The 56510-nt window shown below is 70.7% G+C and carries 51 protein-coding genes, 1 other RNA gene and 1 pseudogene (2 of these 53 running past the window's edge); 30 read left to right on the top strand and 23 right to left on the bottom strand.

Annotation, left to right across the window (positions count from 1 at the left end; genetic code table 11):
- Positions 1-119: the end of a monocarboxylate uptake permease MctP gene (mctP, locus tag ABIA35_RS16465; RefSeq protein ID WP_370342395.1), read on the top strand. It extends 1606 nt beyond the left edge of the window; only the last 119 of its 1725 coding nucleotides appear in the window; its start codon lies off the left edge, out of view; it ends in the stop codon at positions 117-119.
- A 51-nt stretch (positions 120-170) separates the two neighbouring features.
- Here the strand turns inward: mctP and ABIA35_RS16460 are convergent, their stop codons facing one another.
- From ABIA35_RS16460 to ABIA35_RS16450, 3 genes are all read right to left on the bottom strand, one after another.
- Entirely contained in the window at positions 171-1280 is a 1110-nt protein-coding gene (locus ABIA35_RS16460) for an acyl-CoA dehydrogenase family protein (RefSeq protein WP_370358420.1), read from the bottom strand.
- A gap of 89 nt (positions 1281-1369) precedes the next feature.
- Positions 1370-1945, bottom strand: a complete 576-nt coding sequence (locus tag ABIA35_RS16455; protein ID WP_370358419.1) for a pyridoxamine 5'-phosphate oxidase family protein — start codon at positions 1943-1945, stop codon at positions 1370-1372.
- 59 nt (positions 1946-2004) lie between these two features.
- Entirely contained in the window at positions 2005-2646 is a 642-nt protein-coding gene (locus ABIA35_RS16450) for a PadR family transcriptional regulator (RefSeq protein ID WP_370342392.1), read from the bottom strand.
- A gap of 107 nt (positions 2647-2753) precedes the next feature.
- On the opposite strand from ABIA35_RS16450, the gene ABIA35_RS16445 reads away from it, so the two are divergent.
- Together ABIA35_RS16445 and ABIA35_RS16440 are read left to right on the top strand one after the other, a co-directional pair.
- The gene (locus ABIA35_RS16445; RefSeq protein ID WP_370358418.1) at positions 2754-3878 is read left to right on the top strand and encodes an LLM class flavin-dependent oxidoreductase; all 1125 of its coding nucleotides are present in this window, start codon (positions 2754-2756) and stop codon (positions 3876-3878) included.
- Positions 3875-4843: an alpha/beta hydrolase gene (locus ABIA35_RS16440; protein WP_370358417.1), complete on the top strand. Its 969-nt coding sequence runs from the start codon at positions 3875-3877 to the stop codon at positions 4841-4843. The genes ABIA35_RS16445 and ABIA35_RS16440 overlap by 4 nt, the downstream gene beginning before the upstream one ends.
- Positions 4844-5851: 1008 nt before the next feature.
- On the opposite strand, the gene ABIA35_RS16435 is transcribed toward ABIA35_RS16440, so the two are convergent.
- The 4 genes from ABIA35_RS16435 to ABIA35_RS16420 all read right to left on the bottom strand — a co-directional run bounded on the left by ABIA35_RS16435 (position 5852) and on the right by ABIA35_RS16420 (position 9452).
- A complete protein-coding gene (locus ABIA35_RS16435; RefSeq protein ID WP_370358416.1) occupies positions 5852-6604 on the bottom strand; it encodes a hypothetical protein in 753 nt (250 codons plus the stop codon).
- A 16-nt stretch (positions 6605-6620) separates the two neighbouring features.
- Positions 6621-7367 carry a DUF4097 family beta strand repeat-containing protein gene (locus ABIA35_RS16430; RefSeq protein WP_370358415.1) on the bottom strand — a complete coding sequence of 249 codons (747 nt, stop codon included), beginning with the start codon at positions 7365-7367 and terminating at the stop codon, positions 6621-6623.
- A 64-nt stretch (positions 7368-7431) separates the two neighbouring features.
- Positions 7432-8313: an acyl-CoA dehydrogenase family protein gene (locus tag ABIA35_RS16425; protein WP_370358414.1), complete on the bottom strand. Its 882-nt coding sequence runs from the start codon at positions 8311-8313 to the stop codon at positions 7432-7434.
- Positions 8310-9452, bottom strand: a complete 1143-nt coding sequence (locus tag ABIA35_RS16420; RefSeq protein WP_370358413.1) for an acyl-CoA dehydrogenase family protein — start codon at positions 9450-9452, stop codon at positions 8310-8312. Before ABIA35_RS16420 ends, ABIA35_RS16425 begins: the two co-directional genes overlap by 4 nt.
- A 42-nt stretch (positions 9453-9494) precedes the next feature.
- On the opposite strand from ABIA35_RS16420, the gene ABIA35_RS16415 reads away from it, so the two are divergent.
- The 6 genes from ABIA35_RS16415 (at position 9495) to ABIA35_RS16390 (ending at position 14287) form a co-directional block, all read left to right on the top strand.
- On the top strand, positions 9495-10727 hold the full coding sequence (locus tag ABIA35_RS16415; RefSeq protein WP_370358412.1) for an acyl-CoA dehydrogenase family protein: 1233 nt from the start codon (positions 9495-9497) through the stop codon (positions 10725-10727).
- 2 nt (positions 10728-10729) lie between these two features.
- Complete coding sequence (locus tag ABIA35_RS16410; RefSeq protein WP_370358467.1) at positions 10730-11542, top strand: SDR family oxidoreductase; 813 nt, start codon at positions 10730-10732, stop codon at positions 11540-11542.
- Positions 11535-12143, top strand: coding sequence for a TetR/AcrR family transcriptional regulator (locus ABIA35_RS16405; RefSeq protein ID WP_370339299.1), 609 nt, complete (start codon positions 11535-11537; stop codon positions 12141-12143). The genes ABIA35_RS16410 and ABIA35_RS16405 overlap by 8 nt, the downstream gene beginning before the upstream one ends.
- A 17-nt stretch (positions 12144-12160) precedes the next feature.
- Positions 12161-13312 carry an acetyl-CoA C-acetyltransferase gene (locus ABIA35_RS16400; protein WP_370339301.1) on the top strand — a complete coding sequence of 384 codons (1152 nt, stop codon included), beginning with the start codon at positions 12161-12163 and terminating at the stop codon, positions 13310-13312.
- A gap of 136 nt (positions 13313-13448) precedes the next feature.
- The gene (locus tag ABIA35_RS16395; protein WP_370339304.1) at positions 13449-13913 is read left to right on the top strand and encodes a hypothetical protein; all 465 of its coding nucleotides are present in this window, start codon (positions 13449-13451) and stop codon (positions 13911-13913) included.
- Between the two features lie 143 nt (positions 13914-14056).
- The gene (locus tag ABIA35_RS16390; RefSeq protein WP_370339307.1) at positions 14057-14287 is read left to right on the top strand and encodes a hypothetical protein; all 231 of its coding nucleotides are present in this window, start codon (positions 14057-14059) and stop codon (positions 14285-14287) included.
- A gap of 46 nt (positions 14288-14333) precedes the next feature.
- Here the strand turns inward: ABIA35_RS16390 and ABIA35_RS16385 are convergent.
- Positions 14334-14612, bottom strand: a pseudogene (locus ABIA35_RS16385) (cell division protein CrgA); the annotation flags it as partial.
- 107 nt (positions 14613-14719) lie between these two features.
- On the opposite strand from ABIA35_RS16385, the gene ABIA35_RS16380 reads away from it, so the two are divergent.
- Positions 14720-15910: an alkane 1-monooxygenase gene (locus ABIA35_RS16380; protein WP_370339310.1), complete on the top strand. Its 1191-nt coding sequence runs from the start codon at positions 14720-14722 to the stop codon at positions 15908-15910.
- Positions 15911-16050: 140 nt separating this feature from the next.
- Here the strand turns inward: ABIA35_RS16380 and ABIA35_RS16375 are convergent, their stop codons facing one another.
- The 6 genes from ABIA35_RS16375 to ABIA35_RS16350 are packed head-to-tail and all read right to left on the bottom strand — an operon-like array spanning position 16051 to position 21144.
- Positions 16051-17043 carry a helix-turn-helix transcriptional regulator gene (locus ABIA35_RS16375; protein ID WP_370339313.1) on the bottom strand — a complete coding sequence of 331 codons (993 nt, stop codon included), beginning with the start codon at positions 17041-17043 and terminating at the stop codon, positions 16051-16053.
- Positions 17044-17089: 46 nt separating this feature from the next.
- Positions 17090-17680, bottom strand: coding sequence for a GNAT family N-acetyltransferase (locus tag ABIA35_RS16370; protein WP_370339315.1), 591 nt, complete (start codon positions 17678-17680; stop codon positions 17090-17092).
- 10 nt (positions 17681-17690) lie between these two features.
- The gene (locus tag ABIA35_RS16365; protein WP_370358411.1) at positions 17691-18761 is read right to left on the bottom strand and encodes an NAD(P)H-dependent flavin oxidoreductase; all 1071 of its coding nucleotides are present in this window, start codon (positions 18759-18761) and stop codon (positions 17691-17693) included.
- Positions 18762-18767: 6 nt separating this feature from the next.
- The gene (locus ABIA35_RS16360; protein WP_370358410.1) at positions 18768-19568 is read right to left on the bottom strand and encodes a CoA-transferase subunit beta; all 801 of its coding nucleotides are present in this window, start codon (positions 19566-19568) and stop codon (positions 18768-18770) included.
- On the bottom strand, positions 19565-20359 hold the full coding sequence (locus tag ABIA35_RS16355; RefSeq protein WP_370358409.1) for a CoA transferase subunit A: 795 nt from the start codon (positions 20357-20359) through the stop codon (positions 19565-19567). The genes ABIA35_RS16360 and ABIA35_RS16355 overlap by 4 nt, the downstream gene beginning before the upstream one ends.
- Positions 20360-20361: 2 nt before the next feature.
- Positions 20362-21144, bottom strand: coding sequence for an enoyl-CoA hydratase family protein (locus ABIA35_RS16350; protein WP_370339323.1), 783 nt, complete (start codon positions 21142-21144; stop codon positions 20362-20364).
- A 158-nt stretch (positions 21145-21302) separates the two neighbouring features.
- Here ABIA35_RS16350 and ABIA35_RS16345 point away from each other — a divergent pair, with 158 nt between their 5' ends.
- The 3 genes from ABIA35_RS16345 to ABIA35_RS16335 all read left to right on the top strand — a co-directional run bounded on the left by ABIA35_RS16345 (position 21303) and on the right by ABIA35_RS16335 (position 24607).
- Positions 21303-22565, top strand: coding sequence for a hypothetical protein (locus tag ABIA35_RS16345; protein ID WP_370358408.1), 1263 nt, complete (start codon positions 21303-21305; stop codon positions 22563-22565).
- Between the two features lie 183 nt (positions 22566-22748).
- Entirely contained in the window at positions 22749-23753 is a 1005-nt protein-coding gene (locus ABIA35_RS16340) for an ATP-binding cassette domain-containing protein (RefSeq protein ID WP_370358407.1), read from the top strand.
- 47 nt (positions 23754-23800) lie between these two features.
- Positions 23801-24607, top strand: a complete 807-nt coding sequence (locus tag ABIA35_RS16335; RefSeq protein WP_370339330.1) for an ABC transporter permease — start codon at positions 23801-23803, stop codon at positions 24605-24607.
- Here ABIA35_RS16335 and ABIA35_RS16330 read toward each other — a convergent pair.
- The gene (locus ABIA35_RS16330; protein WP_370358406.1) at positions 24589-28029 is read right to left on the bottom strand and encodes a BTAD domain-containing putative transcriptional regulator; all 3441 of its coding nucleotides are present in this window, start codon (positions 28027-28029) and stop codon (positions 24589-24591) included. The genes ABIA35_RS16335 and ABIA35_RS16330 overlap by 19 nt on opposite strands.
- A 156-nt stretch (positions 28030-28185) precedes the next feature.
- Here ABIA35_RS16330 and ABIA35_RS16325 point away from each other — a divergent pair, with 156 nt between their 5' ends.
- The 5 genes from ABIA35_RS16325 to ABIA35_RS16305 all read left to right on the top strand — a co-directional run bounded on the left by ABIA35_RS16325 (position 28186) and on the right by ABIA35_RS16305 (position 32728).
- On the top strand, positions 28186-28956 hold the full coding sequence (locus tag ABIA35_RS16325; protein WP_370358405.1) for an SDR family oxidoreductase: 771 nt from the start codon (positions 28186-28188) through the stop codon (positions 28954-28956).
- A 56-nt stretch (positions 28957-29012) separates the two neighbouring features.
- Positions 29013-29918, top strand: a complete 906-nt coding sequence (locus tag ABIA35_RS16320) for an SDR family oxidoreductase (protein WP_370339336.1) — start codon at positions 29013-29015, stop codon at positions 29916-29918.
- A 65-nt stretch (positions 29919-29983) separates the two neighbouring features.
- A complete protein-coding gene (locus ABIA35_RS16315) occupies positions 29984-30688 on the top strand; it encodes a peptidylprolyl isomerase (RefSeq protein ID WP_370339338.1) in 705 nt (234 codons plus the stop codon).
- A gap of 109 nt (positions 30689-30797) precedes the next feature.
- Positions 30798-31358, top strand: coding sequence for a SigE family RNA polymerase sigma factor (locus tag ABIA35_RS16310; protein WP_370358404.1), 561 nt, complete (start codon positions 30798-30800; stop codon positions 31356-31358).
- Positions 31355-32728 (top strand): penicillin-binding transpeptidase domain-containing protein, encoded by a 1374-nt coding sequence (locus tag ABIA35_RS16305; protein WP_370358403.1) that lies wholly within the window; start codon positions 31355-31357, stop codon positions 32726-32728. Before ABIA35_RS16310 ends, ABIA35_RS16305 begins: the two co-directional genes overlap by 4 nt.
- A 67-nt stretch (positions 32729-32795) precedes the next feature.
- Here the strand turns inward: ABIA35_RS16305 and ABIA35_RS16300 are convergent, their stop codons facing one another.
- Together ABIA35_RS16300 and ABIA35_RS16295 are read right to left on the bottom strand one after the other, a co-directional pair.
- Positions 32796-34481: a DUF885 domain-containing protein gene (locus ABIA35_RS16300; protein WP_370339345.1), complete on the bottom strand. Its 1686-nt coding sequence runs from the start codon at positions 34479-34481 to the stop codon at positions 32796-32798.
- A 136-nt stretch (positions 34482-34617) separates the two neighbouring features.
- Positions 34618-35421 (bottom strand): maleylpyruvate isomerase family mycothiol-dependent enzyme, encoded by an 804-nt coding sequence (locus tag ABIA35_RS16295; protein WP_370339347.1) that lies wholly within the window; start codon positions 35419-35421, stop codon positions 34618-34620.
- 382 nt (positions 35422-35803) lie between these two features.
- On the opposite strand from ABIA35_RS16295, the gene ABIA35_RS16290 reads away from it, so the two are divergent.
- Positions 35804-36679 carry a hypothetical protein gene (locus tag ABIA35_RS16290; RefSeq protein ID WP_370339349.1) on the top strand — a complete coding sequence of 292 codons (876 nt, stop codon included), beginning with the start codon at positions 35804-35806 and terminating at the stop codon, positions 36677-36679.
- On the opposite strand, the gene ABIA35_RS16285 is transcribed toward ABIA35_RS16290, so the two are convergent.
- From ABIA35_RS16285 to hisN, 3 genes are all read right to left on the bottom strand, one after another.
- Entirely contained in the window at positions 36634-37455 is an 822-nt protein-coding gene (locus tag ABIA35_RS16285) for a DedA family protein (RefSeq protein WP_370358402.1), read from the bottom strand. The two genes, ABIA35_RS16290 and ABIA35_RS16285, sit on opposite strands and share 46 nt — an antisense overlap.
- 80 nt (positions 37456-37535) lie before the next feature.
- Positions 37536-37949, bottom strand: coding sequence for a cyclic nucleotide-binding/CBS domain-containing protein (locus ABIA35_RS16280; RefSeq protein WP_370339353.1), 414 nt, complete (start codon positions 37947-37949; stop codon positions 37536-37538).
- 132 nt (positions 37950-38081) lie between these two features.
- Complete coding sequence (gene hisN / locus ABIA35_RS16275; protein WP_370339355.1) at positions 38082-38885, bottom strand: histidinol-phosphatase; 804 nt, start codon at positions 38883-38885, stop codon at positions 38082-38084.
- Positions 38886-39206: 321 nt separating this feature from the next.
- Between hisN and ABIA35_RS16270 the strand changes: the two genes are divergently transcribed.
- From ABIA35_RS16270 to ABIA35_RS16260, 3 genes are read left to right on the top strand one after another with little or no spacing between them, the layout of a single operon-like run.
- Positions 39207-39536, top strand: a complete 330-nt coding sequence (locus ABIA35_RS16270) for a hypothetical protein (protein ID WP_370339357.1) — start codon at positions 39207-39209, stop codon at positions 39534-39536.
- A gap of 44 nt (positions 39537-39580) precedes the next feature.
- Positions 39581-40162, top strand: a complete 582-nt coding sequence (locus ABIA35_RS16265; RefSeq protein WP_370339358.1) for a TetR family transcriptional regulator — start codon at positions 39581-39583, stop codon at positions 40160-40162.
- A gap of 40 nt (positions 40163-40202) precedes the next feature.
- Positions 40203-41312, top strand: coding sequence for a ferritin-like domain-containing protein (locus ABIA35_RS16260; protein ID WP_370339360.1), 1110 nt, complete (start codon positions 40203-40205; stop codon positions 41310-41312).
- Positions 41313-41378: 66 nt separating this feature from the next.
- Here ABIA35_RS16260 and ABIA35_RS16255 read toward each other — a convergent pair whose 3' ends face one another.
- The 3 genes from ABIA35_RS16255 to ABIA35_RS16245 all read right to left on the bottom strand — a co-directional run bounded on the left by ABIA35_RS16255 (position 41379) and on the right by ABIA35_RS16245 (position 46081).
- Positions 41379-41834, bottom strand: a complete 456-nt coding sequence (locus ABIA35_RS16255) for a DUF2231 domain-containing protein (RefSeq protein WP_370339362.1) — start codon at positions 41832-41834, stop codon at positions 41379-41381.
- A gap of 90 nt (positions 41835-41924) precedes the next feature.
- A complete protein-coding gene (locus tag ABIA35_RS16250; RefSeq protein ID WP_370339847.1) occupies positions 41925-43298 on the bottom strand; it encodes a DUF4241 domain-containing protein in 1374 nt (457 codons plus the stop codon).
- 80 nt (positions 43299-43378) lie between these two features.
- Positions 43379-46081, bottom strand: a complete 2703-nt coding sequence (locus tag ABIA35_RS16245; RefSeq protein ID WP_370358401.1) for an FHA domain-containing protein — start codon at positions 46079-46081, stop codon at positions 43379-43381.
- Positions 46082-46343: 262 nt separating this feature from the next.
- On the opposite strand from ABIA35_RS16245, the gene ABIA35_RS16240 reads away from it, so the two are divergent.
- From ABIA35_RS16240 to ABIA35_RS16205, 8 genes are all read left to right on the top strand, one after another.
- Positions 46344-48266 carry a protein kinase gene (locus ABIA35_RS16240; protein WP_370339365.1) on the top strand — a complete coding sequence of 641 codons (1923 nt, stop codon included), beginning with the start codon at positions 46344-46346 and terminating at the stop codon, positions 48264-48266.
- A gap of 128 nt (positions 48267-48394) precedes the next feature.
- The gene (locus ABIA35_RS16235; protein WP_370358400.1) at positions 48395-50548 is read left to right on the top strand and encodes a protein kinase; all 2154 of its coding nucleotides are present in this window, start codon (positions 48395-48397) and stop codon (positions 50546-50548) included.
- Positions 50549-50557: 9 nt separating this feature from the next.
- Entirely contained in the window at positions 50558-51664 is a 1107-nt protein-coding gene (prfB, locus tag ABIA35_RS16230; protein WP_370339369.1) for a peptide chain release factor 2, read from the top strand.
- A gap of 459 nt (positions 51665-52123) precedes the next feature.
- Entirely contained in the window at positions 52124-52813 is a 690-nt protein-coding gene (gene ftsE / locus ABIA35_RS16225; protein WP_370339371.1) for a cell division ATP-binding protein FtsE, read from the top strand.
- A 72-nt stretch (positions 52814-52885) separates the two neighbouring features.
- A complete protein-coding gene (gene ftsX / locus ABIA35_RS16220) occupies positions 52886-53818 on the top strand; it encodes a permease-like cell division protein FtsX (protein ID WP_370339373.1) in 933 nt (310 codons plus the stop codon).
- A 27-nt stretch (positions 53819-53845) separates the two neighbouring features.
- Positions 53846-54331, top strand: coding sequence for an SsrA-binding protein SmpB (gene smpB, locus ABIA35_RS16215; protein ID WP_370339375.1), 486 nt, complete (start codon positions 53846-53848; stop codon positions 54329-54331).
- A 199-nt stretch (positions 54332-54530) separates the two neighbouring features.
- Positions 54531-54915: a transfer-messenger RNA gene (ssrA, locus tag ABIA35_RS16210) on the top strand.
- Positions 54916-55811: 896 nt separating this feature from the next.
- Positions 55812-56510 carry the 5' portion of a cell wall-binding repeat-containing protein gene (locus tag ABIA35_RS16205; RefSeq protein WP_370358399.1) on the top strand. It continues 2031 nt past the right edge of the window, so 699 of the gene's 2730 nt are visible here — the first part of the coding sequence; the start codon lies at positions 55812-55814; its stop codon lies off the right edge, out of view.

Below are 56510 nucleotides of genomic sequence, written 5' to 3'. Positions count from 1 at the left end.
TCGCCGACGGCGTCGACGAGACGCAGAGCGCCGACTACACCGCCGACGAGGGCGACGCGGACCTGCCGGACCTGATCGAGGCCGAGCCGGCACTCGCGGAGCTGCAGCAATCCGCTTAGCACCGGATACTCCGATCCCCGGGCCTTCGGGCGGCCCGGGGATTCTCGTTTTCAGGCGGCTATCCCCACGGCCCGTGCGTAACGACTTCGGTGCCAGGCAGGACTGCCGAAGAGCTGCGAGGTGACGTGCGCGCGCTTGAAGTAGAGATGGATCGGATGCTCCCACGTGATGCCGATGCCGCCGTGGAGCTGGATCGCCTCGCCGGCGATGGTCGAGAACGCCTCGGAGCAGTAGGCCTTGGCCCGCGAGGCGGCGACAGTGAGTTCGTGTCCTGACGCGGCGGCGAAAGCAGCGGCATAGGAGGCGGAACGTGCGGACTCCAGCAGGGCGAACATGTCGGCGAGACGGTGCTTCACCGCTTGGAACGAGCCGATCGGCCGTCCGAACTGCACGCGCTGCTTGGCATAGGCGAGCGTCAGATCGAAGGCACGCTGCGCCGCGCCGACCTGCTCGGCCGAGAGCGCGACGCAGGCGAGGTCGAGGATCCGGTCCCATGGAGCCTGGGTACTGAGCAGTGTCGCGGGGGAGTGCTCGAACTCGACGCGTGCCTGCGGGCGCCCCGGATCAACGGTCTCGACCACATCGACCGCCGCATCGGCGGCCGCGACGACGAACAAGCCGGTCGCGGCCGGCTGTCGGCCGGCCTCGCCATGGCCGGGTACCCGTGCCCGAACCACGAACAGGTCCGAATCCCCGGCATCCAGCACATGTTCTCCCGCTCCGGTCAGCCGCCAACCGCCGCCGCTGCCCGGAGTCCCGGCTGAGATCTCGGCCGATGCCGCGACCGTGGTCTCGCCCGGAGTCCCGACCGCGCCGCCCCACACGACCGTCGCGCGCGTCTGACCGCAGGCGATCCCCGGCAGCAGCTCCGCCTTGGCCGCGAGTTCCACGTCCGGCGCCGCCGAGTCCCCGGCCAGGATCGCCTGCGCGGCCAGCGTGGTGCTCAAGAACCCGGGCGCCGCCAGGGCCGCCCCGAGCTCCTCGAGCACCACGTGCGTCTCCAGCACCGAGAAGCCGGCGCCGCCGTACTCCTCGGGGACCGCGAGGCCGAGCGCTCCGACCTGCTCGGCGAGCAACCGCCACACGTCGCCGCCGGCGGCCCGCTCCAGCAGCGTCCGCACCGTCCGCCGGAGTTCTTCCTGTTCGGGGTCGAAGCGCATGCCGCGGACCGTAGCCCGCTTCGTGCCAACCCGCCAGAGCGGCCTGACCATAGCCGTTCGGCCGGCGAGGTCTACCTCGCCAGAGCCGCCTACTGCGAAGCGCGCAGCGTCTCCACCGGCACCGCCGGCAGCCCGTCGATGCTCGTCGCGTTCTTGCGCGCCACGTAGTCGACGTGGAACCCCTCGTCGCGCCGCCCGAAGTACTCGGCGAGCAGCCGCCGCTCGCCCTGGTACTCCATGAACGGCACCGCGTAGCCGCACGAGTCGCTGACCCGCTTGGCCCGGACCAGGACGATGGCCCGCGCGCCGGGGTCGGACGCGGCCGGGAACAGCCCGACGTACTCCGCCCAGCGCGGGTCGTCGCGCCACAGCACCTCGCCGGTGCCGTGCACGCGCACGATGTTCGGCGGCCCCTCGAACGCCGCCCACATGACCGTGATGCGGCCGTTCTCCCGCAGGTGCGCCAGGCTCTCCGCGCCGCTGCCGGTGAGGTCCAGGTACGCCAGCCGGTCCGGGCCGAGGACCGCCAGCGAGCCGCGGGTGCCCTTCGGCGAGAGGTTGACGTGGCCGTCGGCGGCCAGCGGCGCGGTCGCCACGAAGAACAGCGGCTGTGCCTCGATGAACTTGCGGAGCTTGTCGTCGATCACCTCGTGCACGTTGACCATGCTCCGAGTGTCCACCCGTGCCCGCATACTGAGCAACGATGTCTCAGATCATGGACAGATCACGGACGCTGTTCGGTTCTCACCGGTTTCGTGGCACGCCCGGAGGCCTCCAGTTCGTCGAGGTCGCGCAGCATCTGCTCGGCCAGATCCCGCTCCGCCGCGTGATACCGCTGGGCCCACTTCAACGCGATCTCGGGATACGCCCACGCCGTCTCGTCGTGCGCGGCTTCGACGTCCACCGCGGCCTCGGCCCGCCGCCGCTCGGAGTTGTCGCGGTGCTCCGCCACGATCTCGCGCAGCCGCTCGGGCTCCGTCAGATGCCCCAGCCAGACTCGGAGAAGCACCCCGTGCTTCAGCACCGGCACTTCGACCGGCGCGGTCTGGGCCCAGGTCTGTACTGCCTCGCGCCCGGAGTCCGTGATCGAGTACACGCGCTTGCCGCGCACCTCGTCCTGCATCACGGTCCGCGACGTCACATACCCGTGCTTCTCCAACCGCTTGAGCTCGCTGTAGATCTGGCTGAACGACGGCGACCAGTAGAAGAGCCGCAGCGAGGAGTCGGCCCACTTCTTGATGTCGTAGCCGGACAGCTCCTGCTCGAACGACAGCATGCCGAGCACCGCCCAGCTGGTCGCCGGCAGCCGGGGATCGGCGGTGTCGGTCCCGGTCTCCACCGGTTCGTCCTGTGATTGAGGGGCCACGACGGCAACAGTAGCCGTTCCCGACCGCCCTTGACTCCTCGCGCGCGCCGGGCTTCCATGCGATACGCAGCATGTTTCTAATAGGAATAAGGACACTGGGAGGCGCTGTGCGGTTCTCCGTGATCTTCGAGGCCCAGCTCGCCGACCCCACCCCCGAGCGCGAACGCGTCACCCTGGCCGACTGCGTCGAACAGGCCGTGGCCGCCGAGGCCGCAGGCTTCGACCGGGTCTGGGCCGTCGAGCACCACTCCCTGCTGCGCTACGCCCACATGTCAGCACCCGATGTCTTCCTGGCCCACGTCGCGGCCAAGACCAGCCGCATCCGCCTCGGCCACGGCGTCGTCTGCCTCCCCTTCGGCTACGGCCATCCGATCCGCGTGGCCGAGCGCGCCGCGATGCTCGACGTGCTCTCCGGCGGCCGGCTGGACCTCGGCGCGGGCCGGGGCGCGACCCGGCAGGAGATGGCGATGTGCGGCGTGGACCCCGACTCGACCTCCACACAGGTCGAGGAAGCCTTGCGGATCATAGGGAACTGCTGGACCACCGAGCAGTTCCAGTGGCACGGACTGCTCGACATCGGCCCGGGTCAGGTGCTGCCCCGGCCGGTCCAGACGCCGCATCCGCCGCTGTTCATGGCGTGCTCGAAGGCTGCGACCCTGAGCACCGCGGCCGACTACGGCATCGGCGCGCTCGTCCTGGGCTTCGCCGGCGCACAGGAGATCGCCGCGATGCGGAAGGTCTACGACGCGGCGATCGCCGAGCGCACCGGCGAGAGGTTCGTCTCGGCGGTCCGCAACGACCACTTCGCCGCGCTGTGCCCGACGATCGTGGCCGACGACGGCGATCTGGCCTTCCGGATCGGCGCGCGGGGCCAGCGGTTCTTCGCCGAGTCGATCCTGCACTGGTACGGCGGCGGCCCCGAACCGTCGGAGGACACCGAGGACGACGACAACGCGGCCGTACTCCGCTCGGAGAAGGAAGCCGCCGTCGCCAAGCTGCACGAGGCGAACATCCCGGTCCGCCCGAGCTCCACCGGCACCTACAACGTGGACCACGCCTACGGCACGGCGGCGCGGGCCGTCGAATACGTGGAGCACCTGGCGGACATCGGCGTCGACGAGGTGATCTGCCTGATCCAGATGGGTACCGTCCCGCATGGCGCCGCGATGGAGACCATCCGCCAGTGGGGCGCCCACGTGATCCCCCGCTTCCGGAAGGACGAGAGCCGATGACGCTCGATCCGTATGCCCGTGCCATCGTGGACGCGCTCACCATGGTCTTCCCGGACCTCGGCGGCAGCGTCACGGACCCGGTCGAGGCGCGCGAGATCCTCGCTCTGGCCCCGGATCTGCCGGTCGTGGTGGAACTGCCGTCGGTCGTGGACAGGGCCATCCCCGGTCCCGAGGGCGCGCCGGAGATCCCCGTCCGGATATATCGGCCGGTCGCGGATCAGGACATTGTGACGCCGGTCGTCGTGTTCTTCCACGGCGGCGGCTTCACCATCTGCAACGTCGCTCTGTACGACAACTTCTGCCGCGAACTCGCCCAGACCGCCGGCGCGACGGTGGTCTCGGTGGAGTACCGGCTCGCGCCGGAGACGCCGTACCCCGGCGGGCTTCAAGACGCCTACGCGGCCACCACGTGGGTCTCGGCGCACGCCGCGGAGCTCGGTGTGGACCCCGCACGCCTGGCCGTCGCCGGGGACAGCGCCGGCGGCAACTTCGCGGCGGTGGTGTCGCTGATGGCCCGGGACCGCGCGGCCCAGGGACATCCGAGCCCTGCGATCGCCTACCAGCTGCTCGTCTATCCCTCGGTCGACCTCGCCGAGGACGGCTATCCCTCGCGGGAGGAGAACGGCATCGGTTTCTTCCTCACCACGCAGCACATGACGTGGTTCCACGAGCAGTACGTGCGGGGCGCCGACGTCTCCGATCCGCACATGTCGCCGATCAACGCGCCGGACCACAGCGGCCTGCCGCGTGCGTGCGTCGTCACCGCGGAGCACGACCCCCTGCGGGACGAGGGCGACGCCTACGCCGCCAAGCTCGCCGCGGCCGGCGTCACCGTGGACCACATCCAGGTCGAGGGCATGTTCCACGGCTTCCTGAACATGCCGCACCCGACCGCCGAGCAGACCCGCGCCACGGTGTTCGCCGCGGTGCGGGCCGGACTCGGGCGGGATTTAGGGCGCTCCTGACCTAGTGTGGGTGAGTTCTTCGTGTGGGTGTGGCTGGGGTGGGTGGCTTGCAGGCGTTTCTTGACGGCTTCGCGCATGGTTGGCGGGATCCGCTGGCGGCGCGGTTCGAGGGTGGAGCTGGTTTCGCGGGGCGGCGGTGGTGTGGGCAGGTGGGCGAGCCTAAAGCCACAGTCAAGAGCAAAAGCGACAGTCAAGGTCAAAAGCGCCTCCGGCGGCGCCTGCGCGGCGAGCGGCCTCGCTCCGGGGAGTGGGGGCCGCGTAGTCGGGCGGCGGTTGTTGCTTGTGGTCGCCTCTGTCCCGGATTCCCCGTCGCTTCGTTGCCTTACGGAAGCAGACCGGTCCGGTGGTATCAAGTCGGATCGCAGAGCTGTTGGTCCAGTATCAGCGACTTGACACCACCGGCCCGGCCTGCTTGGCTTCGCCCGCCGAAGCAACGGGGAATCCGGGACAAACCCACCTGTGGGAAGAGTTCCCGCACCTTGTGCACACACCGCCTCGCCGCCGCTGTGCCTCACCGAGTGGACCGAGTCCACACCACAGGCCGGGGTTGTCCCGGATTCCCCGTCGCTTCGGCGGTGCTTGCACAACCATCCCGGACTGGGCGGTGTCAAGCCGCTGATACAAGACCACAGCAGCGTGTGATCCGGCTTGACACCGCCCAGGCCGGGATGGTTCCCTCCGGGCGACGAAGCGGCGGGGAATCCGGGACAGAGGCGACCACAAGCAACGACCGGCAGCCAGCAGCGCGGCCCCCACTCCCCGGAGCGAGGCCGCTCGCCGCGCAGGCGCCGCCGGAGGCGCTCTTCAGCTCTTGCCCTTGACCTTGCCTGTCGCAGTTGCCCTTGCCTGTCGCAGTAGAGCCGACCACCTACCCACACCACCGCCGCCCCGCGAAACCAGCACCACCCCCAACTCGCGCCACCAACGGATCCCGCCAACCCTGCGCGAAGCCGTCAAGAAACGCCTGTGCCTGTCAGCCCACGAACAATCCGCGCACCCTCTTAAGCGCTACTTGACGGTGATGGGCGCGTTGCTGGTCTGCGCGTCGATCTCGTTGTCCGAGCGGCGGTCCTGGTTCGAGTTGTCAGGGTGGGTGTCGGCGTTCGAGGTCTGGAGCTTGTCGTAGTACGTCGTGCGGCCGTCGGTGGTGATGGAGATCGGCGCATTGCTCGTGTGCGCGAAGATGTTCTTCGGCCCGCCGGCGAACGTGGCGCTGATCGGGGCGTTGGAGGTCTCCATCCACGCGTCCCCGGCGCCGAGCTGCTTCGCCGTGATGGAGGCGTTCGCGTCGTGCAGTTCCACACCGCCGGAGACGTTGCTGACGGAGACGCCGGCGTTGCTCGTGGTCACCAGGACCGACACGGTCGGCGGCACCTGGATGTCGATGTCCGCGTGGCAGTCGGTGCGGGCGCAGTCCTTGGTCAGCGTCAGCACGCCGTCCGCGTACTGCTGGACGACCTTGGCGTTGGTGGCGCTGCTGCCGAAGGCGTGCCAGTTCACAGTGGCGTGGCCGGTCACGCCGAACAGCGCCGCGTTGCCGGTGATCCGGACGGAGCTGTCCTGGTCGACGATCACGACCCTGGTGACGCGGTCGGCCTGGCTGAGATCCTGCTGCTTCTGCTGGCTGTCGAGGCTGCCGGACAGGACGACCGAGGCGGCCGCGGCGGGCACCGCGACGGCGGCGACGACGCCGATCAGCGCGACCGTGCTGACTCGCAGGGCCGCGATCGGGCGGCGGGACGGAGTGGGTTCAGAGCTCATGTCGGGGCCTCTGCATCTAACTGACGGTCACGTCGCCGTTGGTGGTGGTCACGTCGATCTCGCCGGCTGCGTCACGGTCCTGCACGTTCGTCAGGTACCGGTTGCCGTTGGTGGTTCGCACTGAGTCGTAGTACTTGGTCCGGCCGTCGGTGGCGACCGTCACGGCGGCGTTGCTGGTGACCGCGGTGATCCGGGCCGGCGCGCCGGTGAAGGAGGCGTCGATGCTGCCGTCCGACGTGTGGAAGGAGGCGTCGCCGGATCCGAGGCCGACGGCGTCGATGCCGCCGTTGGACGTCCTCAGGTCCACCGCGCCGGTGACGCCGGAGACGCTGATCCCGCCGTCGGAGGTGGCGGCCTGGACGGCGATGTCCCGCGGCACCAACAGCGTGATGTCGACCGGCCCGCATCCGCCGCCGGAGCAGTCCTTGGCCAGGGTCAGGACCCCGTCCGCGACGCTCTGCCGCAGCTCGGCCCGCTTGCCGTTCTTGCCCTTCCACTGCACCACGGCCTGCCCGCTCACCCCGCCGGCCGTGTCGGTCGCGGAGATGTGCACGTCGCTCTCCGAATCGGCGATCACGACCCGGGTGATCGGGCCCGCCGCGCTGATCCCGACCAGCTGCTGCTGGTCGATCACCTGCGAGGACATCGCGAACGCCGCGGTGGCGGCCGGAACGCCCACCGCCACGATCACGCCGGCCATGGCGATGGTGCTGATCCGCAGGGCGCCGATCGGGGCGCGGGGCGGGGTGGCGTCGAAGGTCATGAGTAGATGGTGGCTCGGCGACGGGGGTCGGGACGATGGGGGTAGCCCCACTCTTGCCTGGACCTCACCCTACCCGTGGGGATCTTGCTATGTGGTGGAGCAGCCGCTCACGGTGGAAGGAAGGGCTTCCCCAGGCGGAGTGGAGTGCCCTGATCTTCTTGAAGAAGACGGACAGGTCGTACTCGTCGGTGTAGCCGATGGCGCCGTGGAGCTGGAGCGCGGCACGGGCCGCGCGGTAGGCGGCGTCGCTCGCGGCGGCCTTCGCCGCGGAGATGTCGCCCGAGTCGGAGTTCAGGGCGGCGGCGAAGAGGAGGGGACGCGCGAACTCCAGGCCGGTGTGCGCGTCGGCGAGGCGGTGCTTGACCGCCTGGTATTCGCCGATGACGCGGCCGTACTGCACGCGCTGTTTGGCGTAGGCGACGGTCATGTCGAGCGCGGCCCGGCCGAGGCCGAGCAGCTGCGCGGCCGTGAGCAGCGCGGCGGTGTCGAGCAGGAGCTCGTTCGGCGACGCGCCCTCGACGGCGAACAGCGACCGGGTCGGATCCAGCGAGGCGGCCGGCCCCGCGACGGTCACCGACAGGCAAAGACTCGCGACGTCGGCGTTCGGCGCCCAGGGCGCGACCGGCGGCATGGCGGCGGTGGCGATCGCGCCGGCGGCGATGCGCTCGCGCCAGTCGGGCCGTACCGTCGCCACCGCCAGGGATTCCGGATACGGCCCGGGCGCCGCGTGGTAGCCGACCCGTTCCATCGCCGCGCACAGTTCCACCGGGTACTCGCCCGCCAGCGAGTGCATCCCGATCCCGGCCAGGCCGCGCCAGATCTCCAGTCCCGGCTTGGTGTCGCCGGCGGCCCAGGCGCGGGCCGCGGCGATGCCGTCCGCGTCGCGCAACAAAGAGTCGACAGCATCGCGGAAGTCGCGCTGCTCCCCGGTCAGAGCGAATCTCACCGCGCCCCCCTCGGCAGGCCGAGCACCCGCTCGGCGACCACATTGCGCTGCACTTCGTTGGTTCCCGCGTAGATCGGCCCGGCGAGGGCGAACAGGTAGCCGTCCATCCAGGCCGAGTCCAGGCGCTCGGCGTGCGGGCCGAGCAGGTCCAGCGCCGTCTCGTGCATCGCCAGGTCGAGCTCCGACCAGAACAGCTTGTTCACGCTCGTCTCCGCGCCGAGCGTTCCGCCGTCCGCGATCCGCGCAGCGGTCTCGAACGTCGCCAGCCGGTACGCGCGCGCCCCGATCCAGGCCTCGGCGACCCGGTCCCGGAACTCGGCCGGTCTGCCGGCCTGCTTCCACAACGCGATCAGCCGTTCGGCCGTGGCCAGGTACCGTCCCGGCGAGCGCAGGTACAGGCCGCGCTCCTTGCCGGCCGTGGCCATCGTGACCTTCCAGCCGTCGCCGGCCGCGCCGAGCACGTCTGTGTCCGGGACGTACACGTCGTCGAAGAAGAGCTCTGCGAAGCCGGGTTCGCCGTCGAACTGCGGGATCGGGCGCACCGTGATCCCCGGCGCGGTCAAGGGGAACAGGAAGTACGTCAGCCCCCGATGACGCTCGGCGGCCGCGTCGCTGCGGAACAGGCCGAAGCCCCAGTCCGCGAACGTCGCCCGGGAGGACCACGTCTTCTGCCCCGACAGCAGCCACCCGTCGTCCGACGGCGCCCGCACCGCTGTCGAGCGCAGCGCCGCGAGGTCCGATCCGGCCTCCGGCTCGGACCACACCTGCGCCCAGATCTGCTCGCCGGAGGCCATCGCGGGCAGGAACCGCTCTTTCTGCGCCTCGGTCCCATGGTCCAGCAACGAGGGCGCCAGCAGGTTGATGCCGTTCTGCGACACCCGGCCCGGGCTGCCCGCGGCCCAGTACTCCTCTTCGAAGATCAGCCACTCGGTGATCGAGGCGCCGCGGCCGCCGTACTCGGTCGGCCACGACACCACCGAATACCGCTCCTGGAACAGGTCCAGCTCCCAGCGGCGATGCGCCTCGAAGCCCTCGGCGGTGTCCATCGACGGCAGCGGCTCGGGCGGCACATGGGCGGCCAGCCAGGAGCGCACCTCCGCCCGGAACGCGTCCTCGGCCGCGCTGAAGCTCAGGTCCACGCGGCCTACCGTACCAAGCAAACGATTGGTAGGGTAGAGTCCGTGGAGCTCACCGACACCGCCGAGGACGAGGCGTTCCGTGCGGAGATTTTCCGGACCGAGCTCCGGGCCTGGCTCCACGAGCACCTCACCGGCGAGTTCGCCGCGGCCCGAGGTCTTGGCGGCCCGGGACGCGAGCACGAGGCCTTCGACGTCCGCCTCGCCTGGGACCGCCATCTCGCCGCGCACGGCTGGACCTGCCTGGACTGGCCGAAGGAGTACGGCGGCCGGGAGATCGGCGTCACGCAGCAGGTCATCTTCCACGAAGAGTACGCGCGCGCCGACGCGCCGATCCGCGTCAGCCACATCGGCGAACAGCTGCTGGGACCCACGCTCATCGCCTTCGGCACCGAAGAACAGAAGCAGCGCTTCCTGCCGGGCATCCGCGACGTGACAGAGCTCTGGTGCCAGGGGTACTCCGAACCCGATGCCGGCTCGGACCTCGCCAACGTCAAGACCACCGCCGTGCTCTCGGAGGACGGCAGCGAGTGGATCCTCAACGGCCAGAAGGTGTGGACCTCGCTGGCGCACCTGGCCGACTGGTGCTTCGTCGTGGCGCGCACCGACGCCGCCGCGGCCAAACATCGAGGCCTGTCATACCTGCTGGTGCCGATGCGGCAGCCCGGCGTCGAGGTCCGCCCGATCCTGCAGCTCACCAGGACCTCGGAGTTCAACGAGGTCTACTTCACCGACGCGCGCACCCCGGCGGGCAATGTCGTCGGCGCGGTGAACGACGGCTGGCGGGTCGCGATGGCCACCCTCGGTTTCGAGCGCGGCGTCTCCACGCTCGGTCAGCAGATCGGCTTCCGACGCGAGCTCGACGGCGTCATCGCGCTCGCCAAGCGGACCGGGGCGGCCCAGGACCCGCTGATCCAGGACCGGCTCGTCCGCGCCGCGATCGGTCTGGACGTGCTGCGGCTCAATGCCCTGCGATCGATGACCGGCCTGACCGGCCCGACCGCCCCGACCGACAACGCCGGGGCCCGGGGCACACCCGGCCCCGAGGCCTCGATCGCCAAGCTGGCCTGGGCCCGCTGGCACCGCGACCTCGGCGAGCTGGCGATGGACGTGCTCGGCCCGGCCGGCACCGTCACCGGGCCGGCTTACGACCTCGACGAGTGGCAGCGGCTGTGGCTGTTCAGCCGCGCCGACACCATCTACGGCGGATCCGACGAGATCCAGCGGAACGTCATCGCCGAGCGCGTCCTCGGCCTGCCGAAGGAGCCGCGAGCGTGAGTGTGCCGACCGGGCCCGCTGGGTCTTTCGCGCCGACCGTGCCGTCATACGTTCCCGGCCACAATCTGCTCGCCGGCAAGAACGTCGCGATCACCGCCGCCGCCGGGACCGGCATCGGCGCCGCCGCCGCGCGCCGCTGCCTGGAGGAGGGTGCCCGCGTCGTGGTCAGCGACCACCACGAGCGCCGGCTGGAGGAGACCCGGGCCGTGCTCGCCAAGGACTTCGGCGCGGAGAACGTCCACGCGCTCGTCTGCGACGTCACCCGTGAGGAGCATGTCCAAGCCCTGATGGACGGCACCGCCGAGCGGTTCGGCAGCCTCGACGTCCTCATCAACAACGCCGGCCTCGGGGGCACTGCGTCCGTGCTGGAGATGACCGACGAGCAGTGGCTGCGCGTCCTGGACGTCACCCTGAACGGCACCTTCCGCTGCACCCGCGCGGCCCTGCGGCGCATGCGCGACCAGGGGACGGGAGGGGCCGTGGTGAACAACGCCTCGGTCATCGGCTGGCGGGCCCAGGAGGGCCAGGCGCACTACGCCGCCGCGAAAGCCGGGGTGATGGCGCTGACCCGGTGCTCGGCCCTGGACGCCGCCGTTTACGGTGTCCGGGTGAACGCCGTCGCGCCCTCGCTGGCCATGCACCCGTTCCTCGCCAAGGTCACGACCGACGAACTGCTCGCCGAGCTGACCGCCCGCGAGGCGTTCGGGCGCGCCGCCGAGCCCTGGGAGGTCGCGAATGTCATGGTGTTCCTGGCAAGCGACTATGCCTCCTACCTGACCGGTGAAGTCCTCTCCGTTTCGAGCCAACATGCCTAAGACACCGCCTGCACTCCCCCCTCATCGGGACCGCCGCACCGAGCTGCTGACCCTGGCCGCCGGCCTGTTCGCCGAGCGCGGCTACAAGAACACGACGGTGCGCGACATCGCCGACGCCGCGGGGATCCTGTCCGGGAGCCTGTACCACCACTTCGACTCGAAAGAGACGATGGCGGACGAGATCCTGCGGACGTTCCTGGACGAGCTGTTCCGCGACTACCGCGCGATCGTCGAGCGCGAGAGCGATCCGCGCCGCGCCTTCGAGCAACTCGTAGACGCCTCGTTCCAGGCCATCGACCGCAGCCACGCGGCGATCGCGCTGTACCAGAACGAGGCCAAGCAACTGCGCCAGTCGCCGCGCTTCGCCTACCTGGACGACACCGACCGCGAGTTCCGCGAGATCTGGCTGGGCACGCTGGAGAAGGGCATCGCCTCGGGGGCGTTCCGCGCCGATCTGGACGCCACGATGGCCTACCGCTTCGTGCGCGACACGGTGTGGGTCGCGGTGCGGTGGTACGTGCCCGGCGGCAAGCTCACGGCCGAGGCCGTCTCGGCCCAGTACCTCTCCATGATCCTCGAAGGATTCCAGAGCCGGGACTAGCAGGGAGTGATGCGCCAATGGGTGAGGCCTACATAGTCGGTGCCCTGCGAACAGCGGTCGGGCGCAAGAAGGGCGCGCTGTCCCCGGCGCATCCCGCCGACATGGGCGCGCACGTCATCAAGGCGGTCGTGGACGCCGCCGGGGTCGACCCGGCGGCCGTGGACGACGTCGTGTTCGGCTGCGTCGACACCATCGGGCACCAGGCCGGCGACATCGCGCGCACCGCGTGGCTGGCCGCCGGGCTGCCCGAGGAGGTGCCGGGGGTGACGGTGGACCGGCAGTGCGGGTCCTCGCAGCAGGCCGTGCACTTCGCGGCGCAGGCGGTGATGAGCGGGACGGCGGACCTCGTGGTGGCCGGCGGCGTGCAGAACATGTCGCAGATCCCGATCGCGGCGGCCATGACGGTCGCGGGGCAGTTCGGGATCACGGACCCGTTCTCCGGCTCGAAGGGGTGGCGGGCGCGGTACGGCGACCAGCCGGTGTCGCAGTTCCACGCGGCCGAGCTGATCGCGGGCAAGTGGGACGTCTCCCGGGACGCGATGGAGGACTTCGCGCTGGAATCGCATCGCCGGGCGCTGCGAGCGATCGACGAGGGACGGTTCGAGCGCGAGATCGTGCCGTACGAGGGGTTCGCGGTGGACGAGGGGCCGCGGCGCGACACGTCCAAGGAGGCGATGGCCGGGCTGCGGACGCTGGTCGAGGGTGGCCGGCTGACCGCGGCCGTATCGTCGCAGATCTCTGATGCCTCGGCCGCTCTGCTCATCGCCTCCGAGGACGCGGTGCGCACGCACGGCCTCACCCCGCGCGCCCGGATCCACCACATGTCGGTACGGGGCGCCGATCCCATCTTCATGCTCACCGCGCCGATCCCCGCCACCGAGCACGCATTGCGCAAGAGCGGGATGAGCCTGGACGACATCGACCTGGTCGAGATCAACGAGGCCTTCGCGCCGGTGGTGCTGGCGTGGGCCAAGGAGACCGGCGCGGACCCGGCGCGGGTCAACGTCAACGGAGGCGCCATCGCGCTCGGCCACCCGCTCGGCGCGACCGGCGCGCGGCTGATGACCACGCTCCTGCACGAGTTGGAGCGCACCGGCGCCCGCTACGGTCTGCAGACGATGTGCGAGGGCGGCGGGCAGGCGAACGTGACCATCATCGAAAGGCTCTGATCTGCGGCTATTCGCGACGGTGGGCGGGCGCCCGCCCGGAGGCGGGGATTGTTCGCCGAAACGTGTGCGATCTGTGATGCTAATCAGTTCCTGAAGCCCGTGACCGCGCTGATCCTCGGCAGTACTCTGAATGACGATGAGCACGAATACGAAAGCCGGTGCCGCCGTCGCCGCCGTGGTGCTGCTGCTGTTCCTCATCGTGCGGCCGACCAGCTCGGGGCATCACTTCAAGGTGACCGCCACCGAGTACGACTGCAACGTCAAAATCGCCGACGACCCCAGGCCCCTGAACAAGGAGATCCTGTCGACGGTCGCCATCAAGTGCGCCACCCCGCCGAAGCAGACCTCGCTGGTCCTGCAGCTGCAGTACCACGCCAGCGGCTCCAGCGTGTGGACGAACAGCGGCGACGCCCGCGCCTTCAACGGCGTCCCCGGGCCGGACTACACGGACATCAACATCACGCTGCCGTGCAAGGCCGGAAGCTGGCGGATCGAGTACCAGCTGCAAGGGGTCGCCGCGGCGCTGGGGACGAACTTCCAGGCGACGCCGCAGTACGGGAGCAGCAAGGACATCAGCCAGTCGCAGTGCGACAACTCCTGAGCTGACTCGCCCGCTCCGACCAGGTCTTCCGCCGCGAAGATCACCCGAGCGGGGGCATCGGGGCGCCCTCGCCGCCGATGATCATGTGAGGCTTCCAGTGAGGGCACGCTTAGTCGCCCTCGAACCCCGTAAGGAGCCCTCTCATGAGGAAGCTTGCCATGCTCGCCGTCGGTGCCACTCTCGCGGCCGGCGTCGTACTGGTCCCGGCTGCCGGGTCTGCCACCGCGGCCACTTCCAGCTCTCCGGTCACTCAGGTTCAGCCGCAGGTCTCCCTATACGACTGCATATCTTCAGGCGGTCAGGTTCGTGTGATCGAGCCCGGCTACGGCATCTGCGTCGGTGGCGCCCTCGATGGTCAGCCCGTCTGGTGGTAGCGCCGGCGCCTCGACCGGTATCACAGGCCTGACATTGTCACAGCGCTCAGCGGCCCCCGCGTCCTCCGGGCGCGGGGGCCTTCGTCTGTGCGGCGCGCGCCTCCTGGCGGTTCTTCTCCAGCGGATCGCCGTGCCACAGCATCGACAGGCCGATGAACAGGCTCAGGAAGACTCCCACGATCGCGTAGTTCCAGCCGCCGAGGGCGTGTTGTCCGGGGAGCGGGGAGAGGGTGTATGTCAGGATCCATACGGTGGCCACCGCGAGGCAGCCGAGGATCACTCCTCCGAACCACGGGGGCGACGGCTTGTCATTCATGGCTCTCCTGTCAACTTGAACCCTTGCTCTGCAGTGTGATGCGTGCCACTCTCATTGTGCAAGGGGTCCAATAAGGGATTCCCCCGAAAGCGTGCGCACCAGCGGGAGGCTGTGACATGTCGGCGTCGACCCTCAGCTCCACCGGCCTGCGACCGGAGGCGCGGACCTGGCAGGACGGCAAACGGTACCTGTGGCCGCTGGCCCTGGTCGTGCCGGTCCTGCCCTACGTCGGCTTCGGCCTGTGGCACCGCTTCGACAACGCGCTGGCGTGGTACCTGACCCCGTTCCTGGTGTACGTGATCGTGCCGGTCGGGGACTGGCTGATCGGGGAGGACGCCGGCAATCCGCCGGCGGAGCGCGAGGCACAGTTGCAGTCGGCCTGGTACTACCGCGTGCTCACCTTCCTGTACCTGCCGCTGCAATTCGGCTCGCTGGTGCTGGGGGCGTGGTGCTGGAGCCGGCCGCACGTGAACCTGGCGTCCAGGGTCGGCATGGTGGTCACGATCGGCATCGTCACCGGCATCGCCATCAACACCGCGCACGAACTCGGGCACAAGCGCGAGGACGTGGAGCGCTGGCTGTCGAAGATCGCGCTCGCGCCGTCCGGGTACGGGCACTTCTACGTCGAGCACAACCGGGGGCACCACGTGCGGGTGGCGACGCCCGAGGACCCGGCGTCGTCGCGGCTGGGGGAGTCGTTCTACCGCTTCTGGCCGCGGACGGTGTGGGGCTCGCTGAAGTCGGCGTGGGCGCTGGAGACGAAGAAGCACCGGCTGCGGAACCGCTCGCCCTGGACGGTCCGCAACGACCTGCTGAACGCGTGGCTGATGACCGTCGTCGTGTTCGCGGGTCTGACGGCTTGGCTCGGGGTCGGTGTCCTGCCGTTCCTGTTGCTGCAGATGGTCTTCGGGTTCTCGCTGCTGGAGATCGTGAACTACCTGGAGCACTACGGCCTGCTGCGCCAGCGGACCGAGAGCGGCCGCTACGAGAAGGTCGAGCCGGTCCACAGCTGGAACAGCGACCGGCTGTCGACGAACGTCTTCCTCTACCAACTCCAGCGGCACAGCGACCACCACGCCTACCCGAACCGCCGCTACCAGGTGCTGCGCTCCTTCGACGAGGCGCCGCAGCTGCCCGGCGGCTACGCCACGATGATCGTGGTCGCGTTGTTCCCGCCGGTGTGGCGCAGGGTGATGGACCAGCGGGTGCTCGACCACTACGACGGCGACCCGCTGCTGGCCAACCTGACGCCGAAGCTGCGGGCGAAGTACGAGGCGCAGGCCGCGGCCGGGGCGTCGGGCAGCTGAGGGAGCGCCTGTCCGGCTGTCGGCGGCGGCGGGAACGTCGCGCGGTGCCGGCTGCCGGCCTGCTCCCTGGTTCTTGATTCCTGTCCGTGTTCCGAGCTGTTCCGAGCCCGGCACCGGTCACCGACCGGTCCCGGGCCGCCTCATGCGATGCCGCCGTACATCCGGGCCAGCCCCGCGGCCGTCTCGGCGATCCGCTCCCGCAACGCCTCCGGGGCCACCACCTCGACGCCGGCGCCCAACGCCAGGAACTGGCCGTGCGCATGGGTCAGCGACTCGATCGGCACCGTCGCCTTGACCCAGCCGGCGCGCTCGTGGTCGTCCTCGGCGGTGGCGTTGACCGCGTTCACCACGTCGGCCGCCATCACCTCCTCCAGCCGCTGCCTCCCGGCCGGCGACAAGCGGATCAGCGCGTCGCCCTGGACCAGGCGCGCCCGGAACTCCGCGACCTGCTGGGCCCAGTAGGCGTTCAGGTCGAAGTCGGCGGGGCGCTCGAAGCGGGAGTCGTCGTCCTCCAGCGCGGTCAGTTCCAGGATCTGGTTCACGCGGAAGGTGTTGATCCGTCCGGCGGATTCGGCGACGGTGTACCACTTGCCGGTCTTCAGGACGATCCCGTACGGCGCCAGCGTGCGCACGACCTCCGGCGGCTCGGTCCAGCGGCGATACAGGATCCTGATACGCCGCTGGTTCCAGACCGCCTCGGCGACGGCCGGCAGGAACGGGCTGGTGTCGCCGTCGTCGTACCAGCCGGGCGCGTCGAGCAGGAAGCGCTCCTGGATGCGGCCGCTGCGGTCGGCCAGCTCCGGCGGCAGGGCCGCCTTCACCTTCAGCTGCGCCGCGGCCATGACCGAGCCCAGTCCGAGTTCGGCGGCCGGGCCCGGGAGCGCGGCCAGGAACATGGCCTCGGCCTCGTTGGCCGACAGGCCGGTCAGGCGGGTGCGGTAGCCGGCCAGGAGCTGGTAGCCGCCGGCCGGGCCGGCGTCGCCGTAGAGCGGGATGCCGGCCTCGTGCAGCGACTCGACGTCGCGGTAGATGGTGCGGACCGAGACCTCCAGTTCGTCGGCGAGCTGTTGGGCCGTCATACGTCCCCGCGTCTGCAGGAGCAGGAGCAGGGATACGAGTCGGCTGGCGCGCATGGCTGGATTATCCGTCTCGGCGCCGACAGATTTGCTTCGCCTCGCCTCAGGCGGTGAAGCCGGTGCGGACCTTGGTGCCGGCGGCGGACGCGCGTTCGGCGTCGAAGTCGGCCCGGAGGGTGGCGAAGACGACCAGGTCGCGGTACTCCCCGGCCCGGAAGTGGCAGCCGCGGCAGACGCCCTCGCGGACCAGGCCGGCCTTCTCCAGCGAGCGCTGCTCGGCGAAGTTCTCCACGTCCGTCGAGGCCTCGACGCGGTTCACCGTGGTGTTGGCGAACAGGTAGGCGATGAGCTGGCGCTGCGCCTCGGTGCCGTAGCCCTTGCCGCGTGCGGCGGGGATCAGCTGGATGCCGAAGTTGATCGCCGGCGCCGGGATCGGGCCGTAGTGCTCCGGGTGCCAGCTGACGGTGCCGATGAACTCGCCCTCGGCCTCGATCGCGAGCCGGCCGTTCAGGTCGCCCCACTTCTGGAACACCTCGCCCGACTCCACGCTCTTGCGCATGCGGGCCGGGTCGTTGAAGCCGTAGAAGCTATACGGATCAGTCTCCGGGGTCGCCAGGTTGGCCTCTTCGATGGCGCAGTCCTCGAGCGTGATCGTACGAAGGCGCACCGTGCTCGCGGGGGTGTCGTAAGTCATATCCGCCAAGTTAGCCCACTACAGTCGCGGACGTCCTCGCCATTGCCGCCACCGCCTCGGCGATGATCCGGTCGATGAGGTCCTCGCAGCTCGGCAGGTCCTCGATGAGGCCGACCACCTGGCCCGCCGACAGCACCCCGGCGGCCGGATCGCCGCGCACCAGCCCGGCTTTCAGCAGCATCGGGGTGTTCGCGGCCATCACGACCTGTCCCAGGCGCAGGCCGTGGTGCCTGCGCATGGCCAGGCCGTCCTTGGCCATCGCGCGCAGCGACATGCCGGTCATCTTCTTGAAGGCCAGGCCGTTGCGCGCCGAGCGCAGCAGCGAGCTCACCGTGCCCGAGCGCTCGATCTGCTCCACGAGCCCGGTGCGCAGCACGCGGTGCGGGACGCCGTCGATCTTCGGGGTCGCGACGGTCCCGTTGACGTCGGCCGCCAGATAGAGCGCCTTCACGGCGTCCGGGACGCGGGAGTCGGAGGTCAGCAGGAAACGCGTGCCCATCGCGATGCCCTCGGCACCGTAGGCCAGGGCCGCGGCCAGGCCCCGGCCGTCGAAGAACCCGCCGGCGGCCAGGACCGGGATGTCCACGGCCGCGGTGATCTGCGGCAGCAGCAGGCTGGTGGCCACGCCGCCGGTGTGTCCGCCGCCTTCGCCGCCCTGGACGACGACCGCGTCCACGCCCCAGGCCGCGACCTTCTCGGCGTGCCGTTTGGCGCCGATGGAGGGGACCACGACGGTTCCGGCGTCCTTCAGCTTCGCGATCAGCTCCTGTTTCGGGGCCAGGGCGAAGGACGCGACCCGCACGCCCTCCTTGATGAGCAGGTCCACCCGCTCGGCGGCGTCGGCCGCGTCAGCCCGCAGATTCACCCCGAAGGGAGCATCAGTGCGCTCTTTCACTTCGCGGATCGCCGTGGCCAGTTCGTCGTAGGACATGGTCGCCGACGCCAGGATCCCCAGCGCCCCGGCCTTCGCCGTCGCGGTCACCAGATGCGGACCGGCGACCCAGCCCATGCCGGTCTGCACGATCGGGTGCCGGACGCCCACGAGCTCCGTCCACCGGGTGCGGATCCGCTGTTCCGGCATGCGCGCTCATCGCCTTCCGGCGGACGGGACCTCGCGTTCGCGGGTGTTCCGCGGGTCCAGGACCTCGCGGATCAGTCGCAGCGCTTCGGCGTCCGGCTCGGGGGTGGTCCGGACCGTCCCCCGGTCCGTGCCGATCAGGACGAAGCCCGTCGCGTCGACCACCTCGTCGATCGTGACTCCGGGATGGACCGACCGGACGCGCATCCGGTGGTCCTTGGTCTGGAAGTCGAAGACCGCCAGGTTCGTCACCACGCGGCGCAGTTCGTGGAAGCGCGCCGCGTGCCCGGTGCCGCGGGCCCGGTCGTATCCGAGCCCTGAGACCACGTCGACCTTCTCCACGAACACCTTGGGGGAGTGGTTGGCGATCCAGTAGCTGGTCGGGTGGTTGATGGTGTTCCCGGGCGCGCCGCGGACGCCGATCAGCTGCGCCTTCGGCCGGGCGTGATCGGCGCCGATGGCGGAGATGTTCTGGTTGCCGAACCTGTCGAGCTGGCTGGCGCCCATCATCACGTGGCGCGAGCCGTGCCAGACGAAGTCGAACAGCTGGCGGTAGGGGATGTGCGCCTCGACGTGGGAATCGGCGCCGGTGGGGTCCGTCAGGTAGTTCGCGTCCCCGTCGGAGAGCATCAGGCCCGGGGCGAAGGTCAGCTTGGCCAGCCGGGCGCCGAGCGCCGGGATCAGACCCATCGGCGAGGCGATGACCTCGCCGTCGCCGCGCCAGGCCTCGGCGCACGCGGCCACACAGATTTCGGAGCGAGTACAGGTTTCGGAGCGGGTACCGACCTCGGCGCGTGTCACGTCGCTCATTCGCCGTGCTCCTTGTCCCCGGCGAACAGCTCGCCGGCCGCGTATGCCTTCTGCGCCGCCTCGTCGCGGCCGTAGTCCGGGACGCAGCTGGTGAAGCCGGCGCCGCCGGGGGCCTCGACGACGCCGTCGACCATCATCCGGTTGATCTTCAGGGACTGCGGCGGCCCGCCGGCCAGCAGGTCGGCGGTCTCCACGATCCGCTCGCAGGAGACGTAGCGCTTTTCGGCCGCCAGGCAGTAGAGGTCGTCGAAGTAGATGTCAGGGCCCAGATACTGGGTGTTGCCGAACATGTCGGCGCGGTTCATGTGGACCAGCGCGGCGTCCAGGTGGATCGCGGGCATCGCCAGGAGTTTCTCGCCGTCGTCGTAGGGCGAGTCGACGGTCCGCAGGTCCGGGTTGGTGCGCATGACGTCGGTGCCCAGGCCCGCGCGGGTCGGCAGGAACGGCAGGCGCAGCGCGGCGGCGTACAGGCCCCACTGCAAGGCGCCTTCATCGAACTCTGACACCTCGATCTCGCCTTCCTGGCGGGCCTTGCGGAAGTACGGGTCCAGGGGGATCGAGTCCAGGGACACGAAGCCGTAGACCGCTTTGCGCACCTTGCCGGTCGCGCACAGCATGCCGACGTCCGGTCCGCCGTAGGACACCACGGTCAGGTCCTTCAGGCTGGACTTGGCGATCGCGGTCACCAGCGCCATCGGCTTGCGCCGCGATCCCCAGCCGCCGATGCCGACGGTCATGCCGTCGCGCAGTTCGGCGACCACGTCCTCGGCGCTCATCCGCTTGTCGCGCATGCTCAGGCCCCGCCTTCCTTGTCCGCCGCGAGCTTGTCCGCCACGAACTTGTCCCGTTCCTCGTCGGCGACCCCGGCCAGGTTGATCTCGAAGGTGAAGCCCTGCTCGTACCGGTAGGAGCGCTTGACGTCGACCGGGTCGATGCCGTTCAGCGCGGCCTTGGCGGCCCGGATCACCGCCGGGTGCTTGGCGGCGATCTCGGCGGCCAGCTCCAGGGCGCGCTCGTGCAGCTTCTCGCGGGGCACGACGTCCCAGACCGAGCCGAACTCCAGGAGCCGCTGCGCCGACACGGTGCGCGCCGTGTAGTACATGGTCCGCAGGTAGTGCTGCGGGACCAGCCGCCCCAGATGCGTGGCCGCGCCGAGCGCACCCCGGTCCACCTCCGGCAGCCCGAAGTAGGCGTCGTCGCTGGCGATGATGCTGTCCGCGTTGCCCACCAGGCCGATCCCGCCCCCGACGCAGAACCCCGCGACCTCGGCGATGACCGGGACCGGGCAGTCGTAGACCGCGGCGAAGGCGGCGGCGCACCCGGCGTTGGCCCCGAGCAGGGCGTCGAAGCCGGGGGTGTTCTGCATCTCCTTGATGTCCACGCCGGCATTGAATCCGCGGCCCTCGGCGCGCAGGATGACTACCCGGGTATCAGGGTCGTGACCCGCGGCCCGCAGCGCGTCGGCGAGGGCGAACCAGCCCGCCACCGGCAGCGCGTTCACCGGGGGCTGGTCGACGCTGACCGTGACGACGCCGCGATGCGCCGCCCCCGGCTCGCTGGTGCTGGTGACGGCCAAGGCGGCCTCCTCGGGTCCACGGTGCGCTGCTGGGCAACCTAGCATTTGCTTGGGAGATCCTAGCGGTCGCTCGGAGGGGTGACCAGAGCGGCGGGAAACGCGAAAGTGACGGACAGTGGTCTGCAGGGAACAAGATTGCGACCGATCGGAGCGCGCAGATGTCCCAGGACGACCAGCGCAACCAGCCGAACGAGGAGCCCGAGCAGACCGCGCGGCGGGCGGAGGCGGACGCCGCCGGGGACGCTGGTGCGGAGCGGGAGCGGGAGCCGGGTTCGTCGCCGGTGTCGGGGCCGGGCCCGGCAGCCGGTGGCACGGAGCCGACTGTGGTCGGTACTCCGGAGCCGACTGTCGTCGGCGCGCCGAGCCCCGCGAGTGAGGTCGGTCCCGCCACGACCGGGACCGGGGCCGCGGCCGAACCCCCGACCGGAGCTACGACCGATCCCTCGACCGGAGCTACAACCGGAGCTACAACCGAGACCGGCTCGCCAGCCGCAGCCCCAGCCGCAGCTACAACCGGAGCTACAACCGAGACCGGCTCGCCAGCCGCAACCGCAGCCGCAGGCGCGACCGCCGCCGCCGGCGCGCCGGCCGCGAGCCCCGCCGCCAAGCCCCGCCGCGTGTTCCAGGAAGCCGGCGAGGGTGCGGCCCGCTACGCCGAGGTCCCCGAGGAGGTGCCGCGCAGCGGCTCGGAGCAGTCGTGGAGCGCGCAGCCGCACCCCGGCTACCAGCCCGATCCGGCGCGCCACGTCACCACCCGGCGCCTCATGGCCAGCTCCCTGGTCGGCCTGGTGGTGCTGGGCGCCGGCGCCTTCTTCGGCTTCAACCTCCTCACCCTCAAGTCCAGCAACGGAAACGGCCCGGCGGTGTGGACCGGCGCGGTGACGCAGCAGGGCGCGGTCATCGGCGGCATCAACGCCCAGAACAACGACTCGGCCGCGCCGGTCTCCCTGCCCGTGGGCGCCACCTTCGGCAACAGCGGGACCGCCGAGGGCGCGGCGGTCAACCAGGCCATCACCGCCTGCCAGAGGGCGTCGACCACCTCGGTCCCGGTGACCGCGGCCACCGGCACGCCCGCCGAGATCAGCGCCTGGGGGAACAAGGCCACGCCGACCGTGGACGATCTGCACTCCGGCGCGGCCTCGTTGCAGCGCACCCTGAACGGCACCGACGCCGTCACGGTGGCGAACGCGGCCTACAGCCTGTGCCTGGGCTACCCGGCGGTCTCCACGGTGCCCCCGATGCCCGACGCCGCCGGTTCGCAGGCCTGGTCGGCCGCGGTCAGGGCCTACGCCCAGGCCGCGAGCCAGGCGCTGCAGGGCATCAGTGGGAAGCCGGCCCAGCTGACCGCCGCGAACGCCAGCATCAACACCGGCAACGCCGAGGTCGCCAAGCTGTCGGCGCTGGTCAACAACACTCTCTGACGACTCCTGCGCCCTGCCGACCTGCCCCCGAGCGCTCCTCGACAGCCGCTGGCCGCCCCCCGTCAGCGGCTGTCAGCCTCTGTCAGGCTCTGTCAGCGCCGTGTGCGCGGCCTATCAGCGGCACCCCCGATGCTCGTACTCGTAACCACACGACGAGTGCAGACGACAGAGGGGACCAGGTCGATGACCTCCTATGCGATCGAGGCCGAGGGCCTGCAGAAGTCCTTCGGCCAGACCAAGGCGCTCAAGGGCGTCGACCTGTACGCCAAGCCGGGAACCGTGCACGCGGTGCTGGGCCCGAACGGCGCCGGCAAGACCACCAGCGTCCGGATCCTGGCCACGCTGATCAAGGCCGACGCCGGCCGGGCCCGCATCGGCGGCTACGACGTGGCCAAGCAGGCCGAGAAGGTCCGGGCCACGATCGGCCTGACCGGCCAGTACGCCTCGGTCGACGAGGATCTGACCGGCCTGGAGAACATGGAGCTGATCGGCCGGCTGCTGGACCTGTCCAAGCGTGACGCCAGGGCCCGCGCCGCCGAGCTGCTGGAGTGGTTCGACCTGGCCGAGGCCGCAAAGCGTCCGGCGAAGACCTACTCCGGCGGGATGCGCCGGCGCCTGGACCTGGCCGCCTCGCTGGTCGGCCGGCCCTCGGTGATCTTCCTGGACGAGCCCACCACCGGCCTGGACCCGGCCAAGCGCGAGGACATGTGGGGCGTGGTGCGCCGGCTGGTCGGCGAGGGCTCGACGGTCATGCTCACCACGCAGTACCTGGAGGAGGCCGACGCGCTGGCCGACGAGGTGACGGTGATCGACCGCGGCCAGGTGATCGCGCACGACACCCCGCTGGGCCTCAAGCGCGTCGTCGGCGGGCAGAGGCTGACCGTGCAGCCGCTGGACCCGGCCCGGCTGGCCGAGACCGCCGCGCTGCTCCAGCAGGTGGCCGGGGCCAAGGCCGAGTCGCCGCGCACCGGCGTGGTGTCGGCGCCGGTTAAGGACGACTCGGCGCTGACCGAGGTCGTGGCCCGGCTGTCGGCGGCCGGGATCGGCGTGAGCGAGCTCTCGCTGCACCTGCCGAGCCTGGACGAGGTGTTCTTCTCGCTGGTCGGCCGCCGGGCCGGGGACGACCGCGCGGTGCCGACAGCCCGCGAGGAGAACGCGGCCGAGCCGTCCACCCCGGTCGCGGTCTGACCCCGCCGCATCAGAACCCATACATACTTCGCAGAGGGGAACCCGCCATGACCACCGCCACCATGCCCGTCGCCGCAGCGACCACCAGCTCCAAGCCGTTCAAGACCATCCGCCACAGCGCCGCGCTGGCAAAGCGCAGCCTGATCAAGACCATGCGCACCCCGGAGGCGCTGCTGGACGTGACGCTCCAGCCGGTGATCTTCCTGCTGCTGTTCACCTACGTCTTCGGCGGCGCGATCGCCGGATCGCAGAGCGTGTATCTGCAGTACCTGCTGCCCGGCATCCTCGCGCAGACCATCGCGATGAGCGCCACGGCGATCGGCGTGAACATGAACACCGACATCTCCAAGGGGGTGTTCGACCGCTTCCGATCACTGCCGATCGCCAGGTCCGCACCACTGGTCGGCGCGGTGCTCGCGGACTTCGTCCGGTACGCGCTGGTCGCCGTCATCACCCTGACCGTCGGGTACGCCATGGGCTTCCGCATCCACACCAACCCGCTGGAGGCCGGCGCGGCACTGCTCGTGGCCGTGGCCTTCGCGCTGGCGATGAGCTGGGTCTCGGTGTTCCTGGGCATGGTGGCCCGGACCCCGGGCGCGGTGCAGGGCATGATGATCCTGCTGGTGCTGCCGCTGAGCTTCGGCAGCAACACCTTCGTGCAGACCAAGACGCTGCCGGGCTGGATGCAGGGCTTCGTCAACGTCAACCCGATCACGCACTTGGCCGGCGTCTCCCGCAGTCTGTTCCTCGGCGGGCCGGTCGCCAACCACATGCTGTGGACGTTCGGCTGGATCGTCGGGCTGACCGCGGTCTTCATGCCGCTGGCGCTGCGGGCCTACGGCCGCAAGGTGTGAAGCCCGGCCTTGGGGTCGGACAGGACGTCCTCCGACAGGCCCAGCGTGCGCGCGACGAGAATCTGGTTCTCGTCGCGCGTCGCGCTTTTCCCGACCGCGTAGCAGGACGCGTAGTCGGGTCGTTCCACGAGCTTCTTCACCAGCGCCGCGCGCTCGTCGTCGCTGCGGTCCGCCGCGCCGAGCATGTTCTCGGACGCGCCGAGCAGCCGCATCGCCAGCTCGCTGTCGCCGACGGTCTCGGCGTAGCGCGCGGTGCCGACCGCCATGCGGGCCTGGATCGGCATGTCGCGGGCGATCAGGGCGAAGCGGAAGGCCTGTCCCAGCGCTTCGCGGGCCGGCTCGGCCTCGCCGGCGTCCAGGTGCAGCATCGCGGCGATCGACTCGCGGAAGGCCAGCAGCTGCGGCGGCCCGTTCCAGTTGTCGATGAACTCCGCGGTGGCCATCCGCAGGAAGTGCCACGCGCTGTCGGGCTCGCCGGCGGCCCGGTGGTGCTCGGTCAGACCGATCAAGGCCACGAAGCAGCTCATCTGCGACCCGGAGCGCTGCGCGGACTCCAGGACCTCCAGCAGCAGCCGCCGCGCCTCGTCGGTCTGGCCGAGCCGGGTGAGCAACTGGGCCCGGTTGATCTGGATCTGCGCGGCGTTGGTGAAGGCGTTGATCTCGCGGATCAGCTCCAGCGCCTCGTTCTGGAGCCGCAGGGCCGTGGTGTCGTCGCCCTCGGTGACGGACAGCGAGGCCAGGCCGTTGAGGGCGGCCGACAGCCCCCAGCGGTCGCCGAGCTCTTCGAAGGCCTCGCGGGCCCGCTCCAGGTCCGCACGGACCGGGGCGCGGACCCCGGCGTTCTCCGCGGACATCCCGCGCAGCAGGTACAGCATGGCGCCGACCCACGGGTCCGGATGGCCGGCGTACTTCTCGACCGCGGCCTCCAACTGCTCCCGGTCGTCGCTGAGCATCGGCGCCACCACCGCGCCGAGCGCCAGCAGCGGATGGTCGCAGCTGCCGGTCGCGGCGACCGTCTCGGCGATCTCCTCGGTCAGCCGCGGGATCTCCTCCCACAGGTAGTCCTCGAACACCGACGTGATGCGCTCCATCACGTACACGATCGCGTGGGCCTCCCTCGGCGAGGGACCCAGCACCGACAACGCCAGCCGGGTCCACGCGCGGCCCTCGTGGTTCTGGTCGCCGAGCGTCCAGTACCAGGTCATCGCGGCGCAGATGCGCACGGCGGTGTCGGCGTCCTCGTCGGCTGCCGCGAACCGCAGCGCGGCCAGGATGTTGTCCCGCTCGGCGTTCAGGCGCTTGAGCCACACCATCTGCGCGGCCCGCCGCAACTGCGGCTCGGCGGTCTCGGCCAGCGCCAGGAAGAAGGCGGCGTGGGCACGCCGGGTCTCGGCGAGCCGGTCGGCCTCGCCCAGCCGGTCGGCGCCGTACTCCCGCAGCGTCTCCAGCATGCGGAACCGCGGATCCTGCCCGGCCTCGGTCGGCACCGCCTGCACCAGCGACTTGTCGACGAGCGCGGAGAGCAGATCGAAGGCGGAATCCGGGTCCAGCCCCGGCGTCACCGCCGCCGCGGCCTCGGCGGTGACCCCGCCGGGGAAGACCGCCAGGCGCTCGGCGAGATCCCGCTCGTCGTCGGAGAGCAGCTCCCAGCTCCAGGCCACGACGGCGCGCAGCGTCTGATGCCGCGGCATCGCGGTCCGGCTCCCGCCGGTGAGCAGCCGGAAACGGTCGCCGAGCCGGCCGGCGATCTGGTGCAGCGGCAGCGTCCGAAGCCGCGCGGCGGCCAGCTCGATCGCCAGCGGCAGACCGTCCAGGCTGCGGCAGATGCGGATCACGTCGGGCAGCGTGTCGGCGTCGACCGCGAAGTCCGGCACGACGGCGGCGGCCCGGTCGGCGAACAGCCGGACGGCGGGGTAGGCCAGGACCGTGTCGGCGACAGTGAGGGCGGGCTCGGGGCCGGCGCCGGGAAGACCGCCGGGGAGGCTGGTGTTCGGTCCCGAGGCGGATCCGGAGGTACGGCCGGAGCCGGGACCGGTGTTCGCTTCGGAACCAAGACCAGAGCCACCACCGGAGGTCGACACAGCCTCGGATTCCGTTGCGGCGCCTCGGAACTCATCGAGTCCGTCACCCTCCGGCAGTGCCAGCGGCGGCACCGGGAACAGGCTCTCGCCGTCGATGGTCAGCGGCTCCCGGCTGGTGGCCAGGACGCGCAGGCCCGGCGCGTGCCCCAGCAGCGTCTCGGCGAGGTCCGCGGCCGCGCCGACCAGGTGCTCGCAGTTGTCGAGGATGAGCAGGATCCGCTTCTCGGCCAGCGTCTCGATCAGGTGGCCCTGCGCGCTGCGCAGCATCGCGGCGGTGGCGGCGGGGTTCGCGTTGCCGGCCATCATGCGGCTCTCGCGCGGGCCCAGGGCCGACAGCACCGCCTGCGGCACCTCGCCGGGATCGGTGACCGGGGCGAGCTCGGCGAGCCAGGCGCCGTCCGGGAACCGCTCCAGGACCCGCTGCGCGGCCTCGCCGGCCAGCCGGGTCTTGCCCGCGCCGCCCGGGCCGACGAGCGTCACCAGGCGGGAGGCGTCCAGCATCCTGCCGATCCGCGCCACTTCCTCGTCGCGGCCGACGAAGCTGGTCAGCCGGGTCTTCAGGTTCGTGCGCGGGGCCTGCTCCAGGGCGGCCGGGGCCAGGGCGGGGTCGCTTCGCAGCACCGCGAGATGGACCTCGGCCAGCTCCTTGGACGGGTCGATGCCGAGCTGGTCGGCCAGCGCGCGCCGCACCTGTTCGTAGACGGCCAGCGCGTCGGCCTGCCGCCCCACCGCGTACAGGGCCCTGACATGCAGCGCGGCGACGTTCTCGCGCAGCGGGTGCTCGGCACTGAGCGCCTCGAGTTCGGCCAGCGCCTCGGCGGCCTGCCCCAGCCGCAGCTCGGCGTCGAGCCGGTCGGTCAGGGCGGCCAGCCGCAACTCGTCCAGCCGGGCGGCCGGCGCCACCGCGAACGCCGCGTCGGCGACGTCCGCCAGTGCCGGACCCCGCCACAGGGCCAGTGCCTCGCGCAGAGTGGCGCGCGCCGCCGAGGGGTCGTCGGCGCGCAACGCCTCGCGCCCCGACCGGGACAGCGATTCGAACCGCACCGCGTCCACCGACTCCGGCGCGATCGCCAGCCGGTAACCGCCCGGCGCGGCGGCGAGCAGCGCGGGATCCCCGAGGACCTTGCGGACGCGGGAGATCAGGGACTGCAACGCGTTCGCGGCGCCCTCGGGCGGCTCGTCCGCCCAGAGCGCGTCCACGAGCGCCCCGATGGTGACCGCGCGCCCCGGGTCCAAGGCGAGCCGGGACATCAGGGTGCGCAGACGTGCGCCGCCGAGCGCCACCGGCGCGCCGTCGACGCGGATCTCGAGCGGGCCCAGGATCGATACGGTCAGCGGCACCGTCCCAGTCTGGCACGCGGGCCGCCGCTGGGTCGGCGAGCAGCCGGTGGGCGGTCGCCGGGCATCCGATGGACATCCGGTGAGCAGCCCGCGGTCATCCGGCTCCCCGGCGTTCGACGGGTTCCCAACCTAACACTTGCTTGGTAGCCTGCGGAGGTGTCCCTCACCCTCGACCTGACCGGCCGCGTCGCCCTGGTCACCGGCGGCGGCCGGGGCGTGGGCCGCGGCGTCACCCGCCGGCTGCTGGCGGCCGGGGCGACGGTCGTCAGCTGCGGCCGCGGCGAGCCCGACGCGCCGCTGCCGTCCGGCGCGGAACACCGCACCGCCGACGTCCGCGACGCCGAGCAGGTGCGCGCTCTGGTCGAGGGCATCGCCGCCGACCACGGCCGCCTGGACCTGGTCGTCAACAACGCCGGCGGCGCCCCCTACGCGCTGGCCGCCGAGGCCAGCCCGCGGTTCGCCGCCGCGATCGTCGGCCTGAACCTGCTGGCCCCGCTGACCGTGGCGCAGGAGGCGAACCGCGTCATGCGGCGGCAAGACGACGGCGGGCACATCATCAACATCTCCAGCGAGAGCGCGCGCCGGGCCAGCCCCGGCACGGCGGCGTACGGCGCGGCCAAGGCCGGGCTGGAGAACCTGACGCGCACGCTGGCGGTCGAGTGGGCGCCGCTAGTGCGGGTGAACGCGATTACCGTCGGACCGGTGCGCACCGAGCAGGCGTATCTGCACTACGGCGACGAGGCCGGCGTCGCCGCGGTCGCGAAGACCATCGCCTTGGGCCGATTGGCCGAGCCGGATGACGTCGGGGACATGTGCGTCCTGTTGGCCTCGCCGCTGGCGTCGTACGTCAACGGCACCGCGATACTGCTGGACGGCGGCGGCACGCGTCCGGCGTTCCTCGACGCCGCCAACGCCGACCATCCGTGAGCACCACCTAGAACGATCTAGAACCACCTCAGAACCACCCGAAGGAGCAGCCGTCCATGGCAGGGATCTGCGAAGGCCGCGTCGCCGTCGTCACCGGGGCCGGCCGCGGCCTGGGCCGCGCGCACGCCCTGGAGTTCGCCCGGCAGGGCGCCAAGGTCGTGGTCAACGACCTCGGCGTGGGGCCCGACGGCCGGGACGGCAGCGACGCCCCGGCGCAGGAGGTCGTCGCCGAGATCGTGAAGGCCGGCGGCCAGGCCGTCGCCGACCACCACGACATCGCCACCTGGGACGGCGCCGCGGCGCTGGTGCGGACCGCGGTGGACGCCTTCGGCAAGCTCGACGTCCTGGTCAACAACGCCGGCTTCCTGCGCGACCGGATGCTGGTGAACCTCTCCGAGCAGGACTGGGACGACGTGGTCCGGGTCCACCTCAAGGGCCATTTCCTCACCCTGCGCCACGCCGGCGCGCACTGGCGCGACCAGTACAAGTTCGGCAACCTCAACGACGCCCGCGTCATCAACACCAGCTCCGGCGCCGGCCTGCTCGGCTCGGTCGGCCAGGGCAACTACGCCGCGGCCAAGGCCGGCATCGCCGCCCTGACCATCCAGGCCGCCGCCGAGCTCGGCCGCTACGGCGTCACCGTCAACGCCATCGCCCCGGCCGCCCGCACCCGCATGACCGAGGGCCCCTTCAGCTCGATGATGGCCCCGCCGGACACCGGCTTCGACGCGATGGCCCCGGAGAACGTCTCCCCACTGGTGGTCTGGCTCGGCTCGGACCGCTCGCGGGCGGTCAGCGGCCGCGTCTTCGAGGTCGAGGGCGGCCGCATCGGCGTCGCGGACGGCTGGCAGCACGGGCCGACCGCCGACAAGGGCGCGCGCTGGGATCCCGCGGAGCTGGACGCGGTGGTCGCGGGACTGATCGAGCAGGCGCCGGCGCCGGGTCCGGTCTACGGGGCGTAGCCGTCCACATGGGATAGCCTCGCCTGTCGGGCCATCGAAAGCGGATCTGGACAGGAGCGGCGAGCATGCGGGTGACACTGCGGCACGGTCGATGGGCGGTGCTGGCGGCGGTCGGCGCCCTGGCGCTGGCGGGCTGCAGCTCGTCCGGGAGCTCGAAGGCGTCCGGCAGCACCGGCGGGGCCGGCTCGTCTCAGACCTCCGCGGCCTCCGGGTCGTCGGGCAAGAGCTGGCCCAAGGAGCCGGCGATGACCATCGACCCGAGCAAGAAGTACACGATGGTGCTGCACACCTCCCAGGGCGACATCACCATCGCGATGGACGCGGCCAAGGCGCCGCACACCGTGAACTCCTTCAACTTCCTGGCCGCCCAGCACTTCTTCGACGGCAGCTACTGCCACCGGCTGTCCACCTCGCCCGGCCTGCAGATGCTGCAGTGCGGCGACCCGACGGCCGGCGCCACGCCGAAGGACACCGACGGCTCCAACGGCCCCGGCTACCAGTTCCAGGACGAGAACCTGGCCGGCGCCACCTACCCGGCCGGCACCGTGGCCATGGCCAACGCCGGCCCGAACACCAACGGCTCGCAGTTCTTCCTGGTCTTCGGCGACAGCCAGCTGCCCCCGTCCTACACGCCGTTCGGCACCATCACCGACGGCATGGGCACCCTGGTCCACGTCCAGTCCGGCGGCATCTCCAACCCCGGCCAGGACGGCACCGGCCGTCCGACGATCCCGGTCGAGCTGAAGTCGGTCACGGTCTCCGCCGGCTGATCCGGCGCGAGCCGGGTAAGCCGTGCAAGCCGTGCAAGCCGTGTAACCCGTCCGCCCGTCGGCCGGTGTGTCCAGAGGTGTACTGGCCACCGACCGACGAGGGGCGGGCATGGAAGGGACGATCGCCGAACGGCGATTGCGGGCACAAGGCGGGGGATCGGCGGTGGACGCCGCGCGGGAGGACTCGTTCCGGGAGTTCGTCGAGGGCTCCTGGAGCCGTCTGCTCCGCACCGCGTACCTGCTCACCGGCGACCACGGAGCCGCCGAGGACCTGGTCCAGATCGCGCTGATGCGCACCTACCGGCACTGGGCCCGCATCGAGGCCTACGAAGCGCCCGAGGCCTACGTCCGCCGGGCGATGGTCAACGCCAACATCTCGGCCTGGCGGCGCCGCAAGCCGGTGGTCCACGTGATGGCCGAGCCGCCCGAGCCGCGGGCCGGGACGCAGGACCATCAGGACGCGTACGCGCTGCGCGACGAGCTGTGGCGCGTGGTCTGCGCGATGTCGCCGCGCATGCGCACGGCCTTCGTCCTGCGTTACTTCGAGGACCTGACCGAGGCCGAGGCGGCCGCGGTGATGGGCTGCGCGGTCGGCACGGTCAAGAGCCAGATCGCCCGCGGACTGGCGAAGCTGCGCACCGAGCTGCAAGCCGAGGGGAGTGCCCGATGAGCGCCGACAAGCGGGCCGCCGCGCAGCGGGATGACGCCGCCGGACGCGAGGCTTTGGAGAACCAGTTCCGCACGATGTTCGCCGAACGCTCGGAGACGGTGCGGGTGACGACGGCGCCGTACGCGAACCTCCGGCGGCGCATCGTCACGGCCCGCCGCCGACGCCGGATGCGGATCGGCAGTGCCGGCGTCGCGTTCGCGGTGGCGGTCGTCGGGGTCGGCGTGTGGGCGACGGTGCCGGGCGGGCATCACGCGGCCGTCGCACCGACCACGCCCGGCGTGGTGACCGGCGTCCCAGCGAAGGTCGTCTACGCCGACGGCCACACCGAGGTCTCCAACACCCTGGTGCGTGACGCCGCGCTGGACTGGCTGCGCACGAACTACACCGGGGATCTGAGCGGCACCACCGTGGTGACGACGTTCGACCAGCAAGCCCAGGCGGCGGCGGACGCCGTGCCGGACAGCAGCGCCGTCATCGTCGACGCGGACGACGGTGCCGTTCTGGCCCTCGGCGACGGCTGGAACCGGCCGCTGCCGATCGCCGACCTGATGAAGCCGATCCTGCTGGCGGCGGCGTTCCAGACCGGGAAGTACGGACCGGACTCGATGGTGCCGCTCGACACCGCGAAGCACCCGCTGTACTGGCCGCCGGGGGCACACCAGCCGATGACCTACCAGTCGGGGGACAACTCGGCCGACTGGCCGCCGGAATCACCCAACACGAGCATCGTCGACTATGACGTCTCGCTCCGTTCGGCCGCCCAACTCGGTGCCAACGGTCCGTTCGCCCAAGTGGAACTGGGTTCGGGCATGTCACCGTCGGTGTTGCGCGACATGGGCGTCAGTCTCGGCCTGCCGAGCGCCACCGAGAACCTGGTGCCCGTGCCGAGCCTGGTGCTGGGGCCGGTGAAGGCGACTCCGCTGACGATGGCGACCGTCAACGCGACCTTCGCCGACGGCGGCGTCTGGCGGGAATCCCGGATGGTCGGCAAGCTGCTCGGCAAGAACGGCCGGGTCCTCTGGACTCCGCAGGACAAAGCCTCCCGAGTCCTGTCGCAGGCCGCCGCGGCACAGGTCACCGATGTGCTGCACTCGGCGCTGGCCGGCGGCACCACCGGAGTTGGCCTCGACTACAGGGCGATCGCCGGTGCCCGGACCTGGGCCATGGCCGCGGCCTCCAGCTCGCAGAACGCGGCCTGGATGGTCGGTGCCGACTCGCGTTATGTGATCTCGGTGGGGATGTCCAGGGAGGACGAGAACGGGAACCTTCTCCCACTCGCCCAAGACAACCGCTACGGTCCCGGGATCGGCAGCCAGTTCGTGGGCAAGACGTGGGCGGGCCTGGTGCAGGCCGTGAGGAAGCTCGGCTGATCGCGCGCCGCGGATGACGGATCCGCCGGGCGGCCTGAGCGCCGCCCGGCGGATCCGGGTCTTCGGCTCAGCGCAGCGCCACCCGCCGCGCCAGCCCCAGCGGCAACCCGCCAGACCCGGCGATCGTGTCGTGGAACTGCTTCAGCGTTCCCTTGCCCTGCTCCAAATACTGCGCCCGGATCGCCTCGATCTCCAGGCATCCGGTCAGATACGAAGGCGCCTGCGTCGGCCACGCGCAGTACCGGTTCACCTCGCCCTTGGCGGTCTCCGGCGTCAGCGAGGCCTTCGAGGCCATGAACGCCTCGGCCTCCTCCACGCTCATCTCCCCGGTGTGCAGCGCGGTGTCCACCACGATCCGCGCCGCCCGGAAGATGCGCGCGTCCAGGTGCCCGAGCTCGTGCCGGGGGTCGGCGAAGTAGCCCTGCTCGCGCATCGCGGTCTCGATGTACAGCGCCCAGCCCTCGGTGAAGTACGGGGTGGTGAACGCGCTGCGCACCGGCCGGCCCTGCTCGGCAACCCACGACAGGTGCCAGTGGTGCCCGGGGTAGGCCTCGTGCACGGCGATCGTCGGCATCGAGACCCGCGCGTTGGTCTTCAGCCGGCCGAGCACCGCCTCCGGCGAGGAGCCGGTCGGCGTGAACGGGACGTTGAACACCCCGGTCCGCGACGGGGTCAGCGCCGGCGGCCGGTTGTAGGAAGCCACCGACAGCACCGCGCGCAGGAACTCCGGGCCCGGCTGCACCAGGCACTCCTCGCCCGGCGCGAAGGACACCAGGCCGTGCTCCCTCGTGAACCGCCGGGCCCGCTCGGTCTCGGCGGTGTACTCCGCGAGCATCGCCTCCTCGGTCGGCGGGAAGTCCTCGCAGAGCATCTCCATCGTCGCGCGCCAGTCGCGGGACCCGCCGGGGATCCGCGCCGCCAGCTCCCGCATCTCGCCGTCGAGCCGGTCGTACGCGGCCTCGCCGCGCCGGTGCAGCTCGGCCGTGTCGTAGCCGAGCATCTCGACGTCCTGGAGCAGCCGCGAGTAGGTCTGCTCGCCGAGCCGCCAGTCGCCTTCGCAGCGCTCTGCGAAGTCCGTCAGGAACGCCGCCAGCTCGTCGAACGCCTCCGCGGCCGGCTCGGCGGCCTCGGCCACCCGGGCCCGCAGGGTCTCGTCCTGGAACATCGCCGGCAGCGACCCGGTCAGGAACGACCGCCCGGTGCGCGCCTGCCCCAGGGACCGGTTCACCAACAGCTTCGGGGCCAGGCCCGGGTCGAGGTTGCGGCGGCAGGCCGCCAGTACCTCAGGGACCTGCTTCAGCTTCTCCAGCGACTCCTCGGCCAGACGCTCCTCCGGCCGGGTCCGCTGCTGGAGCGGGATGTAGAGGCCGTACAGCGCGACGCTCACGTAGTCGGCGGGGTCGCGGAGCCACACCTGCCGTCCGGACATGATGGCGTGCTTGCGCAGCTGGGCCCGGATCAGGTCGCGGTCGACCCCGTCCTCGAAGGCTCCGTCCCCGGCGTCGTCTCCGGCATCGTTCCCGGCGTCGTCCCCGCCCCCGGCCCCGGCCAGCGCGTCCAGCTTCGCCAGGTGGGCCGCCGCCTCGCGGGCCCGGCGCTCGTAGCCCTCGGCCGAGAGATCGCCGAGGGTCCTCGTGCGCTCCGGATCGTCGGAGCCCATGATCGTGGCCGAGACCGGATTCGAGTCCAGGTGCCAGCCGACCGCCGCGGCGACCGCCGACGCCACCGGGCTCTGGGAGTCTTCAGTGGTCATGGGCCGACCGTAGCGCTCCAAGAGCATCAACGGCGATGAAGATCCCCCCTTGACCGACCCTCGTCGCCGGTCTGGACCAGTGCCGACGGTGCGGCACCGGCCCAGGCCGGCATGCTCGGAACCCCGCGCACCGGGCTCAGAACGAGGCGTTCCTCACCCAGTGGTCCAACAGGGTGTGGTCGCCCAGGGCCTCGATCTCCTTGGCCCCCGGCGCGCGCCGTCCCCAGACGAACAGGTACAGCTCGCCGACCGGTCCGCGGACGGCCGCGGCGCCCTTGGCGTGCGCCCGGCGCCAGCGGAAGCCGTGCGGCTCCAGGGTGATCAGCCACTCCGCGCGCTCCTCGCCGACCGCCGCGGGGTCGCCGTCGGTGGCGTGCAGGTGCAGGGTCTCGCCGTCGCCGGTCAGGGCTCTGATCTTCGGGGCGAACGCGGCCGCGGCGGGCAGCACGGTCAGGAACTCGTCGATGCCGTCGGCCGCCACCGCCGGGTCGAACTGCGGCGTCTGGCCGAGGGCCAGGAGCATGTCGCCGCGGTGCATGGCGGTCTCGTGCAGCATCCGCCGCGCCCAGAACCGGGCGTGCTGGTCCGGCCCCCAGGACCACACCGGCTTGTCCGGGCCGGCCTCGCGGACGGCGTACGCCAGCTCCGCCGCGCCCGCGCGGACCCAGTCGCCGTAGCCCGCGTAGGACTCCGGGAAGCCCAGGTCCAGGCTGCGCGGGTTCACGGCTTCCTGGCCCGGCGAGCGCACGATGGCCGCGGCCCAGCGGTGCGCCGTGCCGATGTGCCGCGCGACCTTGCGCACGTTCCAGCCCGGGCAGGAGGGGGCCGGACGGCCCCAGTCGTCGGTGCCGAGGGACTCGAGCAGCGTCGCCACGCGCTCGGCCTCAGCAGTGAATCGTTCCGTGTGGACGAGGTGCGGGTTGGCCGTCTCGCTCATCATCGGCTTGCCTTCCATCGGTGGTCTCGGGCGCCGCCGGGCCTTGCGGACGAGGGTGCGCGCGGCGGGACGACGGCGTGAGGGGACGAGTCATCGGTGGTGAACGGTTATGGAATTTGTTGTGGACGACGGTGCGTCCAGGAGGAACATTGGACCACCGCGCGGCGGCCCGCCACCCCCAGACGTGTGATCATCGTCTCTTGCGTCCGCGTGGTTCCCGACCACCTTCCCCGGCGGGTCGGTTTTCATACCTGAGCCGCAGGTCGAAGCTGACGGAAGGGCGCGGTTTCCGCCAGGTCGCGCCGGTGCGTAACAATCGGGCAAAGGACTCGGGGCTCACCGAGCACGAGCACGGTGGCGGACGGGACGATCGGGAGGCAGGCGCGTGGGACTGGCATGGGGCTTGGTGGCGGCCGTCGTCTGCGCGCTGGCCTACGGGTCGGCGACGGTGTTCCAGGCGATCGGCGCCGGGCGCACCGAGGACACCGCCGGCGCCGGGGTGGACCCGCGGGTGCTGATCAGGGCCCTGTCCCAGCTGCCGTTCCTGGCCGGCATGGCCCTGGACACCGTGGGCCTGGTGGCGGACCTGGTGGCGCTGGAGAAGCTGCCGCTGTTCGCGGTGCAGGCCATCATGAACTGCTCGCTGGCGGTCACCGCGCTGCTGTCGGTGCCGCTGCTGAAGGCCAGGCTGAGCCGCAACGACTGGATCGCCGTCGGCGCGGTGGTGCTGGGCCTGATCCTGGTCGGCATCTCGGCCGGCGCCGAGTCGCCGGTGCACGTGGGCCGCGCTTTCCACTGGGGCATGCTGGTCGCGGTCGTGGTGCTGATCGCCGGGTCGTCGCTGGCGATCTGGAAACTCGGCGGCAACTCGGTGGTGCTCGCGGCGTTCGCCGGATCACTGTTCGGCGCGTTCGCGATCTGTGTGCGGATCCTGCCGGATCTCCATCTCACGGCGCTGTTGACCGACCCGGCGACCTACGCGGGGGTGATCGCCTCGATCACCGGGTTCCTGTTCCTCACCACGGCCCTGCAGCGCGGTTCGGCGACGATCGCCACGGCGACGCTGGTGGTGGGGGAGACCGGACTGCCGGCGCTGCTGGGGTTCACGTTGTTCCACGACCACACGCGGCACGGGTTCGTGCCGGTGGCCGTGGTCGGCTTCCTGTGCGCGGTCGGCGGTGCGGTCTCGCTGTCGCGCTTCGGGGAGGCCGGCGATCAAGGCGCCGGCGCGGCCTCGGGGGAGTCGTCGGCGGCCGGCTGACGGCCGCCGACCCGCTCCACCCCGTGGTCGAAGGCGTCCTCGAAGGCGTCCTCGACGGCGGCGATGGCGTGCTTCACGTCGTCGACGAGGTCGTCTCCTCGGTCTTCCCGGTCTGCTCGGTCTGCTCGGCCTGCTCGGCCTTCTCCTTTGGCCGGCTCAGCCGCTCCTTTGCGCCGCTTCACCACGAACAGCGCCGCGGCGCCGACCACGACCAGGCCCAGCAGCACCCAGCTGACCACCGAGGCGTAGTGCTCGACCTTGTGCCAGGCGTTGCCGGCCGCGTAGCCCAGAAGGGTGAACCCGGTGGCCCAGACGATGCCGCCGAGCGCGTTCCAGAACAGGAATTTCCGGTACGGGATGCGCGAGACGCCGCACAGCCCGGGCACCAGCGCCCGCAGCGCGGCCGCGAAGCGCCCGGTGAACACCGCCTTGCCGCCGAGCCGGTTGATCAGCTGCTTGCCCTGCTCGATGTGCTCAGGCTTGACGAACCGGGCCGGAAGCCTGGTGAGCAGGCTGTCGCCCCACTTCTTGCCGACCTCGTAGCCCACGCTGTCGCCGATGATCGCGCCGAGGATCGCCGCGGCCAGCGCCACCCCGAGGTTGACCTTCCCGCTGAAGGCCAGGAACCCGCCGATCACCACGGCGATCTCGCCGGGGATCAGGAAGCCCAGGAAGACCGAGGCCTCCAGCGCCGGGAGCAGGAACACCAGGGCCAGCGCCGCCGGGCCGGGCAGTTTCTGCAGCGTGTCCGCGATCCAGGTCAGTAGGGCTCCCATGGCGGTCAAGCTTAGGCGGTCCGCATTTTCCGCGGGACGTGCGAAGGTCGCCGATCGGCGTCATACCTTCGGATGACCTCTCACGCGTGCGACGGCACCCGGGTCCACGCGCGGACTATGTCGCGCACCGAGATCATCCCGACCACCTCGTCCCCGTCGACCACGATCAGGTGCCGGAACCCGCCCCGGGTCATGGCCTCGGCGGCCTGCTCCAGCGTCCAGCGCGGGGTGGCGAACACGACGTCCGAGGTCAGGTGCCCCTCCACGCACTCGGTGTCGGCGTCCCGGCCGCCGCCGAGGGCGTGCAGGATGTCCCGCTCGGTGATGATGCCGATGCCGGAGGTCTCGGGGTTGTGCACCACGGCGCTGCCGACCCCGCGCTGGGTCATCCGCTGCGCCGCCTGGCGCAGTGTGTGGCGGGGGCCGATCATGAGTATCTCGGTGGACATGGCGTCGACGACGTGGGCGGCGTGGCGTGTGCTGGGGATGGACATGCTCGCTCCCTGATGATTCGCCTGGGGGTGGGGGCCGTGCCCGGGGGTGGCACGGTGGCCGACGGGCTCCTCTTCACAAATTCACATGCGAGGAAGGCGTTGGCAAGGCGAAAGGCGGGAGATCTTTTTTGTTCACCCCTCCAGCTGCTGGCCGCCCACGTAATAAAGCAATTCCTCGTGCAATAGGCCGTTGGAGACCGCCGCGGAGCCGCCGAGCACCCCGGGCACGCCGTCCACCGAGGTGAACATGCCGCCGGCCTCGGTGACGATCACCGCCAGCGCCGCCATGTCCCACAGCGACAGCTCCGGCTCGGCCGCGATGTCGCAGGCGCCCTCGGCGACCAGCATGTGCGACCAGAAGTCGCCGTAGGCGCGGGTCCGCCAGCAGGCGCGGGACAGGTCCAGGAAGGCCTCCAGCTTCCCGTACTCCTCCCAGGACGTCACAGAGCTGTACGCCAGCGAGGCGTCGGCTATGGCCGTCACCTTGGAGACGTGGCAGCGCTGCGCCGAGGACAGCGAGCGGCCGGTGAACGCCCCGCCCCCCTTGGCCGCCCACCAGCGCCGGCCCAGAGCCGGGGCCGAAACCACGCCGGCCACCACCTCCTCGCCCTCCATCAGGCCGATGAGCGTGGCCCAGACCGGGACCCCGCGCACGTAGTTCTTGGTGCCGTCGATCGGGTCGATGATCCATTTGCGGCCGGTCGCGCCGGCCGCGGTCTCGCCGAACTCCTCGCCGAGCATCGCGTCGCGCGGACGCGCGCGGGACAGCGCGGAGCGGATCGCCTCCTCGGCCGCCTTGTCGGCATCGGAGACCGGGGTCATGTCGGGCTTGGCCTCCACCACCAGATCCCGGGCCTTGTAGCGGCCCATGGAGATGGCGTCGGCGGAGTCAGCGAGGACGTGGGCCAGCCGAAGGTCGTCGTCGAAGGCGGTCATGGGTCACACGATAGGGCGAATCCGCGACCCGCCGCGCCTGTCCTCCCAGGATGTGACCCCCGTCCTCACTAGGCTGGCCGTATCTTCCGACGAACATCGCCCCCAGGCCTGACGCCGCCGCGACGGACACCGATCCCCTCGCCGCGGCGGCTGAGGTCGTGGCTGGGTTTCGGCGAGGAGTCGTCGGCGGAGTCGCCGGCGCCTGCGCCGCGCCCGAAACCGCTGCCGACACTGCCCTCGCTGCCGTCACTGCCCTCGCTGCCACCCGAGCCGACTCGGGCGCCGGCGCCGTCCTTCACCGCCCGGCGGACCAGGGAGCGCGTGGACCGGCTACCGGCCGACCTGCTTGAGCCGGTCGTCGAGCCCCGGTGCGGCATCGACGGCTGGACCTATCAGGGCACCACGCTCGAGGAGTGCTTCCCGCCGCACGTCGAGGCCGAGCTGGCGCAGACCGTCCACATGATCTGCGCCCGGCTGGCCACCGCGTGGAACTACCGGCGCGCGGCGCAGCTGCTGGAAGGTCAGCGTGCTTACTCGCAGGCCTACGCCGTTCTGGAGATCTGGTCCGCCGAGGGGCCCGACCCGGATCCCACGCTGCCGAAATGGCGGGCCCGCCTGGCCCGCGCGGTGCTGTCGAACTCCGGGGCGTGAAACCGGACGCTTGACAGCAGTCGCCGCCATGTCAAGCTAGCTTCATGGGTTCCGCTCGCGAAGCACTCCTCGACGCCGCCTACGAGACCATCGTCGCCGGTGACTGGTCCACCGCCCGCATGGCCGACCTCGCGGCGCGCGCCGGCGTCTCGCGCCAGACCCTGTACAACGAGTTCGGCAACCGCGACCAGCTCGCCGCCGCCCTGGCCCTGCGCGAGGCCGAGCGCTTCCGCGAGCTGACCGGCCACGCCGCCCGCACCGCGCCCGGCGACGTGGGCGCGGCCACCGCGGCCTCGGTGACCGCCGCGCTCACCGCGGCCCGGGACAACCCGCTGATCAAGGCCACCCTCACCGACGACACCTCCGGCCTGCTCCCGTACCTGACCACCCGCTCCGAGGCGATCATGGACGTCTTCCGCGAGGACTCCATCGCCATCTTCACCGAGCGCTGGCCGGAACTGGCGCACCGCCCCGAGGCCCTGGCCGAGGTGGGCTGGATCAGCGAGACCGCGTTCCGCCTGGTGATCAGCCATCTGATCATCGCCACCGAGCCCGTGCAGACCACCAGCGCGCACATCGCCGAGGTGGTCCGGCGCCTGATGAGGGACCTCACGACGAACCATTGACGCCAACCAGCGACGGAACCATCGACGGCAGGAGTCCGCAGTGTCCACACACGACCTCTACACCCTCCCGGCCGACCACGAGACCTGGGACGTCGCGAACACCGGCTACTCCCGCTTCACCTGGGAGTACGACAACGGCCGCGACCGCCTGCTGCGCCTGTACCAGAAGGGCAAGGACAAGCAGTGGGACCAGGTCACCCGCATCGACTGGGACATCGAGGTGGACCCGGACGACATCCTGGGCTTCCCGCACGAGACCTCGCCCCTGTTCGGCTCGGAGATCTGGGACAAGATGACCCCCGAGCAGCACAACGAACTGGGGCGTCACCAAGTCGCCTGGCAGTTCTCGAACTTCCTGCACGGCGAACAGGGCGCCATGATCTGCTCGGCCCGCATCGTGGAGTCGGTCCCGAACCTGGACGCCAAGTTCTACGCGGCCACCCAGACCATGGACGAGGCCCGCCACGCCGAGATCTACAGCCGCTTCCTCAAGGAGAAGGTCGGCCTCTTCTACCCGATCAACGACCAGCTCAAGGCCCTCCTGGACGACACCCTGTCAGACTCCCGCTGGGACATGCCCTACCTGGGCATGCAGGTCCTCATCGAAGGCCTGGCCCTGGCCGCCTTCGGCGTCATGCGCGACCTGACCGACATGCCCCTGCCCAAGCAGATCCTGGCCTACGTGATGCAGGACGAAGCCCGCCACGTCGCCTTCGGCCGCCTCGCCCTCCGCGACTACTACAAGGAACTCACCCAAGCAGAACGCGACGAACGCGAAGAGTTCGTCGTCGAGGGCTGCTACCTGATGCGCGACCGCATCAACGGCCGCGACGTCTACGAGCACCTGGGCCTGCCGGTCGAGCGCTGCCTGGAACTCAACGAGCACTCCGAGTACTACACGGCCTTCCGCAACCTGCTCTTCACCCGCATCGTCCCGACGGTGAAGGACATCGGCCTGTGGGGCCCGCGCGTCCAGAAGGCATACGAGGACATGGGAGTCCTGAACTACGCCGCCTCGAACGTCGAGGACCTGATGAAGGCCGACGAGGACCTCGCCGAGCGCCTCGACCGCGAAAAGCGTTTCGCAGCCGAGGAGGCAGCGCGCGCCGCGGACGTGGACGCGACCATCGCGGCGGGGGAGCAGGGGTAGCGCTTCGCTCAATCCTTTGAGCATCCGCCTGCGTAGCGCATGTGCATCCGCCTGCCTACAACGAGGCTATTTGTACCCCGACCAAGTGGCCCGCGCCCCGGCATCCCCGACCCGCACCGTCTGCACCACCGCCGCGGCCGCGACGACGATCGCGACTATCGCGAACACGGTCGTCAGCGGCGGCCGCTCGTACTTCTCGGCCAGCACCAGCAGGATGGCGGCGACCAGCAGGCCGACGACGTACCAGATCAGCGTCATGCCGAGGTTCTTGTGGTCCACGATCTGCTTCAGCGTCTTGAAGCCAGGGTTGTGGTTGAAGAACTGCTCGCCGCTGATCCGCGCTATGTAGGTCCCGACGACCGCCAGCGCGTCGACCACGACGATCGCCAGCCCGACCCTCCCTGAGCGCCACTGGGGCCGCACGCCCATGGCGATCGTGGCCAGCGCGGCCACCGGGATGCCCACGACCACGAGATGGATCACGAGGATGTGGGTGGGCAGGTCGAAGATCTTGTAGGTCACCGATGCCTCCGTGTGATGGCTGTGCTGGAGCTAACGTACGGCACCTGTCTATGGGTTCAATGCGCGGATCAGGGCGCCTTTGAGCCCGCCCTACCGCCCCATCCGCCGCGCCCAGAACTCCGCCTGCGCGTCCGCGGTGTCGTTGAAGAACTCCAGGATCCCCTGTGAGGAGAACGCCTCGATCCCCGCCACGTCGTGGACCTCCAGCTGTGCGATACCGGGGACCTGCCGTGCGCTCTCCATAGCGCTTCCGACTCCGTCGCCCGACGCGTCCACCTCGACCCCGCGCCCCAGCAACCGCATATCGGCGACCAGACACACCACCGACCCCACCGCATCGCGCCCGATCCACACCGGGTACGACCCGTCCCCCTTGCCGCTGGGGAAGGTCAGCAGCTCCGAGTTCCCGTCACCGGGGATCGTCGCCTCAGCGGCGTCCACATCGTCGGCGTCTTGGTAAGCCGCCAAGGAATTCACAGCGGAGGCGTCCATGAACGCGGCCGTCCCGGAGTCCACCACGAACCCGAAGAACTCCGACGCGCCCAGCAACCGCTCGTCCTGCCCCGGCCGCAGCGCCAGCTCCCACGTCGCCACCGGCTCCTCGCTCACCCGCACCCTGGCAGCCGCGATCACGTCCGTACCGTGCCTCGCAACACGTATCCGCGCGGTGTCCACCGGATACTCGCCCGGAGTGAGCGTCACCGTATAAGGCGCGACTGCCTGTTCCCCCTGTAGTTCCACCGTTGCCGGATCCGCCGTCACGATCCGCCCGGTGCCCAACCGCAGACGCCCCACCGGCTTCGGCTCCCGCACCTCGAACACGTCGCCCTGTCCGTTCCGGATCCGTGCCCCGGCGACGAACAACGCCTCCAGTGCCGCCGGCCGCGCTCCCTCCGGCGCGCTCCACGGCGCCCAGAACGGCCCCTCGGCCTCCTGCTCGGGATCCGGCGCGGTGACGAACTCCAGCGGCTCGAACGCGCCCAGCAGCCACCCGTCCACGGGCCACCGGCCGAACTCCAGCAACGGGATCCGGTGCAGCGGCCCCGGAAGCTTCACATGGCTGGTGAACTGGCCGCGCCGGGTGTCGTCCAACGTCGCGCGCACCGGCTCGTCCGGCCAGAACCGGAAGGTGATCCGCAGGTCCGCGCCGAACTCCGGCTCGTCGTCTTCCATGTGCCGCCACGCTTTGAGCTCGCGCAGCATCAGATGGTCTCCGAGATCCCGGTAGGAGAACTTCAGCGAGCGCCGGCCGGCCAGGTCGAAGGCGAACACCCCGACGTACCCGGCGCCGGTGTCCACCTGGACCAGCGCTCGCGGCTCGGTGTCGATACTGAGTAACGCCGCATAGCGCCGCCCCGCGTTGTGCCGGTCTCGTGCGGTCTGTTCTCTCAGCGGCCGGAACGCCGCGTGGGCCGCCGCATCCCAGCCCTCGCAGTACGCGACCTCGACGCGCGTCGGGTCCATGGTCACCCGCGCCCTCCTTCGCTCTTGCCCGCTTCGCTTCTGTCCTCGTCGTATCCGCTCTATTCCGTTTCCCCGGGTCCCTACTCCACAGCCTTCTTCAGCACACCGATCAACAACGACAGGTCCGTGGGTCCGCTGTCCGCGTCCCGCCGGGCCCGCACGACCCGCACCTGGTCTCCGAGCTCATGCCAGTCCTGGATCCGCACAGTGGGCCGGTTCGACGGCGACGCCGAGGAATGCATCGGCACCCCGATCCCGGCGGCCTGGAACGGCACCACGGCGCCCGAGGGCAGCTTCGCCTGAGCCCGCCCCGGCAGGTACGGCCCGCCCGGCGCGGCGGTGGCCGCCCCGGCCCCGAGTACCATCCGCAGCGCCTCGGGGTTCGAGGTCTGCATCGCCACTCGCAGGTCGGCGGCCAGGCACACCGGGGCGCTCAGCGCGGCCAGGAAGGCGCGCTCGCCAGTGGCGTTGCCCGGAGCGCCGTAGCCGGCGGTCTCGATGACCGACGCGCCGAGCACTATGCGCAGCCCGAACCGGCGCCCGCGCTCGGCCAGCGCGGCCAGCGTCTCCACGAACGCCGGGTGCTCGGCGGCCAGCGCGGTCAGGTTGTCGACGGCCAGCAGTATCCGCGGCGGCGCCTTGCGCACCGCCGCGCCGCTGGAAGGGACCAGTGCCCCGGAGTGCCCGCCGCCCGAGGGGGAGGGAGATCCGGACGGCCCGCCGGGGTACCCGGCCGACTCCTCCTCCGGCGGCCACTCCCGCTGGTCGAATTCGTACTCCAGCCGCCGCACCAGACGCTCCAGCGCCTCGTCGCCGACCGCGGAGGCGTCGACGTACTCGAAGACGTGCGGCAGGTCCTCGCAGGGCGCCAGCGGCTTGCCGGGGCCGGCCGAGACCAGCGCGATGTCCAGGGTGTCCGGGTGGTTGGTCGCGGCCTGACCGGCCACCACCGCGCGCACCAGCTCCGACACCCCCGAGCGGGAGTCCCCGCCGATCAGCAGGTGCGCGGGCTCGGCGGCCAGCGGTCCGTCGGCCATTCTGCCCAGCGCTATGCGCGGCGTCGCCGGTTGCGCGCTCCAGCGCGCGGCCAGCTTGGCCGGCGTCAGCAGGTCCAGGCCGAGCAGCTCCAGCAGCCGCACCTGCTCCGGCAGGTGCGAGGTCGGGGAGACCCGGTCGATACGGGTCTGCTCCTCCGGGGAGGTCGGAGTGTCGGTGCGGTCCCGCAGCGGCGCCAGGGCCCGGGCGAACCGGTCCGCCCACGCCACCGACACCATGTCCGCCACCGCGGCCTCGACCGGCGCGGCGTGCGGCGTGTCGACGCGCAGGCGGGAGTTCACCTCGCCACCCAGTGTGACCATCGCACCGGTCTGCGGCGGCAGGTCGCCGGGCCGGTCGGCCAGGCAGATCGTGAACACCCCGGCCGCCGGCCCCTCGTCCAGCACCTCGTTCAGCTCCGCGGACCCGGTCAGCGACCGGATCGGGTCGACGACCACCACGACCGCGCGGCCGGAGTCCGGCGTCGAGGTCACCCCGGGACCCGGGGCGGGCGTGCGGCCGGTGCGCAGGCGGATCCGCTCGACCAGCTCCCCGAGCCGGGCCCGCGCCTGCTCCGGACCCAGGCCCAGCAGCCGCGCGCAGTCCTGGTCGTCCTCCGGGAGCAGGTGCGGCAGCCAGCGGGTCCAGCGCCAGTGTTCCTCGCCCGAGCTCGCGGTGTGGTCCCCGGACGGTTCCGGGGCCAGCATCACGATCTCCACGTACTTCGGGCTGTGCGCGCCGGCGACCTGCGCCAGCGCATAGCGCGCCAGCCGTGCCAGCTCCGGCCGCGGCCCCACCAGGCCCACGACGCCGCACTGCGCCAGGTCCACGGTCACCGGGACGGTCGGCACCCGCGGCTGCACCGCTTTGCCGCCGACCACGGTCACGTTCGACGGCAGCGCGCCGGTCCCCAGCCGCAGCCGCAGGAAGTCCGGCTCCCCGGGACGGCGCTCCCACAGGCGCGCGTCGGGCCGCACCGCGGACACCAGGAGGGTCGCAGGGTCCGGGGACGCTTCGCGCCGGATCCGGGCCTCGGTGGTGAGCGCGTTGGCGATGCGGCGGTCCGCGTCCGCGCGTTCCCTCTCGTACTGCTCCATAGCGATCCGGCGCTGCGCGGGACGTCCCTTGTCGGAAGGCCGCGGCGGAAGGTCGATGCGCACCTGCGGCGGATCCACCGGGCCGCGGCCCCAGCCGACCCGGCCGACCGACACGTGACCGTTGCCGTCCGGGTGCACAGGCAGATCCGGTGTACCGCCCGCCTCTACGGAAAGCGCTATAGAGGATTCCCCCATGCGCAACAGAGAACCCGGGCGCATCTCCACCGGAGCGCCGCCGACCTGTGCGCCGTCGAGCGTCATGCCGTTGGTGGAGCCGAGGTCGCGCACGTACACGCGCGCGTAATCCTGTTCATGGCGCACCAGTAGCTCAGCGTGGATGCGGGAGATGTCGGGGTCGTCCACGCGGATGTCCGCGTCCGCGCCACGCCCGATGCGGATCGGGAGTTCTCCTCCATATCCATCATCCTTGGGAGTGAGAAGATGCACGCCTCCGGCATCCGGACCGGACACCACATATAGAGCGAGATTCCCGATCAGCGTCGCGGGTGTGCCCGGCACGTCCAGCCACAGGCGCGCGCCGTCCACCAATAAGGGCCTGCCCAGCGGCGCGTCGTCCTCCAGCGGATCCAGCCCGGCGAACAGCCGTCCCGGTGCGCTGACCCCCGCAGCGGTGCGCAACTGCTGCGCCACGGAAGACAAAGTGGCGCCCGGCTCGGCGGTCACTAGAACGTCTGCGGAACTCTGCCGGGATCCTTGGGTTCGGGTGACGGTGAGCCGGATCTGCATGGGGTGCATCCTCGCATGAGGTGACAGCTACGCGACACGGATGGCCTCTCAAGCCCTAGTCTTTGCCCTGGAGGGTTCTTCTTATGCTGCCTTGGCGCGTCCACAGGGAGGGTTCTTCGGCGCGTAGTGTGCAGTGGGTCCTGGTACTGGGGGGATGAGGAGCAGCGTGGGCAGGGCGATCGGAAGCAGGTACGAGCTCGACGACGAGATCGGCCGCGGCGCGTTCGGCGCGGTCTGGCGCGGCCGTGTGCGCGCCACCGGCGAGGCCGTCGCCATCAAGGTGCTCCTCGAGGAGTTCGCCGCCGACGCCGACGTGGTGACGCGCTTCCTGCGCGAGCGCGCGGCCCTGGTCGGGCTGAACCACCGCTCCCTGGTGCGGCTGCGCGACCTGGTCGTCGAGGGCGACATCCTGGCGCTGGTGATGCAGCTGGTCGAGGGCCCGGACCTGAAGAAGTACCTGGCCGGCCGGGGCCGCCTGGAGTCGGCCGAGGCCGGGCTGCTGGTCGCCGAGGTCGCCGAGGGCATGGCCGTGGCGCACTCGGCGGGCATCGTGCACCGCGACATCAAGCCCGCCAACGTGCTGCTGGAGCAGGCCGACGGCGGGCTGCGGCCGCTGCTGACCGACTTCGGCATCGCCCGGATCGCCGACGCGCCCTCGGTCACCCGGACCCACCAGGTCGTCGGCACCCCGTACTACCTGGCGCCGGAGGTGGTGGCCGGGAAGAAGGCCACGCCGGCCGCCGACGTGTACGCCGCGGGCGTCATGCTCTACGAGCTCATCACCGGCCACCCGGTCTTCCGCGGCCCGGACGCTGTGAGCGTCTTCCGCCAGCACATGAACACCGTGCCGGAGCGGCCCGCGGAGATCCCGCAGCGGCTGTGGCCGGTCATCGCCGCGGCCCTGGTCAAGGAGCCGGAGGCGCGGCCCTCGGCGACCGTGCTGGCCGCCCAGCTGCGCGCCGCCATCGGCCGCACCGTGGAGGGCGCCGACGGCGAGCCCACGCACCACCTGCCGGTGGAGGAGCAGTACGGGACGCTGCGGCTGCCCCCGATGGCCGGAGTCGCCGGAGCCGCTGCCGCCGCGGGCGACGCCGCCAAGTCCGGCCCGGCCTCAGCGTCGGCCTCCGCCCCGACGACGGCCATGCCCGCGGTCTCCCCGTCGGCCGCCGCGGCCGCCGCCAAGGCGGCCTCCGCCGCCGCCTCCTCCATCGAGCCGACCGTCCCGGTGGCCCGCCCCGCGCCGGCCTCCGCGCCGCTCCCGCAGCGCCCGGCCCGGATCGACGGCAAGATCGCCGGCTGGGACGCGCCCTCGGAGCCGGACGCCATCGGCGCCGGCGTTTCGCGCCGCCCCGCCGGGCCCGGCAGCGTCCCCGGCTGGGACGCCCCGTCGGACCCCGACGCCATCGGCGCCGGCGTCTCCCGCCGCCAGTCCGGCCCGCCGCAGCAGATGCCCCCGCAGATGCAGCGCCAGCTCGAACAGCTGCACAAGGAGCACCAGGGCGACCCCGCGGCCTCCCAGCAGCAGCGCCTGGCCGCCTACCCGCCGCAGCCGCAGTTCGCCCCGCAGGGCTACCAGCAGCCCGGTCCCCAGGGCTACCAGCACCCGGCGCCCGGCCAGCCCTACCCGGCGCAGAACCAGGGCTACCAGCCGACCCAGTTCCAGGGCACCATCCCGGCGCCGCCGCGGCCGGTGGCCCAGGCCCCGAACCAGCCGACGCGCCAGGCGCCGCCGCGCGAACGGGAACGGGAACGCGAACGCGAGCGGGAGCGGGACCGCGACCGCGACTACGACCGCGAACCCTCCCGGCCGCCGGTCCAGAAGACGGTCGTCAAGCGCCGCCGGGGCATGCCGATGGGCTGCCTGATCAAGCTCGCGATCCTCGCGCTGGTCGGGTTCGGCATCTACACCGGCGTGAACTGGGCCATGGCCAAGATCAACGGCATCCACCACGACCTGAACAACTGGGTCTCCAAGGAGTGGCACCAGATCGCCCAGAAGATCGACCTGGAGAAGAAGAAGGCCGTCCCGAAGATCCCCGGTCCGTCGGACCTCCCGAGCTCGTTCCCGGGATCGGACAAGACGCCGTGACCCGCTGAGCTCTCCGCGGCCTCACGGCGAGCCCGCTTGCCCCAAAGGTGTTCGACGCGGGAAAGTTTCGTGTCCCCCGTAATCCCCCCGCGGGCGGACACAGCAGCGGACAGGAGCGAGAAGACCTCGTGGCGCGGAAGATCGGCAGCAGATACACCATCACCACGGTGCTGGGCCGCGGGACCTGCGGCACCGTGTGGGAGGGCGAGGGCCCGGAAGGGCCGGTCGCCGTCAAGCTGCTGCGCGAGGACCTGGCCGCCGACCAGACCCTGATCGCGCGCTTCGTGCAGGAGCGCACCGTCCTGACCTCGCTGCAGCACCCGAACGTGGTCGGGGTGCACGACCTGGTCGTCGACGGCACCGACCTGGCCCTGGTCATGGACCTGATCCGGGGCTCGGACCTGCGCCACCTGCTGGACGCCGAGCACGCGCTGCGCCCGCAGCTGGCCGTGCTGATCGTGGCCGGCGTCGCCGAGGGCCTGGCCGCCGCGCACTCGCAGGGCATCATCCACCGCGACGTCAAACCCGAGAACATCCTGCTCGACCACTCCGGCGGCGCCCTGGTCCCGCGGCTGGCCGACTTCGGCATCGCCCGCCTGGTCGACGGCCCGCGCCGGACCCGTGCCACCCGGATCATCGGAACTCCGGACTATCTGGCCCCCGAGGTCATCGAGGGCCTGCAGCCGGGCCCGGCGGTCGACATGTACGCCCTGGGCACCGTGCTGTTCGAGCTGCTGGCCGGCTGGACGCCGTTCGGCGGCGGCCACCCCGGCGCGGTGCTGCGCCGCCACGTCACCGACAAGGTCCCGCCGCTGCCCGGCGTTCCCGGCCCGCTGGCCGCGCTGGTCGCCTCCTGTCTGGCCAAGGGCCCGGCGGCCCGGCTGACCGCCGCCGAGTTCGCCGCCCGGATGCGCGACCTGGCGCCGCTGCTGGAGGACATGGCGCCGCTGAGCATCCCGGACCCGCGCGAGGGCGGCTGGGACGTGCGCTCCTCGGCCCGGGCCAGCATGCACGGCGGCCGCAACCCCACCGTCGACCCGATCCCGATGCGGCACAGCGGCATCGTCCCGCTGGTGCACAACGCCGAGGTCAAGGACGAGGACGAGGACACCCACCTCAACCTGATGCGGCCGATCCGCGAGCGGGACCAGGGAGACGTGCGGCGGCGCTCGGGCACCGGCTCGTACGACGTCTCGGAGCTGCGCGCCGAGCGGACCGGCGCCGCGGCCGCAGCCGGTTCCAAGCGGCCCCGCTGGATCGCCGCGACCGCCGCCGCGCTGCTGGTCGGGGGAGCGGCCGCGGCGATCGCCGTGGGGATGTCCGGCGGCGACGACTCCGGCAAGGACAACAAGGCGCACTCGCAGGCCCCGGCGGGATCGACGACCTCCACTGTGTCCTCGCCTCCGGGGACCAGTACGCGGTCCACCGCAGTGGGCTTGAGCTTCCAGCCTGCTCATGAGCTGCCGCCGGTGCCGGTGAGTATCCAGGGCGCTCCGCGTACAGCGGTCTTCAAGGACGCCTCCGGCACGACGACTCTCTTTGTGTTCGTCACCGGTACTGACGACACCGTGTGGTACCTGCCGGGGGAGAACAGTCACTCCTGGCTTCCGCTCCACGGACTGAAGACGGGTACAGAGCCCGCTGTAGTAGCGACGAGTGCGGGACACCTGGAGCTGTTCGCTGTGCGCAGCGACGGAGTGGTGCACCAGCGCAGCTACGCAGACGGCGGCTGGTCGGCCAAGTGGGTCCCGATCGCCAGCGGGAAGGTGCACGGAGCCCCGGGAGCGTTGGCCAACGCCGACGGGTCTGTGGTGGTCGCCGCGGTCGGCAGCGGTAAAACGCTGATGACCGCTACCGGGACTCCTAGCGGGGCGTCCGGTGCGTTCTCCTGGAGCGAATGGCAGGCCGCGTCGTCAGCGGCAGACCTCGGTCCTGGGGTGGCGTTGGCTTCTACTCCGTCGACCTCTGGCTACACCGCCTATGTGCCGCGCGCTTCGGATGACGGCGTCATGGCGATCGCATATGCGAACAAGCTGTGGGGGACGCCTGTGCAGACCCCACTGTCGGGACTGCCTACAGCGGCGACTTCCGGGGACGGTACGTCTTATGTGTTCGTGCGTTCCGCGGGCGGTGCCGTCAAGGCCATGAACGGCAACGGCCAGGCCGGTGCCGGTGGACTCCAGTCCGTGCTCCCGCCCGGGGCGACGGAGACGCCCGACGGCCGGGTCGCTGTGGTGACGGCCGCGTCTTCCACGAAGCTCCGGGTGTCGTACTCCGGATAGGCTTGTCACGTGGCTACAGATCCTTCCGAAGAGCTCAAGAACCTCCGCGCGACCATGGCCTCCATCGAGGCGGTGCTCGACCTCGACAAGCTGCGCACGCAGATCGCGGATCTGGAGGAGCAGGCCTCGGCCCCGGATTTGTGGAACGACCAGGCCAAGGCGCAGGCCGTGACCTCGAAGCTGTCGGGGCTCCAGGCCGAGCTGAACCGGTTCTCCACCCTGAACCGGCGGCTGGAGGACGTGGAGGTGCTCTTCGAGCTCGGCCAGGCCGAGAGCGACGCCGACACCCTGGCCGAGGTGCAGGGCGAGCTCATCGACGTCTCCAAGGCGGTCGGCGAGCTGGAGGTGCGCACGCTGCTGTCCGGCGAGTACGACGCGCGCGAGGCGCTGGTGTCGCTGCGGGCCGAGGCCGGCGGCGTGGACGCCGCGGACTTCGCCGAGATGCTGCTGCGCATGTACACGCGCTGGGCCGAGCGGCACGGCTATCCGACCGAGGTCTACGACACGTCGTACGCCGAAGAGGCCGGCATCAAGTCCGCGACCTTCACTGTGAAGGCGCCCTATGCGTACGGCACGCTCTCGGTCGAGCAGGGGACGCACCGCCTGGTGCGCATCTCGCCGTTCGACAACCAGGGGCGGCGCCAGACCTCGTTCGCCGCGGTCGAGGTGGTCCCGGTGATCGAGCAGACCGACCACGTCGACATCCCCGAGGACGAGCTGCGGGTCGACGTCTACCGCTCCTCCGGCCCGGGCGGCCAGGGCGTCAACACCACCGACTCCGCGGTGCGCATCACGCACCTGCCGACCGGGATCGTGGTGTCCTGCCAGAACGAGCGCTCGCAGATCCAGAACCGCGCCTCGGCCATGGCCGTGCTCCAGGCCAAGCTGCTCCAGCGGCGGCGCGAGGAGGATCAGGCGAGGATGGACGCCCTGAAGGACGACTCCTCGGGGTCCTGGGGCAACCAGATGCGCAGCTACGTCCTGCACCCGTACCAGCTGGTCAAGGACCTGCGCACGAACTACGAGACCGGCAACACCACCGCGGTGCTCGACGGGGACATCGACGAGTTCATCGAGGCCGGGATCCGCTGGCGCAAGCAGCGCGAGAACGCTTAAAAAGGACAGAAGCCGCTATATGGAGCACTAGGCTCTATATAGCGGCTTTCTTATGTATATGGGCACCACGTATAGCGATGATCCATTAATGGATTGTCGTGGTGAGAAAAGCCACAGCGATGAGCAAGGTCAACAGGACAGCGGTCATCGCCGAGGTGGACAGGCCTCCGGTCTGGCGGTGCATCTGGGCCCTCTGGCCACGGCAGACGCTGCACCTGCCCTCGGATACCGGCCCCGCGCAGTTCGCGCAAACCAGGTGCTCACAGCACATGCCGCCTCACCTCCTGTGTTCCGTACCCGCCGGCGGCCGGTGCGGATTGTGCTTCCCGGCCGAAGGGGCCATGAACCCCTACTTCCGGCGTGTACTGTCATCTCTACTGTGACACTACGACCGAGCGTACGCATAAGTGCCCGCCTGGGCTTCCTGAACGCTGCGCTTGTCGCGGAGGCGAACCCGGCATGATCAGATTCGACAGGGTCACCAAGACCTACCCGAGCCAGACCCGTCCGGCTCTGCAGGACATCTCGCTGGAGATCGAGCGCGGGGAGTTCGTCTTCGTCATCGGTTCCTCCGGGTCCGGCAAGTCGACCTTCATGCGTCTGATCCTGCGCGAGGAGCGGCCCACCGCGGGCCGGGTCCAGGTCGCGGGCAAGGACCTGGCCAAGCTGTCCAACTGGAAGATCCCGCAGCTGCGCCGCCAGATCGGCACGGTGTTCCAGGACTTCCGTCTGCTGCCGAACAAGACCGTCGAGCAGAACGTGGCCTTCGCCCTGGAGGTCATCGGCAAGTCCCGGCCCGTCATCAGCAAGGCGGTCCCCGAGGTGCTGGACCTGGTGGGCCTTGGCGGCAAGGGCGGCCGGTTCCCCAACGAGCTCTCCGGCGGTGAGCAGCAGCGCGTGGCGATCGCCCGGGCCTTCGTGAACCGCCCGATGGTGCTGATCGCCGACGAGCCCACCGGAAACCTGGACCCGGAGACCTCCGTCGGCATCATGAAGCTGCTGGACCGGATCAACCGCGCCGGCACCACCGTGGTGATGGTGACCCACGACCAGGCCATCGTGAACCAGATGCGCAAGCGCGTGCTGGAACTCGACAGCGGCAGCCTGGTGCGCGACCAGTCGCGCGGTGTGTACGGATACGTCCGCTAGAGCGCCCACGTTTCCTTAGAGCGCCCACGAAGACGCCGCACTTAAAGCAGAACTCATAGGAGTCCCCCGACTATGCGCGCACAATTCGTCCTGTCCGAGATCTTCATCGGCCTGCGCCGCAACCTGACGATGACCGTCGCGGTCGTCGTCTCCGCCGCGGTGGCCCTCGGCATGCTCGGTGTGGCGCTGCTGATGCTGTTCCAGACCAGCCACATGAAGGACTTCTGGTACAACAAGGTCGAGGTCACGGTGTTCATGTGCACCAAGGACGACGCGACCCTGCATCCCAGCACCTGCGCCGGCGGCGCCGCGACGCAGAACCAGATGGACTCCCTGCAGGCCACTCTGCAGTCCAACCAGCTGGTCCAGCAGGTCTTCCCCGAGAGCCAGGCCGACGCCTTCGCCCGGTACCAGACGCAGACCAAGGGCAGCGCCAGCGGCTCCTCGATGGCCCAGTACGTGACCCCGGACCAGATCCCGGCCTCGCTGCGGGTGAAGCTGAAGAACCCCAGCACCGAGAACATCGACGCCATGATCAGCTCCTACCAGGGGCAGCAGGGCGTGGAGACGGTGTCGGACCAGCGCACCATCCTGCAGCCGCTGTTCAAGCTGTTCAACGGACTGACAGTCTCGGCGACCACGGTCGCGATCGTGATGGTCGGCCTGGCGCTGATGCTGATCGTGAACACGGTCCGCCTGTCGGCGTTCAGCAGGCGCCGTGAGACGGGCATCATGAGGCTGGTCGGAGCCTCGAACTTCTATATCCGCCTACCGTTCCTCATGGAGGGCGCGGTGGCCGGCCTCGGCGGCGTGGCGGTCGCGACCCTGGGCGTGGCCAGCTTCAAGTTCTTCCTCATCGACCGCGTCCTGGCCCCCAACTTCACCTTCACCAGCTTCATCGGCTGGGACAAGGTGGTGGTCACCGTCCTGATCCTGATCCCGGTCGGCCTGCTGATGGCGGTCGGCGCCAGCGCCCTGTCCCTGCGGAAATACCTGAAGGTCTAGCGCCGTTCATCGGGGATAATGAACCCCATGCCGAAGGAACAAGGCCAGAAGGTCATCGCCCGCAACAAGAAGGCGCGCCACGAGTACGAGATCGAGGCCACCTACGAAGCGGGCATCTCCCTGACCGGCACCGAGGTCAAGTCCCTCCGGGCCGGCCGAGCCAGCCTGGTCGACGGCTACGCGGTCATCAAGGACGCCGAGGTCTGGCTCCAGGGCGTCCACATCGCGGAGTACGCGGAGGGCACCTGGACCAACCACGCCCCCCGCCGCAACCGCAAACTCCTGCTCCACCGCTCCGAGATCAACAAGCTCATCGGCAAGACCAAGGAGACAGGCCTGACCCTGATCCCCCTGGAGCTGTACTTCAAGGACGGCAAGGTCAAGGTCGAGATCGGCCTGGCCCGCGGCAAGAAGACCTACGACAAGCGCCAGACCCTCATGGAGCGCCAGAACAAGCGCGAAGCCGAGCGCGCCATGGCCGCCGCCTTCAAGCGCAACAACAAGCGCCGCTGACCCCCTGACCAGCACCGCACCAAACCGCGCAGCCCACACCGACGCCCAGTTCGCCCACGGCGAACCCGCTGGAGTCTGCCCGCCCGAACCGCTACTCTTGGATCACGGCCCCGGGAAACCGAAGCCGAAAGTTTGACAACTGAACAGAGACGACCAAGCGTCAGAAATCCAAACGTTTCCGACCAGAGTCGTCCGACAAGGGGCCGAACGGTTTCGACATCGGACGTTTTGGCAGGGGAAGCGGGCCGAGGAAGCAGCGATGATCTCGTTAACCACCCGCTGCACAAAAAATAACTGCCAACAAGACGCAGCTGAAGTCGCAGGCCGCTTTCGGCCTCGCCGCCTGACACTAATCAGGTAATGACTTCTGTCGACCCGGGAGCGCCTCCGGCCCGGTAAGACATCATTAGGAGGATCCACCGTCGAGCACGGCCACAGGGCCCGACGGGACACTCATGTGGCTGGGCCTGTCAGCAGCGTGCCTGTGAGACTGCCGGGGCCAAGAAAAGCGAACACAGGCTGCGCCCGGAGAAGCCTTGTCATGCCGCCGATGGACGCGGGTTCAATTCCCGCCGGCTCCACTTTTCTACGAAATGCGGCGCCATCTTTCGAGATGGCGCCGCATTTTGCTGTTCCCGGGGGATAGCCGGACTTCAAGGCGGGTCGGCATCGTACGTGGCTGCTTCGAACACATCGCTCGCGGCTGTCGGGTGCGTCAGCGGTGGGCGGTGCGGGTGACGTTGGCTAGCCCAAGGTTGGTCCAGCGATTCCGATCCTCGTCGATAACGAGCTGGTCAGGCGTGTGCAGTCTCGACGAGGGTTGTGGCGATGCCACCCATCGGGTCGATGATCAAATTGCCGGGCTTGGAATTGGCGCGATGGCGTGCGTGGCGATGGCCGGGGGTAGCGTCGCTGGCGGAAGATCGATCGGGTGCTCGATGGTGCTACACGCTACGTTGCCCGCAGATGGGCAGGTGGAGGCCCATGTGTTCGAATGATCCCGTACATGCAGTATGGCTTGCGCGTCACGGCGCACGCTTATCTCGGCCCTGCGATCCATCACTGCTCCCCCGCCTCCCCGCTCCCCGATCCACGGCGAGATTCGAGTCTACAAAAGCGATCACGGGCTCGGTAACCTGTGAGTACGAATCGGTCACTGAGTGTCTCTGCTTCGGTTGCCAGCCTCGTGATGCCGCGATCCGAGCTGTCGGGCACCAGTCACGCCGCAGCCGCGCACTTTGCCGTCGGCGGGATCGCTGACGGCAAACTGCCCGAGGCGTCGTCGTTCCAGACGACTCAGCGGCGGAGACCCCGAGGCCCAAGGCTTGTGTTGACACGAACGATCGAATATCGCGATCCTGCGGTGGTCATCGGCTGTCAACAAGGGAGATCACCGCCAGTGCCCAGTTCACGCAGTGTTTTCACGCGTCGCCGCGTCGCACTCTTCGCGGTCGGTTCGATCGCGGGCGGTATCGCCCCTTTGGCAGCGGCTCCTGCCTTCGCCGATGCTGCGGCGGGGACGGCGGCGACCGTGTACGTGGGCACGACGAGCGGCGCGACCTGTAGCGATACCGACCCTGCGGCCGGCTCGGCGACGACCCCGTTCTGCACGATTCAGACTGCTGTGGATTCGCCGCTGACAGGGCCCGGGACCACGGTGCTCGTCGCCAGTGGTACCTATCAGGAGCAGGTGAACGTCACGAAGTCGGGGATGCCGGGCGCCCCGATCACCCTTCGTTCCGCATCGCTGCTCCTCGGACAGCGGGCCGAGATCGAGGAATCCACGATGACCGCGACCGGCGCTCTTCCGGGTCTGGTCACCGTGTCCGGGCAGCACGACGTGGCGATCGACGGGCTCGACATCGCGGCCGGCCCGGTCGCCGGCGTTTCGGTGACCGGGGGGTCCTCGAACGTCGCGATCACCCGCGACTGGATCGCCTCGAACCCGGTCGGCGTCAGCGTCGAGGGCGCCGGCCCCGGGGTCACGATCGCAGCGTCCTTCATCGGGAAGGGCTCCGGCGTCGGCACCGGCGTGCACATCGACGGCACCGCCAACGCGGCGGTCACGGGCAACACCATCGAGAACAACTGTGGCTACGGCATCGAGCTCGGAGCCGGCGCGACGGCCACGACGGTCGAGAACGACGTCGTGCAGGGCAACAACCAGTCGACGTCGCCG

The organism is Catenulispora sp. MAP12-49, assembly GCF_041262705.1.
Lineage (GTDB): Bacteria > Actinomycetota > Actinomycetes > Streptomycetales > Catenulisporaceae > Catenulispora.
This window is presented reverse-complemented; position numbering and strand designations above follow the sequence as displayed.

Excerpts from the sequence above, each read along its gene's own strand:
- ABIA35_RS16460 (WP_370358420.1), bottom strand. The coding sequence starts at position 1,280 with ATGCGCTTCGACCCCGAACAGGAAGAACTCCGGCGGACGGTGCGGACG.
- ABIA35_RS16455 (WP_370358419.1), bottom strand. The coding sequence starts at position 1,945 with ATGGTCAACGTGCACGAGGTGATCGACGACAAGCTCCGCAAGTTCATC.
- ABIA35_RS16440 (WP_370358417.1), top strand. The coding sequence starts at position 3,875 with ATGACGCTCGATCCGTATGCCCGTGCCATCGTGGACGCGCTCACCATG.
- ABIA35_RS16435 (WP_370358416.1), bottom strand. The coding sequence starts at position 6,604 with ATGAGCTCTGAACCCACTCCGTCCCGCCGCCCGATCGCGGCCCTGCGA.
- ABIA35_RS16430 (WP_370358415.1), bottom strand. The coding sequence starts at position 7,367 with ATGACCTTCGACGCCACCCCGCCCCGCGCCCCGATCGGCGCCCTGCGG.
- ABIA35_RS16405 (WP_370339299.1), top strand. The coding sequence starts at position 11,535 with ATGCCTAAGACACCGCCTGCACTCCCCCCTCATCGGGACCGCCGCACC.
- ABIA35_RS16400 (WP_370339301.1), top strand. The coding sequence starts at position 12,161 with ATGGGTGAGGCCTACATAGTCGGTGCCCTGCGAACAGCGGTCGGGCGC.
- ABIA35_RS16395 (WP_370339304.1), top strand. The coding sequence starts at position 13,449 with ATGAGCACGAATACGAAAGCCGGTGCCGCCGTCGCCGCCGTGGTGCTG.
- ABIA35_RS16390 (WP_370339307.1), top strand. The coding sequence starts at position 14,057 with ATGAGGAAGCTTGCCATGCTCGCCGTCGGTGCCACTCTCGCGGCCGGC.
- ABIA35_RS16380 (WP_370339310.1), top strand. The coding sequence starts at position 14,720 with ATGTCGGCGTCGACCCTCAGCTCCACCGGCCTGCGACCGGAGGCGCGG.
- ABIA35_RS16375 (WP_370339313.1), bottom strand. The coding sequence starts at position 17,043 with ATGCGCGCCAGCCGACTCGTATCCCTGCTCCTGCTCCTGCAGACGCGG.
- ABIA35_RS16370 (WP_370339315.1), bottom strand. The coding sequence starts at position 17,680 with ATGACTTACGACACCCCCGCGAGCACGGTGCGCCTTCGTACGATCACG.
- ABIA35_RS16365 (WP_370358411.1), bottom strand. The coding sequence starts at position 18,761 with ATGCCGGAACAGCGGATCCGCACCCGGTGGACGGAGCTCGTGGGCGTC.
- ABIA35_RS16360 (WP_370358410.1), bottom strand. The coding sequence starts at position 19,568 with ATGAGCGACGTGACACGCGCCGAGGTCGGTACCCGCTCCGAAACCTGT.
- ABIA35_RS16355 (WP_370358409.1), bottom strand. The coding sequence starts at position 20,359 with ATGCGCGACAAGCGGATGAGCGCCGAGGACGTGGTCGCCGAACTGCGC.
- ABIA35_RS16345 (WP_370358408.1), top strand. The coding sequence starts at position 21,303 with ATGTCCCAGGACGACCAGCGCAACCAGCCGAACGAGGAGCCCGAGCAG.
- ABIA35_RS16340 (WP_370358407.1), top strand. The coding sequence starts at position 22,749 with ATGACCTCCTATGCGATCGAGGCCGAGGGCCTGCAGAAGTCCTTCGGC.
- ABIA35_RS16335 (WP_370339330.1), top strand. The coding sequence starts at position 23,801 with ATGACCACCGCCACCATGCCCGTCGCCGCAGCGACCACCAGCTCCAAG.
- ABIA35_RS16320 (WP_370339336.1), top strand. The coding sequence starts at position 29,013 with ATGGCAGGGATCTGCGAAGGCCGCGTCGCCGTCGTCACCGGGGCCGGC.
- ABIA35_RS16315 (WP_370339338.1), top strand. The coding sequence starts at position 29,984 with ATGCGGGTGACACTGCGGCACGGTCGATGGGCGGTGCTGGCGGCGGTC.
- ABIA35_RS16310 (WP_370358404.1), top strand. The coding sequence starts at position 30,798 with ATGGAAGGGACGATCGCCGAACGGCGATTGCGGGCACAAGGCGGGGGA.
- ABIA35_RS16305 (WP_370358403.1), top strand. The coding sequence starts at position 31,355 with ATGAGCGCCGACAAGCGGGCCGCCGCGCAGCGGGATGACGCCGCCGGA.
- ABIA35_RS16300 (WP_370339345.1), bottom strand. The coding sequence starts at position 34,481 with ATGACCACTGAAGACTCCCAGAGCCCGGTGGCGTCGGCGGTCGCCGCG.
- ABIA35_RS16295 (WP_370339347.1), bottom strand. The coding sequence starts at position 35,421 with ATGATGAGCGAGACGGCCAACCCGCACCTCGTCCACACGGAACGATTC.
- ABIA35_RS16285 (WP_370358402.1), bottom strand. The coding sequence starts at position 37,455 with ATGGGAGCCCTACTGACCTGGATCGCGGACACGCTGCAGAAACTGCCC.
- ABIA35_RS16280 (WP_370339353.1), bottom strand. The coding sequence starts at position 37,949 with ATGTCCATCCCCAGCACACGCCACGCCGCCCACGTCGTCGACGCCATG.
- hisN (WP_370339355.1), bottom strand. The coding sequence starts at position 38,885 with ATGACCGCCTTCGACGACGACCTTCGGCTGGCCCACGTCCTCGCTGAC.
- ABIA35_RS16265 (WP_370339358.1), top strand. The coding sequence starts at position 39,581 with ATGGGTTCCGCTCGCGAAGCACTCCTCGACGCCGCCTACGAGACCATC.
- ABIA35_RS16250 (WP_370339847.1), bottom strand. The coding sequence starts at position 43,298 with ATGGACCCGACGCGCGTCGAGGTCGCGTACTGCGAGGGCTGGGATGCG.
- ftsE (WP_370339371.1), top strand. The coding sequence starts at position 52,124 with ATGATCAGATTCGACAGGGTCACCAAGACCTACCCGAGCCAGACCCGT.
- ftsX (WP_370339373.1), top strand. The coding sequence starts at position 52,886 with ATGCGCGCACAATTCGTCCTGTCCGAGATCTTCATCGGCCTGCGCCGC.
- smpB (WP_370339375.1), top strand. The coding sequence starts at position 53,846 with ATGCCGAAGGAACAAGGCCAGAAGGTCATCGCCCGCAACAAGAAGGCG.